Below are 57,671 nucleotides of genomic sequence, written 5' to 3'. Positions count from 1 at the left end.
CTGATTGAGGAATTGAATGCGATTAACACGGGCCTTAATAGGTTTGCCTTGACGACTTCACACGAACTAAAAAATCCACTGAGTGTGATTATCGGGTTCGCCCATATGCTACGGGACCGATACTTGGCCAGCCTTGACCAAAAGGCTCAGCATTTATTGGAGAGAATTAGTGCCAACGCCCTTTATCTCAGTAGATGCCTAGATGATCTTCGACAATTTGGTTCTCTAGGGCATGCTCCGCTAAAATTCGAGCCCGTGAATCTTGCAAGTCTCATTAGGGATGTGGTGAGTGTTCTTGGGATCGAAGCTGAATCCAGTTACGTCCATTTTTCCCAAAGCCTGCCAACAATTACGTGCAATTTTCCGCTCATGATGCAGGTTTTTAGAAATCTTATCGACAACGCTGTTAAGTATGGAATGGGCCAAGAGCAAGGAATTTTTATCGATGCGCGGCTGCGAGAGAACAATTGGTGTCAAATTGAAGTCAGCGATCGCGGTCCAGGAGTTCTGCCCAATATTTTAAGATCGATCTTTGATCCCTTTGTTTCATCTGGTGAGTCGACTGGTGGTACAGGCTTGGGCTTAGCAATTGTGAAGAAGATCATAGAAGTACACAAAGGCCACATTCGTTGCCAATCCGGTTCTCAAGGAACAACTTTCACAATTGAAATTCCAACCTCAGGTCTAGCACTGCAATCAGAGTCTCATCTTTGAAGAAATTGGTCGGACCGACAGGATTTGAACCTGCGACCCCAACCACCCCAAGGTTGTGCGCTACCAGGCTGCGCTACGGTCCGACGCCCTTAATGATTTTCATTCACCGAATTTACTCTTGTCGTTTCTCTTTGAATTTCAAGAATCTGTCAACATGATTGCAGTTGATTCAACATGATTAAACTTGATTAAGTGAAGAGAGAGTATCACTCAGCATTAAATAGGACTTTGACTCGGGATATCTCATCAACAAGATCCCGCAATTGATCTGTCACCTGCTCAAGATGTGAGCCCAATTGACGAATTTCTGTTGCTTTACGAGTGTCCTTTTTTAGTTTTCTCAGAGCCGTCTTTGCCCCTTCGATCGAGAAGCGATCTTCGTAGAGGAGCTTTTTAATCATCATGACCATCACCACGTCTTTTTTCTCATAGACGCGCTGATTGTTTCTGGATTTTTTGGGATTCAAAGCCTCAAACTCGGTCTCCCAATAACGCAACACATAGGTTTTAACCCCGATCAAACGGGCCACTTCACCAATTTTAAACGCCATCTTGTCAGGAATTTTCTCAAGCTGTTTCGCAAACCGCGTATCAACGAGTTCCAGGTCTGGTTCAGCAGATGGAGCGTATGCCTTCTGATCTTTTGTCTCGAAAATCCAATCTGTTGTCATTTGTGTCCTCATGAAAGGCAGTGCCACAGGCCTCAGCATCGCCCAGCTCGAAATTTTTTATAAGAAGGATTCTCAGCCTACATCAATGCCGTCATCATCTTCAACGGCCAGAGAGACATCCTCTCCGTTAAGAACGGCTTTTAATACCTGGCTGGGACGAAACGTCAACACCCTTCGCGCACTGATCTTGATCTGATTACCAGTCTGAGGGTTTCGACCGATTCGCTCCTTTTTTTCTCGAACAACAAAGTTTCCAAAACCAGAGATTTTAACTTTATCGCCCTTACAAAGGGTGTCCTTCAACGACCCAAATACCAACTCTACCAATTCTGAGGCTTCCTTCTTGGAAAAACCAATCTTCTGGTAAACTTTCTCGACTATATCGGCCTTCGTCATCGTAGATTTGCTAATATTTTGTTGGGGCATATCCTTGAACCTCTTTTTTATCGGATATTTCGTGTTACATCCCACCCACAGGCTACCAAGTCCTTGAAAACTTTCAATTAATTTGTGGAGCTGGAGCCACTATTCGCAGCTCCTCTCGCCCTTCGATCGAGAAAAAGTAGCGATCCAAGTGACTCTTCGCGTTGGCTTGGTTTACGGCCACGACTCTAACGAACCTCAACCTTGTACTTTTTCTTAACGGCGTCAGCCAATTTATTCTGCAACTCCACCAGTTGAGTCTCATTGAGAGTCCCATTTGAATCGCGAAATACCATTCGATAGGCGATAGACCTCATCCCCTCCCCAAGCTGATCTCCGGCGTACACATCAAAAATGGAGGCATCCTCTAAGAGAGGACCGCTTTGTTTGCGAATCTCCTTTAAAATCTCACCTGCCTCAACAGAGCACGGCACGAGAAAGGCCAAATCCCTCTCGACCGAAGGGAACCTGGAAAAAGCCTTAGCTTTGGGAACCCGTGGCTGTCCACGAACGAGGCCCTCAAAGGTAAATTCTGCCACCGCCACCGAGGCTCTTAACTTGTGCTCCTGTGCCAGCAAGGGATGAAGAGTCCCCAGCACCCCGATCATTTTTCCTTCTACAAATAAGCCCACCGCCTGGCCAGGATGAACAAAGCGTGGAGTACTTTCGCCACTCAACTTTCGCCACTGGTAAGATGCAATCAAAAGCTTACTCAAAATATTTTCAATGCTCGCCTTTAATGAGTAAACGGTCGGACAACTCTCAGCGCCGCCACCGGCCCAAATGTTCTTCGGTTGTCCCCAACCTACCAACGCAACACGCGACTCTTCTTTGTAAGCTTTCTCGGTTTGAGAGAACACAAATCCAGTTTCGAAAAGACGGCCAAAAGCCATCCCCTGTCGAAAATTATGTACAAGATTCTTAAACAAACCGGGCAACAAACTCACCCGCATTTCGTTGGTTTCGTCATTCAAGGGATTTCGAACCTTAATGCCATCTGGTGGAGTCACCAATCCGACAGAGTTGAGGCTGGTCGAATCTCCAATAAAATCAGAGCGTCCCTGGCTGCTGAAAAATCCATAGTTAACAACCTGTAAATACCCCTCCGCCGCAATCCAATCATTGAGGCGATTTTCCAGTCTAAACTGAGGAGCATGACTCGATGGCGATTCCACTAAGGGAGGAAATACTTCCGGGATTTTGTCATAGCCCTCAAAACGAGCGTATTCCTCGACCAAGTCGATAGCCAGATCCAAGTCCCACCGATATGGCGGAGGCTGAACCTGCCAGTCTCCCTCAGTACTCGGACGGATCTGACAGCCTATTCTCTTCATCCATTTTTCAAAATTCTCGATCTGTACAGGGTAACCCAAGCGGTCTTCCAGATACTCGTGGCGAATGGCAATGGGTCGTCGGCTAAAGGGTTGAGGGCAAGCATCATAAAAATCTTTGCTCAGAGATCCCCCGGCCACATCAAGAATCAGCAAGCAGGCTCTGTTGAGTGCACGAAGCACTCCCTCTGGATCTGTCCCGCGGCTAAATCGATAACTTGAATCCGTTTCAATGCCCCACTTGCGTGCCGTCTTACGAACAGACTCACGAAGAAAATAGGCTGATTCGATAAAAAGATCGCAGGTCGCCTCTTTAACTCCCGAATTTAAGCCCCCGACAATTCCCGCCAATGCGACAGGTCCAGACCCATCCCGAATCACAAGCTCTTCGCCCGAAAGTTCCAGCTCTGTGCCATCCAAAGAGATAAATTTTTCGCCCGCCAAGGATTTATCAACAACTATGGTCTTATCTTTTATCAGATCTAAATCAAATGCGTGGAGAGGTTGACCGAATTCAAGCATCACATAGTTGGTTACGTCCACCACGTTGTTGATCGAATTGATTCCAACTTTTTCCAACCGCGACTTGAGCCAATCCGGACTCGGCCCCACCTTGACTCCAAAAACAGCTCTCCCCGCATAGCGCGGACACAGATCGGTATTTTTAATTTCTAGTTTCACTCGCTCTCGTGTTGAAGCCCCTTTTTGCTCCTTCAATTCGAGAGCAGGCTGCTGAACCTCTCGTCCGAGAAGAGCTCCCACTTCCCTTGCCAAACCCAAATGGCTGAGGCAATCGGCACGATTTGGAGTCACACTGAGTTCAAAAATCACATCGTTTAAACCCATGTGATGAGCGAATGATTTTCCGAGAGGGGCCTCTCGAGGTAAAATCATGATACCGGGACTCTCCTTTGCCAAACCAAGCTCAACTTCAGAGCACAACATTCCTTGGCTTTCAATTTGGCGAATCTTCGAGAGCTTAATTTCAAAATTACCAGGTAAAATAGCACCAGGTAGGGCAACCACAACCTTGTCACCTTGTTGATGATTTGTCGCTCCGCAAACAATTTGTCGATTCTTTCCATCTCCGACGTCCACTTGACACAGAGACAAACGATCGGCGTGAGGATGCACATCTTTTACGAGGATTTCGCCAATCACCACCTTGTTAAATTTTTTGGCGAGATCATCAAATCCTTCGACTTCAATGCCCACCGCTGTCAAACGAGCAGCCAATTTCTCGGGCTCAGAAAAGAACTCATGAACATCCACATAATCGCTTAACCACTGCATTGATAGTTTCATGATTCAAACTGCCTCAAAAAACGAATGTCATTTTCTGCAAACAACCGAATATCGTCGATTCCGTATTTGATGATGGCCATTCTCTCTATTCCAAACCCAAAAGCGAAGCCCTGCCACTCTTCCGGATCAATTTTACAATGACTGAGGACCTTTGGATTCACCAAACCCGATCCTCCAATTTCTATCCAACCCGAGTTCTTGCACATTCGACACCCCTTACCCCTGCAAATGGGACAAGAGCAGTCAACTTCGGCCGATGGCTCCGTGAACGGAAAAAAGCTCGGTCGAAATCGAACTTGAATATCCTTGCCAAAAAATTCCTTCACAAAAAAAGAGATCGTCCCTTTTAGATGCGCCATGGATACTTTGCGATCAATTAAGAGGCCTTCAATTTGATGAAAATTGGGGGAATGGGAAATGTCACTGTCACACCTAAAAACAGAACCAGGAGCCAAAATTCTCAAGGGTGGCTTCTCATTCTCCATTGTATGGATCTGCACGGGACTTGTATGGGTCCTCAAAACATGGGTGTCATCGATATAAAAAGTGTCCTGCATATCGCGGGCAGGGTGATCTGGTGGGATATTTAAAGCCTCGAAGTTATACCAGTCCTCCTCAATCATTGGACCGGTTCGAACGCTGTAGCCAATTCTCTCCAAAATCCCAACTATTTCATTGATCACCTTTGAAACCGGGTGTCTGCCGCCCTTAGCCACTGGGGGGCCCGGCAAACTGAGGTCCAACTGCTCCTTTTCGATCTGGGCCATCAGCTCTGCTTGGCCAATGTCCAATTCCCTTTTTGCGTAGGCCTCCTCGAGGGATTGCTTGGCCTCATTGACCCATTTTCCAAAAACAGGCCTTTCCTGAGGAGAAAGCTGGCCCATTTCGCGCATCAAAAGCGAGAGTTGGCCCTGTTTGCCCAGGTATTTCACTTTGAGCTCATAAAGTTCTTTGGAATCTTTAGCAGCCAAAAATGCCGCATTCGCTTCTTTATGTACGGAATTAACTTTTTCTGAGAGCATCCGGCGATTATTGAATGATTTTACAATTCACTTCAATTATTAAGAGAGGATGACGCAAAGAAAACCAAGTCCCAGACGGAAAGGCTCGCCCAAAACGGGTACCCCGCCCAAAGCTGACATGAAAAAATCTCCCACTGCCACTGAAAAACGCGGCAAATTTGCAAAAACTCGGGGTCCACGTGGCCGCCATCGCCAGCCCGAAAAGATCTATGATTTTATCGAGGCCGACAACCGCATCTTTGATATTTTTAGCCACCACGGATTTCGGGATTTCCCGCACGATAAACGTCAAGACCTCACTCGATTCTATCGCCTTCTTATGGAGCACCAGCAAAAAAACAACGTCACCCGTCTCCTTTCCCTGCGCGATGTGGCCATCAAACATTTTATTGATTCTTTGATTGTCACTCAATTCGTCAACTTGACTTTTCCTCTTCTGGATATGGGAACTGGCCCCGGTTTTCCTGGCATTCCGTTGAAGATTCTATTTCCTGAAAAGCCCATCATCTTAGCCGAAGGTGTTGAAAAGCGTGTCCAATTCCTCAAGAAAGTGAGAGAAGATCTGGGCCTCAAAGATCTTCAGGTCATAGGGCGAAATATCACCCCTGAATTTGCCTATCCTGTGGCAGGCGTTATTACGCGGGCGGTTTCTGATATCAGCGAGACCCTGTTGAACGTCTCAAATTGCCTTCAGCCCGGCGGGGCCATCTACCTGATGAAGGGCCCAAGTGTCGACACCGAAATTGAGAAAGCCCATAAGCGATGGGGCGAGCTCTTTCGCCTGGAAAAAGACGTGGCCTACGAGCTTCCCTCGACTCCCCACCGCCGGCGGCTGCTTGTTTACCGCAAATTGAAATCCTCGCAGGACAAATCATTTTGAAAGTGATTTCGAGTAAAGCCAACAGTCGCTATCGCTATTGGAAAGATCTTCTCGCGGGTCCAGATCTGAAAAAATCATCTGACTTCCTCATCATGGGGCGAAAACTTGTTCCAGAATTTTTGAATCGCCACCCCGAGTGCATCAGTGAGATCCTTTTGACTTCTCCTGAACAGAGAGAAATGCTGCCGATTGCGTCACCGTCTACTCTCTGTCTCCTCGAGAAAGATCTGTTTCGGCAAATTGACATCTTTTCTACGCAATTTCCGATTTTAGTGGCCCGACAAACTGATATTCCCAAATGGGACCCCAGCCTGCCCCCGCAAGGCCTTGAGGTTTTCTCTGCCCTGGGAGACCCTTCTAATTTGGGAGCCCTCCTTCGTTGCTGCGAGGCCTTTAAAGTGGGGAAAGTGATTCTTCTTCAAGAATCCACTCACCCGTTTCACCCCAAGACTGTGCGCTCATCGGCGGGAAGTTGCTTCCGAATAAAACTAGAATGGGGCCCCTCGATCCAACAAGACCTCGGAGATTTTTTTGCCCTCGATCACTCGGGTCGACCCCTCACAGAATTTAGATGGCCCCAGTCGGGCCGATTGCTCTTCGGAGAAGAAGGAAATGGGCTTCCTCCCAATAAAAGAGGCTCATTGTGTCTCAAAATTCCAATATCTGAAGATCTTGAATCACTCAATGCTGTGAGTGCGGCAAGCATCGCGCTCTTCCATTATCGCTTGCAGCACCCGTTGGACTAGCAAACTAGCCTTCAAGAAGGCTTCGTAACATCCAAGCTGTTTTCTCGTGAATCTGAATGCGCTGAGTGAGCAGATCACAAGTGGCCTCGTCGTGAGCCTTTTCGGCCTGAGGAAAAATGGAGCGTGAAGTGCGAATGACGGCCTCATGCCCTTCAACGAGCTTCGCAATCATTTCGCGAGCCTCGGGGCTACCTGTTTCGTCTTTGATCGAAGACAATTTTTGAAATTCAGTGTAACTGCCTGGAGCCTTTTCGCCAAGAGAGCGAATCCTTTCGGCAATCATGTCTACCGCTAAAGCCAACTCATCGTACTGAGTTTCAAACATCAAATGCAAAGTTTGAAACATAGGACCCGTGACATTCCAGTGATAGTTGTGAGTCTTCAAGTACAAGGTATAGCTATCTGCCAGAAGTTTCGATAGGCCTTGAGCAATGGCTTTACGATCATTTTCGGGAATTCCGATATCAATTTTCATAGAAATACTCCTTTGTCGTTAAGCGTTCGCCCAACACTACGCCACTAAAAATTTGTAATCAATAAAGATATGGCGTGAGAGCCCACGCTCCCTTTGGAGTTGATGACATATCTCACCGCAGGAGATAGAAACGGGAGTCCGTTTTATGAAACACCCATATCCGTCCCAAATTTTCCACGGGTATATCCTCGTAAACTGTTAAAGACCAGGCGACATTTTCTCTCTGTTCGGAGTGTTGAGTGAGTTCAAAAATAGCCGCAAAATAGTCTTCCTGAGGACCCGGAAAACTAAAATTAGCCCTTCTAGAACCCATAAATGCGTGAAGTATCGCTATCTTTGGGTTATGATCAAAAAACAATTTATGAGCAATAGAATCACTGGGCTTCATTCCTTCAACCTGAATTCTTTCGATGTCTCTACGCGTAACTCTCATTCCTCTCACCAAGATACCATCTGATGGAAAATCTCTGGCAAAACCATCAATCTCTTTAAGCAATTTTGACCTTGCGCCTGGTTTCCAGAAATTCTCCAAATCTTCTCTCGTCAAAGGTGACGAAAATATATGTTCCCGAGATCCCTTTAGCGCAAGAAGGCAACTGCCCTCTTTGATAGGCTGGGATGACCAACTCGTGCTCCAAGGCAGGACGGACACAACAATATAAAATAGGCAGATGATCAATTTTATTGGATTCATACAAACCACTGCCCTTGCAATAAAAATACCAACCTCGATCAATGCATTTAGAACTTCTCGCTGAATTTGGGAGAAGGAATGTTGATCTCAATTGTCTTTGGTGGACCATTAGGAAACCTGGATTTAGGAAAAGCAATGGACATGTCAGCTTCAATCAGAATGGGAACTGGAAACCCACCCTCCTCAGCGGGCGGCAACCACATAAAATCAAAGGCTCCGTTGACTTCAACGTCTAAAGAAAATCCTCCATGTCGATACCGTTCCAATAGGTATTTCATCTCCCTAGTTACAATATCCTCAACGTAAATTTTAAATTTCCGTTGATCGTCCGGTGAAAAATTAAATCGTCGAAAGAGTGGGTCATACATCTCTGGTTCGTTCAATTCGAAAGCCTCAGCTCTTTCTCCGAAATTTGATAAAAATCTCGAAGATCCAATCCTGGCAAACCACCTCACGCGAGGATCCCTTGGATCTGATTTCACCAACTCTACTCTTCCCGAAACAAGATCTCCCGATACCATGTGTCTTGTCTCGTAGGCTTTACCTGAAAACTTTATGGGGTCAACCATCCTTTCAAACATTCCTCTATCGTATTTAATTGGGTGTGAGGTCGCCACCTTATGAAGTAGCTTTTCTAAAGTGGGTCGAGAAAGGCGCCGCAAGACTCTCAACGAATAAACATCTTGCCCACCAATTGACTCAAATCCTTCCTTCTTCAGGAAACGTATCCACTCAGATTCATCTTCTATGTCGACCAGTTTTGAAACTGTGATGTTTAGCTGATCAACGGCCGATGGTTCAAAAAAAATAACACCATTGCCAAGGCCTGAATGGTTAGGTTTATAAACCACGGGGTAGTCAATCACCCCATTTTCCATTTCTTCAATAAACTTGACCAGACTGTACCGACTTTCGGGACGACCGACGTCAGGAAGTGAACTTAGATCTTGAGCTGGGTCGTAGCTAAAAGCATCGACATATTTCAACGCGTCCTCCATACGATCTGCTCCATACACCCTAAGATATTGTCCAATTTCACTTTCTCTCGCTCCCCGAATTGCTTCAACCCTCCTCTGAAATACAAAATTAAATTCTGTTAGGTTAGTATCGATGGCAAAGTAGGGACGAGGAATAGGAATTGGCCCTCCATCCAAAAGGACTCTCATGACATATTTTTCCCCAAACAGTCTGTAAAATTGGTAAAGAGTAATCTGGTCCCCTGGCTTCCAGCTGTGCCATGACTTTTGCCTATCATTTGATAGGCCTATCTGATGTCTACACGACTGAACTCCATCCCTTTGAGAACCAAGAGATGGCGTCTGAAATAACGAAGTGACTCCAAAACAAAGTGACAATGAAAGAGCCACTTCTGCCAAAAATTGCCATGCTCTTGTCAGTGGGACATATATCACTTCTAAACCTCTGTGTTTCCTAATGTCTTTAGACAAATTTGCTTCAACATCCATGCCAGATTGCAATATGAGAGACTTAATTCCACCCCTTGCCAAATATGGCACTTTACAAATGATCAAAGTACATGGAATTATCGGCCCCATGAGTGACAGCACAAAAAGCCTCAACAATCCTTCTGGCAATAAATCTATTGTTTTGATCAATTCCCAGCAAGAGGGAAAGAGCTTTTCGGCCGAAGAGCTGATGGCTCGCGAGCTCAACTCGTGGCAAGGCTGGCTCTGCGCTGCAAGTGTTGAAAACCTTTGTGTCACTCACGATGGAAATATCTTTGGCGCGGTGTGCAGAGAGGGCGGTTTTCTTGGAAACGTCTTTGAGAGTTTTGTCGATTTATCTACCGAATTCATTCTTTGCAAGAAAAAATGGTGTATGTGCGGGACTGATATGGCTCTCAGAAAATTCCGTTCTCCAGAGCACCGTCAATTGGCCTACCTCGACCCTGTTAAAGAGCTGGATGAGGCCCCACTCGAAGCTTTGGCGGTTCAACCAATTTATCAGAGCCAATGCATTCCAAAACAAGTCACTTGGGAAATCAGCCGTCGCTGCAATTACAGTTGCAGCTACTGTCCGCCTTCGTCCAGCAACAACTATGAAGCTCACCGCAGCTGGGGTTCGCTCAAACAGGGAGTTCAAAATATCTTTCGTGCCTTTGTGAAAGATGATCAGTGTAAATTTCATTTTAGTGGTGGAGAACCCACAATCAACCCCTCATTTGTGGACCTCCTCAAATGGATTAAAGATCGTCCGCCAGAAAACAAACCGGGGTCTCACCATTATTGTCATGTTACAACCAACGGGAGCAGACAACCTGAGTACTACGAAGAGCTCATTTCATATACTCAGATTGGTATTAGCGTTCATTTTGAATTTGCCGACCAAGAAAAACTCCTCGAAACAATTCAAGCAATAGTTGAAAAGAAAAAGGCCTCGGCAGATTTACGTTGGCAGTGGTTCGGGGTTCGTCTGATGGTTCCTCCTGGATACGGACCTCAGGCTGAGAAACTCACAGAAAAAATCTATGAGATACCGGATTTCCGAAATTATGGCCAACTCAATATTTCTCCGATCATCCGCTTTGCCCCAAATTATGAGGGGCATCTAGCGGATTACGAAGATTCTGAAAAGACCCTTTTTGAAATTCATGGATGAAACAACGCAATGAATCCAAAACGCCGATTTTAGGAGGAGATTTTAGATGTTTTCTTTGATACTGCGGTCACTATTGTTTGTAACACCCTTAAGCTCGTTTTTCTTGACTGCCTTTGCCGCAGAGGCAGAGAGAACGATTGAATTCAAACAAGAATTTAAGCCGCTTGCGCATAACGAATCGATCGAACTGTGGATTCCGATTCCTATGGACCTGGTCGGCTATCAGACGGTTCTTTCGCAGCGATACTCTGGAAATGCGGACCAAGTCAAAATTGAAAGTGTTGATTCTGTTCCCCTCTTGCATGTCACGTGGATCAAGGCCAACAAGCCCGAATTTGAGATCACTCACACTGTTCGCATTCAAGACCAACGCAAAGCTACACCGGAGGCTAGCTCCCTCAAAGCCATTAACAAGTATATAAGTCCCACGGCCCATGTTCAAACAGATGGAATTGTCCGGGAAACGGCATCAAAGATCGTTGGCAATCTATCAGATACGGATAAAAAGGCTGAAGCCATTTATAACTGGATTGTTGACAAATCGATCCGGGATCCAAACGTTCGTGGCTGTGGACTAGGAGATGTCAAATCAACCTTAAAGGCTAACACCTTGGGAGGAAAATGCGCAGACCTCAATTCGCTATTTGTTGGACTTGCACGAGCTGCAAAAATTCCCGCGCGCGAAGTCTTTGGAATCAGAGTTGATTCTTCCATTGAGTCTCCCTCGCTTGGAAAAACGGGCGATGTTTCAAAGGGCCAACACTGTCGAGCAGAGTACTATTCAGAAAAAATGAAGGCATGGATTCCCGTCGATCCCGCAGATATTCGAAAGGTCATCCTAGAGGAAAAATTAAGCCTCGACGATCCAAAAATTGAAAGCCTGAGACGGAAATTCTTCGGTTACTGGGAAGGAAATTGGATAGCCTTCAATCACGGACGTGATTTTTTTGTGAGATCAATGGACAAAAAAATTCCGGTTAATTATCTCATGTATCCCCTGATGGTCAGCAAGAGTCACAATCCGGACGGTATCGATCCAAAAGAGGTCACTTACACTCTAACTGCTTCGCGCAAATCAGTAACCACCAAAGAATTCTAAGATCTCAGTAGGAACAAGTATTGTGGACTGAAATGGCTGCTCTTGAGCATAATCAGCAGCACTAAGATCACCACCCGCCGATTCAGCTTTAGGAGGAACACGACAAGTTAAAATCTGACCGTGCGGCTCCAATAATACAACTAGGTCCTCACCCTCTGAGACCCGTCCAGAAGCAATGATCTCACCAGACACCTCCCGAGCTTCGACTCCTAAAAACTCTGAGGTTCTGGCGAAGCTCCATAAGACTTCCTCGGCCTTCCAAACCTCTATCGACGCAGATTGCTTTTCCTGCAATTCTGCCAGAGTCAGGGGACCAAGCAATGTCTTGGCCAACACAGGAGAAACATCTGCCCCCTGTTCTTTGACCAAACAAGAATAGCCCTGAGCCAAGACTCCAAAAAGACAACTCAGACCGATTAATAGGCATCGCCAATTCACTACGTTCATCTCAACTCACTCCTTTTTGCCCGCAAATCCAGTTTGCAAAGAATATATCCGATACAATATATTTAGATCGAGGGCGACACTGCAAGGGCATAATTGCATAAATTTCATTAAAGTGACGCCTCTCTTTTACCATCCACAACAAAAATTTTGAAACATTTTGGGATCAATTCAAATCTCAAAAGTAATTAAAAATGAAACATCCTTTAACCTCACCCCCTCTCCTTGAAGTCTAGGAATGCCGATAAGCTATTGCAGTCTACTTATCTTAGTACGTTCCGCGAAGGAGACGGCCGAATGAAGCGTGCAGGGCACTATCAAATTGAATCCTTAGCTATAGCAGCTCATTTGAAGGAGCTGCGGGCAAATTTATCTCTGATACTTTTTGCTCTGCTTCTGCTGCCGTTTGGGGTCGGGTGCGATCTGATTGATAATGCAATCAAAGGTGAGATCGGTGGTAAGCCATCGGATAGCTTGCCACCGAATAATACACCGGCTCCAGGATCAGAATCAGAATCAGGTACATTGGATCCCACCTTTAATTCTTCGGGAATCGTCGTTTATTCTGGCGAATATGACTCAATTGGAATGGGGATTGGAGTGGATTCGTCATTGAGAATCCTGGTGGGAGGTGCTTACGGCGAATCTTTGGGCAACGCCAGCTCGGCCCAAGTCTGGGCCTATAATCAAAATGGAACGCTAGATTCGTCTTTTGCCAGCGGAGGGGTTTTTACCGAAACAGTGAACAATTGGGTTAAGGGTCGAGATTTTCTCGTTGATTCCTTAGGCAAATTGGTCATGGGAGGAAATAAAGAATGGGGAGGCACGGATGACCCAACCTATTGGGTTCTGAATGCCGACGGAAGTCTTTATACTTCAATTTCGAATTCTAATTATGCTGGCGAAGTTCAGGGAGCAGGAATAGCGGAGGACAAAGTCAATGGAGGATACTATCAAACAGGGTTTCTATATCCTCATAATTCTATGACAATATCCAAAAAGTCCTATTTATTGGTTAATCAAACTTCATTTGGAGGAACGGGGAGGATTTCATTTAACAGTATTCCCTATTCGGCGGGTTGGCGAGTGAAGGCTGACTCAAATGGCAAAGCCGTCATCATTGGCGAAAGCAGTCCTACCAGCAGTACGAGCAATTATGATCTGACAGTCTGGCGATACAATGTGAACGGGACACTTGATACGAGCTTTAATACTCTTGGGTATTTTACTCACGATGGGGCAGCAGGAAGCCTTGCAAGTCAGGAATATGCTGGGGGTCTCGCCTTTGATAGCCTAGGAGATATTTTCGTGACTGGAGCAAGTTACAATGGATCCGACTACGATATGGTTGTATGGAAAATCAAGGAAACAGATGGGAGCCTGGATACGAGTTTTAATGGAAGCGGATATAAGGTATTTAAAAATGTCGGAGCGGCTGTTGGAAATGATAAGGGTAAAGCAATCATCATTGATTCAGACGACAACATTTTTATTGCAGGAACTGGTCAAGACTCTGGAGGCTTCGAGGACGTTTGTCTTTGGAAGCTGGATCGCTACGGAAATCTTGATACCAGTTTTTCAACCGACGGGACCTATTGTGTTGGTAATATTGCCGGTGGCAATGGGGACGATACGCCGATCGCAGTAACCTTGGACTCTATGGGTAAAATTCTGGTAACTGGAAACTCATTTAATGGTACAACTAAGGACATGTTTATACTTAGAATCCAATAGTTGGCGAATTGAAACGACATTCACCTGAAGACCTTCAATTGCTGCTTCCTAAAGCTGAGGCGCAACTTTTCCCCGCGGCGAAGTCTTTTGGCAACGGTTTCCTTGAGTTTTCATACCCCATTTTTTGCATCGCTAGCTGAATCCGCTCACGATATTTATTTACGTAATCTTGCAAGTGAAATCCATTTCGAATCACACGCTGAGCCTGCCTGGCTTCGCCTTCAAGATTTCGATTCGCTTCTGCCACATTGAAAGAGCGAATCTCATTGAGGGTCAATGCGGTGACAATGGTCATCACGGCTTTCGCCCGCTCGGACTGCAATTCCGCGAGACGAGAAATATCTCGGTCTGTCATCCCTGCTCGCGCAAGAGCTTCGTTGGCCTGACCAATTTGAGCTTCCAACTCCGCTAGTGACGTGTCGGTTAAATCCAGATCCATCCATTTCCTCTCACTGAGGACTTGAAAGAGATCCAAATCAACCTGTAACTGAGCCAGTGAGCTCGATCTTTCATTGTTGGATATCTGACCATTCGCCAAAATGCGGTGACCGCCCCAATAGCCACTAGAACAACAAGCCCGGCCACCGCCGAAGCTCCCTGCAAGTGACGACCCACCAAGAGCCCCAGAGCGTTCTTAACAAAGTTAGGAAAGCGCCCAAGATATGCGACCTGTTCAGTCACGACCAAGATTTCAACGGTCCAATCGGAGATCGGCGTTGATACTCTCTGATGTCTATAGGCGGATCTCAACTCCTTCGCAGTCAATTTAGCGATAAAAGGAGCGAGTTTCTTCTTAACGAAAAGGGCATATGACCCTGACTTGTCCTGTCCCTCGTAGTATTCATGGAGTTTTGTCGCATCGACAATCAAGCGACGAATACCCTCTGCCCAGCCTTCCGACCGATCATTGAAGTCTGGTGGAAAATACTCAGACACCTTCTTCCTTCGCAATTCTTTGACCCAGGCGGGAGCAGCATTCGCTTCCCGAACGTGTCCCTCGACGACTCCCTCGAGGACCGGCGGAAGATTCAAAACCTCTCCATTCACAGCAACCGGAATACTTTGGACATCGACGCCCGCAACTGGGGGAACAATCACTTCTGCGGAGAGTTCCGAAGAGGCTTCCGACTTTTTGCCCAAAGCTGGATGGGATCCAACAATCAAATTACACACAAGAATAATATTTAAGATCGTGACAATGGAATTTCTCAGCATAACTGCTCCCGTTAGGGTCAGTCCAATTGCAATAGCCGGGCCCTCGCCTTATAGGCCTCCGACATCGTTCTGTGATGTGCGATATCTAATTTTACGCAAACAAGCTCATAATGCTCAGCGAATCATCGAGACAAGGGCCCCGAGGCCCAGTTTACAAATCAAGCTCCATCGCTTCCAATATTTCATTCATATTCATGAGGTTGCCTGACAAAATAACCCGACTTCCCGTCTTGAGCTGCCCCAGCGTACTCACATATTTTTGACCCAGCTCTAATTTCATGGCGTTTTTTCCGCCATGGCTTGTCAGGGATTGGGCCACCTTGGTGATAGATTCGGCAGTGGCAACTCCAATGGAAAGTATCTCCTGTGCGCGACCCTGAGCCTCGTTGATGCGCTTCTGCATCTCACCCTCGGATCTATTGATCATTTCAGTCATTTGTCCTTCGGATGTATTAATCAAAGACTGCTTTGCTCCCACGCTTTTTTCGACGATAGCGCGACGATTTCTTTCGGCTGTCACTTGCTTTTCCATGGATTGCCGAACGGACTCTGGCGGAATCAGATTTTTAATTTCAAATCGTAAAATATGAATTCCCCATTTCGAGGCCGCTTGATCGAGAACGCCAACGACCTTGCCGCTGATGGCTTCTCTTTCCTCAAAAGTTCGATCCAAATCTAAAGTTCCTATCACAGCCCGAGTGGTCGTCTGTGCCAACTGAACAGCTGCAAACCGAAAATCAGTGATGCCATAACTCGCTTTAGCCGAATCCATGACTCTCAAATAAATGACCCCGTCCACCTCAACCTGAATTTCATCTTTCGTAAAGCACCTCTGAGGAGGAACTTCCATCGTGTGTTCTTTCAAATCCTGATAATAGGCCACACGGTCTACAAAAGGAAAAAGCACGTGAAAGCCGCCTTTAATCGTCGCATGATAGCGTCCAAATCTTTCGACGATATACTCGGACTGGGCAGGCACAAGTTGAATGGAACGAATCAATGCGCTCAGGACAAAAAGAAATATGATTCCCAAAAGAACGACAAAAATCAGTGAATCAATTGACATCTTTAATTCTCCAATGCCTTGGCACTTTGGCGTGCCGGATTTTTAAGCTCTTCGACAATTCCCTTTAATGTGGCTAATTCGATCGGATACATGGACACTTTTCCGCCTGCTATCACTTCGCCAAGTTGATCGATGTACTGGTCGACCAACTTCATCTTCAGGGCTTCCTTTCCACCGGGCTGCTCGATGGCTTCGCCAATCATTTGCAAACTTCTGGCGGTTGCATCGGCAATGAGCCGAATGGACTCAGCCCGTCCCGTCGCCTCGTTGATACGCTTCTGTTTGGCCCCGTTGGAAAGATTGATGGCCATTTGTCTTTCGCCCATAGAGACATTGATCAATTTTTCCTTTTCGGCCGTGGCGCGAGTGATCTCGGCTCGTTTTTCTCGTTCGGCTTCCATTTGCTTTTCAAGGGTTTCAATCACGTGCTGAGTGGGAGAAATATCGCGAACTTCATAACGTAGAACCTTTATTCCCCATGGCTCAGAGGCTCTGTCTACTTCAGAGATAATTTTTGCATTCACTGCTTCTCGCTCGGAAAAAATTCCGCCCAAAGTGATCTTACCCACTTCAGACCTCATCGTGGTCTGTGCGAGGTTAATGCTGGCGGCCAAATAGTTTCCAATTCCGTAGCTCGCCTTTTTGGCATCCATCACCTGCAAATAAAGAAGCCCGTCGATTTCAACTTGAATGTTGTCACTGGTGATAACACTTTGCGGTGGTATATCGACGACTTGTTCCCGAACCTCCTGTCGGTAGGCCGCCTTATCAAAAAAGGGGATCAAAAAATGAAGCCCGGGCTTTAGCACTGTTAAAAATTTGCCCAACCTTTCAACGATCACATTTTCCCGTTCGGGCACAATGATGATCGTCTTAAAAACAATAAAGCCCACTATTATGATAGCTATGGACATCGCACTGAGCATCGCCTAGATCTCCTCGTTGTTACCAATCTTCTTAACAATCCATGAAATGTTGTCACGACCCACAACAACAGCCTTTTCACCCACTCTGATTTCGCCTTCACTCTTCAGAATGGCCGTCCAAGTCGATTCTCCGAAGCGAACACGACCAGGACGAGCCGAAGAAATAGACTCAATCACGTCGACCGTTCGGCCCATCATAGCTTGGTCCTCATCGATGTTTTGCTTTTCTGTGTCGCTAGGATAGAAGCGCACAACCAGAATACGGATCGTAAAGATGTAAATGGTGGAACTCACAAACCAAGTCGCCAGTTGCGCAGGAATGCTGTCAATCCAATTCAGATACAACAATACCGCAACACTCAAGGCCCCCAGACCCACAAAAACAGAAACGAGACCGGGCAAGATCAATTCGCCAAAAACTAAGATGGCCCCGAAAATGAGCCAAAACTGAAGCATAGAATCCAACATAGCAAGAGACCCTAGACCGCTTTGCATTCAATATTCAAGACATTTCAGGGACTTTACGCCCTTTACCGAAAGAAAATGGCGCCTCGGCATCAGTGTCAGCGTCATTATAACTGTCTAAAATTACCCTATTTTTTGGGATTCTGACCCAAACTGACGATGGCTCTGTCATGTCCGCAAGGCCATCTCCTTGTTTAACTGCGCAAACTTCTATGGAACCAAATGCGAAGCTCAAACGTCTTAATGAAATAATGAAAACCTTAAAGAGGAGCTCTAAATGGAACCAAGAAATTCAATTAACGGACTTAAGCAGAAACCAAAGATATCAAGATTTATGCGGCTCGGAAGCGAAATAATTTTCTCTTCAGTTGTGCTTTTTTTTGGCTGCGCCTCGCAAACCGACCAAAATTCAACGCCTCCTCCAGCCCAGACAAACGAGGACGAAGTTGTCGAAGAACAAGATCCGCAATCAGAAACAAGACTCATTACCTTGCCCCTCGAAGTTTACCTTTATGATTTCGCAGGGGAGCCCGACTACAGCAGCACCCTTGATGAGGAGGAAGTCGCAGATTTGGTTGCGAAGGCGAATGAAATATATTCCCAAGCTGAAATTGAATTTAATGTTGTTTCAATCGTAAAAAAGACGATCTCAGCGGCGATGTTCGACATTGTTCAACCAGAGGACACTACTTCTACCAAACAGAAATTTTTAAAAATAGTACCTCCTTACGATGCGAATAAAATCGTTTGGAGAACAGGAATTGTCAGGAAAATGCCCATCCCTGCCGGAGGTCTTTATATTGCAAAACTAGCTTTCTTTGCCGAACAAAATAAGGACGGCGAGTTTCACCATACGATTTTTGCACACGAATTGGGTCATTCCTTTGGACTTGATCACACAGAGATTCCGGGCAATCTTATGACCCCAGGAAACGCCGCTGTGGCCCTCAAGCTTAATTCTGAACAAATTGAAATAATGCGAGCACAGGCTCTGATCGGACCAAAATGAGCTCTGTCTGAGCACTTAATTCGAACTTCTCCTAGGGTTCTCATTAACTGAGAACTCTAGGGAGCAGGGGCTCTCGATGAATCGAATTCGGAAAACATTGCTTGGATGTGCGTGACGATGTCATTGTAAATTTTGTGCTGGCCCCAATACCTCTCTCTTATGGGTTCAAGCTGACTTGTTTCAACTACCATAATGATGGGGTCAAAGAAGGCTCTCTTTTGGAAAAAGCCAATTCGGGATGGCGGTCGCGCCCCCGAATTCAACAATTGAGACAGGAAAGACAAGTTTTGCTTAGCGGACAACTGATAATGTCCTGAGGCATTATCAAAATAATCGACAACTCCGTTCTCAATAGCAAGATAGCCAGCAGCTGCGACGTCACCTCCTGCAAGAAAACTCGAGTGCTTGAAAAAACGAAAAAATGGTGCACTCTCGATCAAGCGCGAAAAAAGGTGATGAGGTCGGAAATAAATCACTCCCTCATCCGTCATCACAAAAGCACCCTTGCACTTCACGAAAGAACAGAGAGGGCGACCATCTCGAGTCGTCAATCGCCCATTAACAATATGAATTCGATACCTCTCCCTTTCAGATTCCGTTTTCAAATAACGCACCAATTTAAAGTCAATGGCCTCGACGCCATAACCACGATTCTCACCTCTAAATTCAGAAAGCATCGGTGCCGTCGAATATCGAATTGGGGAGGGCGTACTATTTCTATCTTCCCCATGAGCAAGTCGTGATCGACACTCATGGCCCATCGAGGTCCCTGAAGAACCAATAAAGATGAAAAACAATCCAACGAGTATGAAAAAAGTCCAAAATTTATTGAAGGCCCGGCTCATTGCTGTCCACCTCGGACTTAGTGGGGCGAGTCCTTAAAAGGTGGACCCAGAATTGCTTGCAAGCTTGGATGTAATACATTTATTCGAGGGAGTCCACATGTCGAATGGAATAAGCCACTCAAACAATTGGAGCAAGGACTCAGGCAAATTTGTCATGGGTGGGCTTGGGCTGACTCTTCTGATATTTCTCAACCTCCGGATGGAGGCCTTGGCACATCCACAGACCGATTCCGTCTCTCCCTCCTGGCAGAAGGGCCGGGGAAACTGCCTCCCGTGGCTAAACAATCGCAGTCTTGTTCCCTCAGAAGGATACAACCATGGTCAAATACACGCAGCCACCGCTCACATCACAGACGTCTTGCTCACAAACCAAATCGATGAGAGCCATTTTCCCTACTCTTCTCAGCAAAGATCACCGGTCAGTCTGAACCCCCAAGCACTGTTCAATTTGCTGTCAAAACTACCTGAGGTAGATGATTTGTCCATCACTTCCATTCTGATTGGATCGCCTGAAAAGGATGCACAAATGGGGATTGTCAGGTTGGGTTTTCTTCAAAATGGACGGCCAGTCATTGTTAAGACCTTGATCAGATCAGTCGCAGAAACTGAACGAATGAATGAAGCCAGAGGGGCGATGCTTCTCAGCGCGATAGGAGTGGGACCTCTCTTTCATGGCATCGCTCGAGACGGAGGAAGTTTTCACCTCATCACAGATTTGATCATTGGCAAAAGCTTCAACACTTTCGCTGCGCCCACCATTCAAGGACTTCGTCAGCTCCACACAATCGTAGCTCGATTTAATAGAATCCATCTCGACCACCTACCGGACCATGAACTCCTGTTCCAGGTGATGCGAACAAATTCAGACCAAATTTTAGCTATTGATGCCGAAGGCTACTATGAAGTGTTTCTCGAAGGGAATCCAGAATTGAAAGACCAAGCACGCGAAGAATTTTCTGATGATGATTTCGAGCCTCCGTGGGAGAGACGCCTACAAAGTCCTCATGCTCCGAAATCATCCTGGGTCACACCATGGTATCGTCTGCTCGCCAGCGCGATCATAACAGCTGATCGCGAAACTGCACAGCAATTCATGGCGGAATTGCGCGAATACAACAGACCCTTGTACAAATTAGTTAGCCTTGAGATCAATGCAATCATAACCAAATGGAATCCAATCATGGACAAACACCTTAAAGATTATTTCCTCAATCTCGATGAGCCCAAATAGAAAAGCTGAGGTTCGGGCAGACTTAGATTTTTTCTAGAATCTGCCGGGCGGCTCTGAATCCAGATTCAAATCCACCATTGATAAATCCTTGAGATTTTACGGAAGTGTGCTCGCCAGCAAATATAAGACGACCATCGCACTCAGGTTCTGATCCAGCACCCCAGAAATCGCTAAACTGCCCCAGTCCCAAACAAGAAAATGAGCCCTCTGTTAAGCCAAAGCGAGGCCAATTAAAGTGGATTCTCTCTCCCGTGTAGAGGGCGCCAGCTTGAGAACTGAAATTATCCTTGATGATTTGCAAAGGCTCGTGAGGATCGAGTCCCACCCGCTTGGCCATCTCTCCAGTTGAATAGAGCGTGAGAATACCGGTCGAGCCTGATTGCAATCGACTCGTTTCCCAAATAATGCCACTCCCCTTTGATAGATACATCTCGCCCTGAGAACCGCGACCATCAAAAATGGGAGTTTGCCTCCAAAAGCGCTGCTTAAATCCAAGCATAGCTTTTGAATTCTGGCCCATTCTTAAATCACGAATAAAGCGCTGCTTGGGTTTAGAAATCTCCAATTTATCCCAGCCTTCTATCCGTCTCAGTTGTGTAATTGGCACTGCAACGATCAAATGAGTGTATTCCTCACTTCGGCCCCTCTCAAAATGGCAAATAAATTTTGATCGACTTCGGCTGATGGATCTCACCTGACGATCAAACTGTAGGTAATTATCCAGGTTGTTCTGATTGTAATCATTTAAGGAGTTCACTGTCGCCCGGGTCAAGGCTGAATTGCCACCGCCAATGCGCAAGGCTTCATCGCTTTCTCCATAGAGTGAAAATCCATCGATCAGGTCTGTGTCGAACATCAGCAGAAAATTCAAGGAAGATTGCTCCTCTGCAGACAAACCAAATTCCGCTTCATAGGCGGCCCGAAGTATTTCTAGACACCAGGGTTCTGCAAACGATTTGCAAGAATCCAGCAGTCCCGATAGAGGAGTCTCATCCATCTTTCTTGCTTCTGGAAATCTCTTTGCCGAGAGGTAAGTAAAGTCTCCATCAAAATCACCGAAAATATTTTTGTTCATCTTAGCTAAATGAGGGACCAATTGAGCGACGGCCTTAAAAAACTGCTGTTCGGTATACACTCGCCCATTAACATTAAATAGAGAGGCGTGAAGTTTCGAATCTAATTCTTCGTCCTTGAATTTGAGAATTCTCAGATCCTGTGGTTCGAAGTTTTTATTTGAGTTCAGCATCCGGTTCTGTTCTTCCTGCAATTCTCGCGCAAGCCAGAGAGTCTCTTGATCACCGGTGTTGATCAGCTCGCCTCCAAGTTCAACAAACTGCTTGTCCTCATTCCAGGAATCCACAGTAAAAATCCTCCCGCCGAAACGACCAGAGGCTTCAACAAGTTGAAAAGAAACCCGGTGCTTTTTAAGCCAAAAGGCTGCTGCCAAACCTGCTGCTCCGGATCCGATGATTCCCACTCGTAGGTCTTTCCCACAAGTGCGAGGAACTACAAACATGCTCGTAGCGGATAGAATAGACCATTGGAGGAGACGTCTTCGAGAAACCTTTTTTGCTGAAAGTGAACGGAGTCTTCTGAGTATTGGCGAATGTCCCATAAGAGCGTCTCCAAGGTGTGCTGAGATATCGACTGGCGACAGCCCAATGCTAAGCATATGCGCCTCAATATTCAATATTCAAGGATCTTCCACGGTCGATTTCTCAATTGTGTGTCATTACTGGAATTAAACAGCAAAAAATTGATTTTCAGCCTATGAATAAGTTATATCGCAAGTTACGGGGGGGGAACCAGCTTGTGGCCCTCTCGCATCAAATTAGGGAACGAACATGATAAAATCATTTTTTAGAATTTCGCTGATCTTTGCTTCTTTTGCAATGTTCCATTCTGCGACCCTTGCAGATGAGCATTTACTTGGTTATGTGCGCGGGTCCGAAACCGTTCCCGCCGGCAGCTGGGACCTTTACCAATTCATCACTTCACGAAAGGGCAAGGGAAAAGGTCAATACCAGTCCCTGGATTCTTACACAGAAGTTGAGTACGGGGTCACAGACAGATTCAATATTCAATTTGCAGTGGAAATGCAGTCACTCAATACAAGTGGCTTGGTCATTGACGGCTATCTGCCAAAAGACAATAGCTATGGACTTAAGCCTTCAGGGTATGAACTGGAGGCAAAGTACAATTTTTTGAGTCCCGCTAAAGACGACTTTGGTTTGAGCCTGCTCTGGGGTTTTCATCAAACCTGGCTAGATCCGCACTCCGGCCAAGACAAGACGACCTACTCATTTGAAACGACTCTTTTGATGCAAAAATATTTCCTAGAAGGCCAATTCGTTTGGATGGGAAATCTGGGACTAGAAACAACCTATGCAGATCGCAGGGAAATTGAAGATCTTCCGATCGGGTTCGATTGGCCAACCGAACCCGAGATGGAAATCGAAACCAAACTTGGAACTGGCCTGAGTTATCGGTTTGTTCCCAATTGGTATATCGGCGCAGAAGCCATTTATGAGGTGGAGTATGAAACTGAAATAGGGCGCGAGCGCTATTCGCTCTTTTCGGGCCCGAGCATTCACTATGGAAGCGAAATCTGGTGGACCACTCTCACCTGGTTCCCGCAAATTGACGGTGGCGGAGAAACATACCTCGATCAAGAAAATGAAAATCTGCATTTGGTTGAGAAAACAGAACAAGAGACTCGACTAAAAATTGGATTTAATTTTTGAACCCAATTCACTTATTAAAACCCAATTGCAATGCAACCCAAATGAGGCTTGATTAAGGGTATAAAATGGATGATCGCAGATTAAATGGGCTTTGGCTGCTCCCAGTTGCGGCCTTCACAAATTCGACCTTTGCGGCAGACTATCTTTCCGCCAGCGAAGCACAGAAAATCCTTCTGCCAACTGCAGACAGATTTGAGTTAAAATCAGTCGAGCTCACAGGCGAGCAAATAGACAAAATCAAAGAGCTAGCTGGAGTCCGTCAGCGAACTAAGAATCCGAAAATTTGGCAGGCATATACAAAAAACGAAGTGATCGGATGGTTTTTTGTCGATGAGGTCATTGGCAAACATGAGTTCATCACCTTTGCTGCGGCCATTTCATCAGAGGGAAAAGTATTAGGAATTGAAGTGATGTCCTATCGAGAAACTCATGGAGGTGAAGTCCGAAAGCCTGAGTGGCGCGAACAATTTAGGGGTAAAAAACTCGACAACCCATTTAAGCTTGACGTTGATGTTTCTAATATCAGCGGCGCAACTTTGTCCTGCCGAAATCTTCTTGATGGAGTGAAGCGTTTGCTTGTCCTACATAAAGTGTTAAATTTAAATGGTGGATAAGTATCGTCGCCGTATGCGACCGCTACTTGGCACCTACGTCGAAATCGGTCTCTCACGAGCTTTCCAAAATTGTGACAGAACCATTGAAAGGGCATTTGAACGTATAGAAACCGTCCAAAAGCATCTCTCCTTTCATGACCCCCGGAGTGATCTCTCGCGGCTCAATAGCGCACGAGGAGAAGAGATCGCCGTGCATCCAATGAGCATTTGCGCATTGCGCTTGGCCCGAGTAATAACCTGGAGAAGCAAAGGACTCTTCAATTTTACGGTTGGTGCTCAATTGCAGAAAATTGGTGCCTTGCCCATTCATGAAAGCGGAAAAAAGCTGATGGCTGGTCAAGCCGACGACCTCGAGATTCGTGGAAAGAAAGTTCGCCTTCGACGTCCTTTAGTCATTACCCTGGATGGCATTGCTAAGGGCTTCGCAGTGGACTTGGCAGTAAAGGAATTAAAAACTCATGGCGCAAGCTCATCAGGCTGGGTCAACGCTGGGGGTGACTTACGTGTTTTTGGCGACTTAACCTTGCCGGTGTTTCAACGAAATGCAAGTCGTCCAGATGGCGAACTTCCACTTTTGGGTGGCCTTCGAAATTCTGCGCTCGCCACCTCTGAAACCTCCGGCAGCAATTCATACCAATTTCCCGGAAAAATTATCGCCGCTTGCGGCCATTCAACTGAAGATGGTATATGGAGCGTGATCGCTCCTAGCGCCTGGCTAGCAGATGCCCTAACCAAAGTTGCTGGGGTCAGCTCTCAGAGGGATCGCGAGTTTGCAGTTTCGAGGCTCGGAGGACATTTGATTCAAGGGGCAGAGGGCGAGGTTAAATGAAGGGATATCCGAAATGGTTTTCGAAGAGACTGATACATGCCTGCATTTTTGTGCTAATCGCGAGCGGCATCTTCTTAGCGCCATCGACTCTCTTCACCCGCTTTGATTTGGATATCGCCTGGAAGCTAAATTCAGATACTCACCCCTGGATCATTGCCATCCATACACTTTTTGGCCTTATATCAATTGCCATTGTCGGAGCCCTATGGAGCATTCATATGCGCTATTGGTGGAGAAAACATAAGGCTCGCTTGAGCGGCGGATTTCTTCTGGGAGCTTTTTTAATGCTCGTCCTTTCGGGGTTTGGCCTCCTCTATGCTGGAAATCAAACTGCCATTCTTGGCCTGAGCTCTTGCCATTTGGGTGTGGGCCTTCTTTTTGCGGGCCCCTACATTTTCCACACGGTCCTTCAGAAAAAATAATTGTTTGGCATCTACCCAAGCGCATCATAGAATTCATTTGACCTCACATGTCACTACCTCGCGACATCATCAATTGAACAACCGTGCAGTTTTGAAATGCTGCTCAAAAATATCGAAAGACAAATCTCGTTCGTTGTCAAATCGCCGTTTTTGAGACTGACTCCAGGACTTTTGTATATCCAAGGCAAATGGGATAAAAAACCGCAACCACAACAACCCATATTAGATATACAATAGGAAAGGAGAAACCCCAATTTTCTGGCCACAACCAAGGCGGCTTATTCTCTAAAAGGAAATCAATATTCAATTTTTGAACATAAGCAACTGTCACAGCCAGGCCGTGAAGGAAAAAGAGGTGAGTACAATAAAAGAAAAGAGGAACCCTACCAAACCCAACAAAAACACTTCTCAAATAACCCGGAATTTTTTCATGGTACGGGAAAAGCACAAGTGGGATTCCCAAAGTCAGCATGAGAAATAGCAAAGAGGGAGGATACTTCTCGAGTTTAATAAAAGACATAAATGTTTGAAGGACTGTCTGTTGCGGACTCCATCGCATAGGATCGCCATAAAAATTAATGAACCTTAAGATGACAAATCCACACAGAAGAAAGAGGCCAAATAGACCCAAGATCTTCCGCATTTCCTGTTTGGGCTTTAGGAAAACATGCCCAATGCCGTAGCCTAGCGCCATCACTCCAACCCAAGGAATCAGTGGATAGATAACCAAAAAATAATATCCCTCAGAAATTTCAAATCCCTCAGATACGTGGAGAATTTTCCACAACCAAGTCAATGAGCCCCACGATGAAATCGGTAAAGTATCAAATAAGTTATGTGTCAAAATGATTACGGCACCAACAATACCCACTGTATTCGGCGAAAGATAAATCAGCGGCGAAAGAAATACAAAAGACCATCCAATCGCCCACAGAACTCTTCCAAACACAACTGAATTGTCAAAATTAAACATCCAGGCCAAGCGAACCAGAGTTAATTCGATTATTATCAGCCACAAACCTCGTAACAATAGATATTTGGATGTCTTCCTAATGTTATTGTCATTTTTTTTCTTCAGCAAAATAAAGGCGCTGATTCCAGCTAGTAAGATAAAAACAGGTGCACAAAAATGTGTGAGCCATCTAGTTAAAAAGAGAGCCACGGGCATTTGAGAAAGATCTGAACTAAATTGTTCCAACCTTGTGTTTGTGAAAAAATGTCTAGTATGATCTAGAACCATCAATACAATTGCCACTCCGCGAAGAGCGTCAATTGATTCCAAGCGATCTGACTTTCGACACCACTTTTCAAACTTCATGATTAAAACCAAATTTTAAAACAAACATCCTATCTAATAGACTCAAGATAGGCACTCAAATTATTTTGAAACGATTTCTGAGATTCTCTTGAGCCTATACTCAATCGAACAAAGTCAACACCATCCCAGTTTCCAAGCGCTTTCTTTTTTGAATTAAAATATTTCACAAGCCCTTTGTTCTCAGTTGAAAGATCAATGGCCAGAAAGTTCGCCACACTCTTCGTTATAAATGAGATATTATTCTGTCTCGCAAATTCCTCAAATTTTTGTTTACTCTCTAAATTATCACTTACGGTTTTTCTTACATGATTTTGATCGTTAAGAGCAGCAGTTGCCGCTACTAAACTCAGAGATGAGAGTGTGAAAGGGCTCGGGGCCCGAACTGAAAACTTTTTTCTAAAATCTGGATGAGACACAGAATAGGCCACACGCAGGCCAGCAAGTCCATGTACTTTGGAAAATGTTCTGAGTACCATTAGATTTTTATATTTCGATGTAAGATTAATCACTGTTTGCTGAGAGGCAGGCTCCTCACCCAGGTATCCAATATAGGCTTCATCTATAAGAATTGGTAGATTTTGACCGACTGAAGACAGAAATGGCTCCATTTGATCTTTTTGAATAAACCGACCCAATGGATTGTGAGGGTTTGAAATATAGATAAGACCGGCGTTTGCCTGATTTTTAAGAATTTTGGATAAATTAATTGAACCGTCCTCATCAATAGGAACTAGATTCAAATCTGCTCCCTGCGATCGAGCAAAACGAGCCATCCAATGAAATTCCGGATGACTCATTACCAATGATTTCACTTTGCTCACGGTATCTGCCAGGAGCTCCGCCAACATTGATGTGCCTCCAGCGTGAATCACTAGAAAGTCGCGAGTCACTTCATGATATTCCGATAAATGATGAATCAGATTTGCCTCATGAATGGAAGTCGGACTGTAGCGATGTGAGTACTTGAGGTTATCGAAAACAGCACGAAGACCAAGGGGCGATGGTCCATTGGCATTCTCATTGTAAGCATGCTCAAATTCGGCACAGGACTGGTCGAGCGTATTCCAAGAAGGCAAACCATACTTGGCACCCCGCAACGGTTGTCCTAGCTCTCTATCGAGGTCAACAAAGTTTTGAATGTTCGCCCTCTCGGAAGTATCGCTGCAGCCAGAAAAAGTGATCAAAATGGGAAGACCCAGAACCGACTGTAAAATCTTCCGCCGCGCCAAAAGACCATTCTTGTTTGCCATGCTCATATGTTTAGCCTAAATATAAGAATCAATGATTTGTTTTGAAAGCAGAACATATGTTTTTCGAAACGGAAAGACTTCATTGGGAAAGCTGTTCGGAATTGAGCCTTTCTGAGAGAAAACATTGCAGCGCACAATCGTTGTGAATTCCAAGTTAATTTCGGAAGCAACTTTCAATTTAATTGAAGCAAGAACAATATCACAGATATGATCTGTTCCATGAAATCATCGCACAGAATCGCACTCAAAGCCTTCTCAACGCAAGATCTCTTTTCCCCACTAAAGTCCAGAAAAAGCCATTGGATTCTGTGATCAATCCCCGTCTCTTTTGATGGTTGAGGCACATTGCACTCCGGCGCTTCAGAGTCGACCTCGTCTTTTCTTGATTCCTCGACGACTCCTAGCTAGCCTCAGTTCATGAGGGCTTCTTGATTTATTTATTCTTGATGTTGATGAGCCCAACTGCTGAGACTTGAAATCAGGTGCGACCCAACGCAAGTTTAGAAGTGACTCTCAAGATGGGAAAGGAGTTCAGAATATGAGATCTTGGATTCTAACACCATGGTATGACTTGCTTTTTTTTTTCTAGCTTTTGGCTTATTCCATTGAATTTTCTTTTGCTAAAATATGAACTTCCCACCCTTATAGCTGGAGCTTCGTTTGCCCTCGTTGTCTATGGTCCGCTTGTTAGATTCCCACATTTTTTCGCATCTTTTTTACTAATGAGGGGCGTGGTGGAAGAAGGGAAGGGAAACCCCTCTAAAATCTTGGTTTACCTCGTTGTTCCAATCCTACTATTTCTGCTATTTACACTTCCAATTTTTTTTCTCCAAGATCGTAATAGTTGGCAGTGGACATGGATATTTAATCTATCCATTTTGGCTGCCAATTATCATTTATCTATGCAAAATCACGAAATTCTCCAGATTTATGGCAGAAAAATGGAAAGACCTTCGGACTCAAACCTTCAAATTCTCAATACAAATGTCGAGAAGGTCATTTTTCTGGTGTTGATTTTTTCTCGTTCAATTGTTGATTTTTGGGGTAAAGAAAGGATGGTACAAACTTTTGCCGATGTTTTGAGTTTAGGGGTGATTATTATTGTCGGTCTTCGTATATTTTTTTTGTTACGCAAAAAGACCTGCTCTCTTCCCTTCCTTTTATTTTATATTATTTCGATAGTGGTGCTGATTCCCTGGCCCTTCTACCAATCACTTCCGAAATTTTCGAATTTCTACCTTCTTAATGCCCATCATAGTATTTGCTATCTTGGCCTTATTTTTATGACCAAAATGAGCAGAACAGAAGCTCCGTATGATTTTGGAAAGTGGATGTTGAGATTTCCACTCTTTTTTGCTCCTCTGGTGATCTTGAGTTGCTTGTTTGTTTATGTTTGCTTCCAGCTTGTACCAAGTGGGCGATTTAACCCCTATGATTTGATGATAGGTTTTGTGATTATTCACTATTACTTTGATTCTGTCGTAATGTGGAGAGACAATCCCCTCGGCCTTCGAAAGCTCATCGAGCGTCTTGAGGTAAAGCAGCTGCCAGAAGGGGTCTCAGATCAATTTCTGGTTCCGAATAAAGTAGAAATCTAAGGTAATTTTTATTGAGATGAATGAGGCGATTGATCTTAGCTCTGAGCATGTTGTAGGTGTGATTAAGAGTGAATATCTGATTTTCAAAAGCTTAGCCAACATCCTCATGGGCCAGTTTACATCCATCACGGTCACTTTTTTCGAGCCGGCGCCGGCAATTTTTCGGCGATAGCACTGGGCACTTTTGCAAGCATTTCGTCCCACAGCTTCAAAGACGCGTCCTCTGAAATACGTCTCGCGACACCCTCAACTGCCTTTGTCAGCACAATTGTGTACATTCCCCGACCGTCCTTTTCATCCATGTCATAAGTGAGTGTCCATCCCTGTTGAAGAAGAGTTAGAGTTGGTTCCCTGCTGACAGTCAGGAGGCGCAGAAGATTGCGCGGAAACATCTTCGCGTCCTGCAAGATCAATCGTCCTCCAGCCTGAATCAAGCCAGCTGCTTGAATCAAATACTTATCGGCACCTCGAACATAACCCCAAACATTTTTCATGCGCACCACGGACACCACTCGATCACCAGACTGTGGCAACGATCGAGCATCGGCCTGAATCGCTTCGGCATTAAAACCATATCTTGCAATCACTCCGTTCAGATATCCTACAATGAGAGGTGAAATATCAAAGAAGACATAATGATTCTCAGGGAGAAGATCGACAAATAATCTGTCGGCCATTCCAATACCGCTGCCTATGTCCCAATACTCACCATCGAGCTTTCCAAACTGTTTCAATCCCTCCTGCCTAGATTGGAAGAATATGGGTCGCTCCTGTCTGAATCCGTAGCTAAAACCGAGTTCATGAAGATAGATGCGAATCGCAAAATCACCCTCTCCCTCAAGACTCAATATTTTAAGGAGCGCGGCAAACTTTGGCGGACTTTTATTATAAATAGCTGCTACCACGAGTCCAAATTCATCTGGTTTTTCAGCCAGAAGTTGGTGCATGACGTGGATCAAGGAGTGCATATCGGCTGTACCAGGAGTGCTCTCCTTAAGGGCTGCAAACAATTTAGGATCCTTGAGCGCAATTTTCAACAATCCATCTAGATCCTGATCGGTAGCGGGTCGCGCCTCCTTTTCCCTTAATCTCAACCAGGCAACCGGCTCTACAGGTACCGTAAAAATATCCTCATATCGTAGGCTGGAATTTAGAATCGATTTGATTCCACGGATAATATCGGCTGCGTTCCGCTCTAAATGATCAGATCGACGTCTCTCCCCAGGGCCCCCTTGATCTTCACTTGACCCTCCCCGGCCTTTCGAGTCTTCAAGTAAAGCCCGGGCGCAGGTCGGTCCTGACTGACCAGGCTCCAAAAGAAGATTAAGTTCAGTGAGAACGGAAGCATATGCAAATGAACCAGAAATCAAGAAGGAGCCTAAGGCCAACGGAAGTCCAACATGAATCAATCGTAATACCCCAGTCATATCACGACCCCATATGCAATCTTAAGGCCAAGCACCTTTAATCTTCTTATCGTCCTCGCAGATTTGCTTTCGCTTCGCTTGACATTCTGCCTCCATACTTTGAGTCTTTAACAGGGGGATTTATGGATAAAATCGGTTTTGCAGTTGTGGCCCTTTTTTTATGTTCATTTGCTTTCGCTGGTGAAGGTTTGACGGTCGTTAAGAAATCTGGCCAAGTTCGCTACAATCAAAAGGAAGTCAAAGCAGGTGAATTCTTACCTCTTGGAGGATTGATCGAGGTCGGCAGCACTGATGAGTCATTTGTCGATCTCACATATCCCGAAGGGCATCGCCTTCGGTTAAAGAAAAATACAAAGGTGAACTTGATTGCCTTAGGTACAAAAAATGCGAGTCAAATTGATATCGCCATCGGGCAAGTATTTGCCTATTTTGTGAAGGACAAAAAGGCAGAAAATATTCAGATAAAAACCAAGTCTGCTGTAGTAGGCGTACGCGGGACAAAATTTTTGGTCGAGGCCAGTGAAGAAAAAGGCACCTACGTTTGTGTTTGCGAAGGCGTGGTCAATGTGCGAGGGGTCGGAGACCACTCTAAAGACGGAGAGCGGACAGTAAAAGCAAATCAAGATCTTTGGGCACGACCAGGTAAGTCCATGGGGATTCCTATCGATTCGCCCGATATGTCTAAAATGACCACTGCCGAATTCGCCGATATGGGCGTACAGTAAACTCTCCAATTAGTTGCATTCTTCAGAGGAATGTCTCAGAGGTTATTTTGATGATCTCACCCATGGCTTCGCAGTCAATTCATTTTGAATTTCCGCGATGCCTATTTATCTGAATCAAAGATTGCAAATTTGGAAGGCTCAGTGAACCTCTCACCACTTTTCCCTTGTCGGGAATAAGTGGGAGCATCAAGCGGATGGCGTCTCACGATGCCACCTCAAATCTTGATGATTCCTGCTTCGCCGAGGCCATGGTTGTTGTGCGCCCTTTCGGCCGTACAACAGAGCCTTTCCTCTCCACAGGCTTATGAACGGGGTAGGACCCACCCTCGTTTTGAATATTTATTGCAGCATTGACGTCCCTATCGTGATGAATATGACATGATTCACATGTCCATTCCCGATCGGAAAGTGTGAGTTCGCTGTTCACGAACCCGCACTGATGGCACATCTTAGAACTTGGAAACCAAGTCGATATAAAATGCAAATGTTTGTCGTATTGGACAGCATACACCTTCATTATCTCAACAAGTCTTCCCCATGACTGAAACGCAATTGACTTTGCCAGTCTTCGGTTTTTCATCATGCCCTTCACATTGAGTGTCTCCATCGCCACCACTTGGTTCTTGCGGTAGATATTGAGAGCCAATTTGTGAAGATAGTCCTCCCTTTGGAACTTTATTTTTTCGTGCAACTTTGCAAGCTGTAATCTTGTTTTTTCGTAGTTATTGGAGCGATCTTCGCGCTTTTCTGATTTCTGCATATCTCGTTGGCGCTGCATCTTCTTTTGAAGCCTGCGCTTTCTGCTCTCGAGCGTTTCCAATGTCTTTGGAACCTGGATCTTCTCGCCATCACTCAGAACAATCTGCTTGATGTTCAGATCCACACCAACGATCCCATCATGGGTTGAAAGAATTTTCTCCTTCGTATTGAATTTTGTGACGATGCTGACGAAGTATCGTCCACTTGCAGTTTTAGAGATGGTGGCGGCACCGAACTTTGCACCGTCTGGAAATTCTCTATGCATTTTCATCGGTATCCAAGTCTTGTATTTTGGAATAAATACGCAAGTTTGTCCCGACACTGATTTGATTTTTGGTTGTGGGAGTGAAAAACTTTGCGCAGCCAACTTCTTTTTGAGTCTTGGCTTTTTACCGCGTCCTGCAAACAGATTCTGATAGGCGACATCGAGATCGTGAGTTGCAACTTGCAAGGATTGACTTGGCACGTCACTCAGCCAGTCAATGGCTTCTTTCCAGATGAGGAGATGTTCTTGCATCTCTGTGCGAGAGAGTTTCTGTATCCCATCCGCGTACAGCTCCTCGTTTATCTTTAGAAATTGGTTGTACACAAAGCGAACCGAGCCAAATATCTTCCCTAGATGCCGTTTCTGCACCGGTGAGGGAAAAATTTCGAATTTGTAGCGTCTCGTGAGTGGATTCATTTCCTTGTCTGTTCTATTGTTAGTGTTATGAAAAGTCAAATCAAAGAAAAACGAAATTACGTGGACATTTTCACGCCGTTTACAGTCTCAACTATCACTTAGTGTTAGTAACCAAATATCGAAAAAGATGTCTCAATCCAGAGCAATTAGATTTTCTAAAGCAAGAGTTTGGCAGACTTCTTTGTGAATGGGACTGCAGACTCCTCGAGTTTAGCGGCAAAGAAGACCACGTTCATCTTCTCTTTGAAGCACACCCGGCGATGAATCTTTCAAAGCTCATCAACAACCTAAAAACCGTAACGAGCAGACTTATTAGGAAGAAGTTTCCAGCACACCTGAAGAAATATTATTGGAAACCTGTTTTCTGGACTCGAGCCTATTGTCTCATTTCGACGGGCGGAGCGACACTTGAGGTCATAAAAAAATATGTAGAAAATCAGGGAAATGAAAAATCATCCTGATTTCAAGACCTCCTCCATCCATGGAGGAAAGTCGAGTTTCATTCATCTCCACCTAAATCAAAGATTTTAGATGGAGAATTCTGAAACGGGTTTGTTAAATTGCTGGCGCGGCACTCACAGCAGAAAGCCCTTGAATACAGGTTTCTCGAATTCTCCAAACCTCATCAAAGGTCATGTTAATCCGATGATTTGATGATAGGCATGTAGCAATCCAGTCCTCATGCTTCTTGATCTTGTATTCAGCGATTTGATCAGAATCGATTTCCTCTAAATTTCCTGTCCCCTAAATTCCCTCAGAATCATTTAATTGAGGGCGGAGCCATTGAACCATGCCTGTAGACCGAAATAGATACCAAAAAGGGAGAAAGAGAACTAGGGTGCCTGATGACAAATAATTTTAGTTCTCTTGCCATTTCTCAAAAGCTCTTGCGTGCCGTTCAGGATATTGGATTTAATGAAATGACGCCCATCCAAGCGGCGAGCATTCCTGCTTTGCTCGCAGGCAAAGATTTGATCGCGCAATCTCAGACCGGCAGCGGTAAAACCGCGGCCTTTATCATTCCCATTCTTCAAAAAATTGAGGTTTCTAAATTAGCCGTTCAGGCTTTAATTCTCTGTCCAACTCGCGAATTGAGCGACCAAGTGCTACGCGAATTTCAGAGGTTTTCAAAGTCATTCCAGGGACTTCAAGCCCTGGCTTTGGTTGGCGGACAGCCCTACCCACCCCAAACGCAAGCCCTTCAGAGAGGGGTCCAACTCATTGTGGGAACACCGGGACGCACCCTGGAACATCTCAGAAGTGGCCAGCTGGACTTGAGAAACGTGCGGATTTTTGTTTTAGATGAGGCGGATCGTATGCTCGAAGAAGGATTTGCGGACGAAATGAATGCAATCCTGAGAGAATTGCCGAAACGCCGACAGACTCTCTTCTTTTCAGCGACATTTCCAGAAGGTTTGGAAAGTTTAAGTCAAAAATACCAACATGCTGCTGAAAGAATAACAATTTCCGACGAGCCGCAGACCGCTCCCATGATTGAGCAATATGTTTACGAATCTGAAAACCCACAAAAGATCGAAACATTAATTAAAATCTTAAAAAATCATCCCTCCATGTGCACCTTGATTTTTTGTCGCACTAAATCGACGGTAGATGAGATTGGAAAAATTCTCGAGAAGTCCAAGGTCAGAACAGAGGTTCTGCATGGAAATTTGGAGCAGAAGGAAAGAGATCGCGCGATGTCACTATTTCGAAATGGCAGTGTGCGGATCCTGGTCGCCACGGATGTCGCAGCCAGAGGACTCGACATCGATTCACTGGAACTGGTGATCAACCTGGATTTGCCATCCAGCCCTGAGACCTATGTTCACCGGATTGGTCGGACTGGGCGAGCGGGACGCAAAGGCGTTGCTGTCTCTATTTCGACAGCCTATGAAACTGAAAAGGTCCTAGAAATTGAAAAAGCTACCGGTGTGTCCATGATTCGAAGAGCACTTGAACCAACAAATAACTTGGCTCTTGGACCTGAATTTGAAAAAACTCTGATGAAGACGCTCCAGGTTTCTGGAGGCCGCTCTGACAAGCTCAGGCCTGGAGATATTCTAGGTGCGCTCACGGCAGAACCCCATCCCCTATCAGCTTCCAATATCGGAAAAATCCAGATTCAAGATCGCTTCAGTTATATTGCGATCACACCCGATATGACAGAGAAGGCTTTAAACAAATTGAGGACGACAAAAATCAAAGGTGCAAAATTTAAAGCCTATCTAGTCGAGTAAATTTGACCCCCAACGTGTCGAGGAGGTCATTGAACCATTTCGTCGGGGGCCATAACAATAGAATACAATACAACAAATCTGAATGAGTGATTACGGCTTCTTATCCAAAGGCACTTCTTTATTTTCTGCATTCACGTCATTTGATAGATCATAGACGATGCTTGGAGCTCCTCCGGCATTGGCAACTTCTGCAGTGGGGGCTTGAAAAAAGAACACCTTACCACCTGGCTGGCTTGCAGCAATCTTCTGAGCTTCTGCTTGAAGATAGGCGATATATTCAACAGTCAACTGGGATTTGATGCTTTTCATGGCATCTGCCTCTCCTTGAGCCCTTTGTCGAATTGCTTCAGCTTCGCCGGCTGCTTTTTCTTTCGCGGAGAGTGCTGTTTGTTTCGCAATCTCAACATCAGCCATGGCAGTTTCCAATATATGTGGACGCTTCATTTTTTCTTCAATTGTCCTTTTTACAGATTCTGGAAACTCAACATTTCCCGCGACGAGCGAAATCACCTGAATCGGTGTTTCGGCAAGCAAGCTCGTCGTGGCCTGTCGAATTTCGTTCTCTAATCTTAAGCGAGATTTAACAAGTTCCGCTGACGGAATACTTTCGATGGCTTTCCTGACGGCCGTTCGAAACGGCTCTTTCACATTATTCTGATACCAAGGAGGATTGGGGCCCAAATCAAGATTTTTTTTCAGGATCTTCACTGTCAAAGTGACCGGCTCCATACTTTTCAACGACTGTCTTAATGGATTGTTCATCATCCTTGATTTTCAAAGCCAGATGAATTCGAATATGCATGACGGATTCGTCATCAGTCACGACCTCAAAAGTCTCTGTAAAGTTCTTATTTTGAACGTTGACAACAACACAATCAATATTCTTAGGGGTAAATCCATATTTCTCTCCCTTCAGTACTTTTTGAAAGCCTCCCTTATAGCCAACGATTCCTCCTATGTTCGGTCTATGAACACAATACCCCGCAAATCCAGGTTCAATGTAGGGCCCACCGAACCAATTTGCAAAAGCGTGGGTGGACAAAACTGTTGTCAAAATTGACAGAATAATTAATTTTCTTCCCAGAGGTCCATTGTTTCCGACGCCAACCAAGTGCTGCAACCTGCTCATAGTGACTCCATTTTTTATTTAATATTCTGTTCTTTAATTCTCGCAAGAGACCTGATCGAATCAAATAACCTAGGCCAATTGAGTTTTCAATTCATGTTAGGAACAGTATTCATTTTATAGAGCAAATAGTAAATAATTTAGAGACCCAGCCAAAGACTGGCTCCGCTCTCCAGTTCTCTACTGGACAAATATCACCGGCATCATTGATCTCAATCAACATGCGACGTCGTGCCAATGCAAAATCAAACAAATTGACAATTTTTGTTTAGTTTTGGAAATGCGATCCCGAAACACCTCCTGAACACCTATTTTTACTCTTAGGGGGACTAAAAAAATGCAAATCAAGGAATCACTCAAGAAAATAATCGAAGAGCAGCTCATCCAGATAAAGCCAAGCATCGAGAATTTCCCATGGGAATCAGACACCCATTACGGAACCTGGTGCGTACAGACTTCGAAATTCGTTCACCATACGGTTCCCCTTTTGGATAAAACAGCGGCTTTTGCCAAAGGGCCTCTCAAAGAAATTCTCCTCCACCATCGCGAAGAGGAGTTTGGACACGAAAAATTTGCAGAGAGAGATGCGGCCTTTTTCGGGAGAAATCCTGAATCAGAAAAAATGATGCCCGAGGCCTTGGCTCTCTATAAATCCATAGACAGCGCCGGAAATCAAATTGTCGAATCCCTCTTTGGCTATGCGTTTGCCTTAGAGCACATTTCAGCAAGATACTGCGGGTACATGGCAAAACGCGTTCTCGATCACCACAAAAAGCCGTACACAAAAAAACATGTGGCGAATGTCCCAGCTAGCTTTCTCACCCTGCATGCAGCCGTTGACATTGCCCACACTGAGTCAGGATGGAAGTGCCTCAGTCACTTGGAGAGCCACACCTATGATCGTCTTGTCGATACGATGCTGAGATCATTTGAAAGGTACGGCAATTTTCTTCATGCCGTCATGAAGGAATCAGTTCGAGGAGCTGCTTGATATGTTCTCTTCCTCAAAATTTGATATCCGAAATTTAAACTTCAAAATCATTCAACCTCGACAGGTACCGCCCAAGGGGGAGCTTGAAGCGTATAAGAAGTCCTATTCACTCTGGAAACGCGTCTGGGCTGAAACTTTTCATGAACTAGAGGGCAAAAGCACCATTTATTCAGATGATTTTTTTCGCCAAGATGAGGCCTTTGTGGTGTTTCATCATGACGAATGTGTGGGAATCACCATGCACTCGTTTCTTGATCTAAAAAATCCGGTTCATCGGGATTTGAGGTACTTCAAGGCCTATCCTCCGGGGAGTGTCGAAAACATAGAACAATTAGGTGTACGTCAAGTATTGATATCAAATCAAACGGCGGTAGATTCAAGGTTCCGAAAGTCACTGACTCAAATCTCCTTCGGAGAAGTTCTTATTGGGCTCTCTGTAAAAAGACTGATTGAGTTGGGACTCGACGCTTTTATCGCATACACGAACAATTCGAAAAAAGTCCAGGAAATCTGTTATAGATTTGGGGCGCAACCTATCGTAAAGGGACATTCACAGCACAATGTTGAGGTCGATATCGTGTGTCTGAAAAAGGAAAACGCCTGTGAATCTCCGATCAGAGACATCAGACAGACCATAGATTTTTTATGGAATTCCAGATTCAGCAGCCAAGGCATGAAAACTGAGATTGAAACAGCGATTTAAAATTTAAGAGATCCTCTGGCATGGACCAACAACCTGGAAAACATTGATGAAACCAGTCAACACGTCGTTAGAATTATAAGCGGGCGCCATAAAACGATGTTTGATCTTAGTTAGACCATGACCTCCCTCCTTTTTTTCATAAACATCATGAACGGGAATATTTGGATAAAAAGGAGATCGCGTCTGTCCCGAAAGCACATATTTGACGGCCTTGTGATTGGCTTCATTCGTAAAAATATCACGCTCGTAAAGCTCAAACCATGGCCTACAAAAAACTTCCTCTAAAGTGTAAGTGACTAAATGAAAGAAATTAAAAGTTCGAAAAATCTGGATAGAATCAAGCGTGTAAATTTCGATGACATCCTCAGAATTCAAAGCAGAAAAAACCTTGTCTTCCAGCTGAATACCCAATTTTCTCGCGGCTAAACGAAACTGTCCAGTATTGTCTTTGAGCGATGCGTGAAGCTGAATGGACTCCATGCAAATCTGATAGTATCGTCTCAGATCCTCATAGATAACTTGCTGTTTGGCCAACGATAGTGCTGAAAAATAACAGAGATTCTCCGAACTATAGGGCTTCAGTCGGAGGCCCTCAATTTCGGCATAGTCACAAAAGAATTTTAACATTTTTGCGAAACTATTTTTAATCTCAGACCCTTCTGCCTTGCCCCCAGAGAGATCGTCAATCGCTGTATTTGAATAACTTTTTTTTAAAACCTCCCTGTTCATCCGTGGCTCCCAATAAAAGAAAGTTCCTCGGGATGATAATCGGCAAGCGACTCATCCCAACCCTCTGGTTCTTTGAACTTATAAATTGGTGAAAGATTCAGTTGTGATTGTTCTCTAAAATTTGGGATCGCGTATATTTTCTCCATGAGATGCTGAGCTTTTTCTGCCGTACCGGGAGGCACCATAATTCGAACGCCAAACCATTGCCAAATCAATGACGCATCACTTGATTTTCTCGCCACAACCGCCGCAATTGTCTCAAGCAATTTTTCTTCATTGTAAAATTCAAAATGCACGCTCACCGAAATCTGGCAGTATTCAATGAGTTCTTCGTAATATTGTGGCTGACGACTGCCATTCGTCGTCACATGACAATAATGGAAGCGGTCCGGCTGAGAAATGGGTCTTCGCTCCCTGATATACTTACACAAATCCATAAATGAAGGGTTAAATGTCGGCTCCCCTCCGCTAAAATGAAACTTCCCGGATCTTTCCTTCACAAAGGCCTTAAAGATGTTATCAACGGCATGCTTGAGGCTGCCCCAGCTGCGATGAGATTCATAATTGTTGCTCGCAGTGGGTGGACAGTATCGACAAGAAAAGTTACATCGACGACCGAGCTCCCAAGTGATTTGCTTTGGCAAAACACGACTTTGAAGAAGGGGCTGCGAAGCGACAAAGTCTTGAAAATTTTCAGCGGCCTCTGATTGAGGATCTGTGTAAGCCCAGTGAATATCGTCCTGGCTCTTAAATTTTCTAAGGGCCATGTCCGTTCCGCACATGCACCATTTTTTTGGACACTTGATGAAATTCTCGGGAACATAAAGAAAGTAATCGAAGACATTGCCAAAATATCCACCCTCACGACAGACAGCTGAAAAAACACAGCCGTCATGAGAAATATAAATATTTTCAATACCGGCCGCGCAATACCACCCCTGCCAACTGTTGAGTTTTTTAGCCAATAACTCTTCTGCTGAAAAGGCTCGGCCCTGTCCATCGCGACCCACCATAATCAGTGTTTTATTTCCATTTTCTTTGAAAACCGGAGGTTGGGACACTTCAACTTCAATAGAGGCGGCCGTATCCTTGGAGTTAGCTTGATCAATGGGTGTGTCCAAAATCCCCCTCTCCCCTTTTTAGGCGTGAAACAAATGATCTCGAACCGAAAGGGGTGGCTCTTCTCGCCAAAGGCTCAACACATACCCCCCTCCGCCGGACCCGGTTGGCTTAGCTGCCAATGCCCCCTGACCACGGATCCATTGCAAATGATGATTGAGCTCCCCTTCGCAAAGTCCCCACTTCATAAAACAGTCACAAGCAAGATTAATTGCTCTTCCAAGTTCAAGGATGCCAGAATCTTCTTCATATTGCAGAGCACTCTGCGCCATCTCAACTGCCTGCCCCATCTGACGATCCAATCTCATGCTAAGGGAGGGGTCCGATTGGCTCAACGCTTTGATCTTATTCACGCAGTCCGAGGTCACTCCACGTTGTCCGCAATAGGAAAGATACCATTGAGGCTTCCAATTCAGCACCAAAGGCGTTCTCTCCCCCCCACGAACGAATCTAATTCCCCGATGTTCGAGGGCCACCGCAATATCGACTCCGCTGCTCTCACCGTGAAAAAGATTTTCAAGTTCTCGGGAAAATTCATATATCTGCTCTAACCTGAGCCACTCCAAAGCCATGAACCAACGAGCCACTGTAACACACAAAGTGGCAGACGCACCAAGCCCAGCTCCCAAAGGCACCTGACAATCAATGACCAAATTTCCCTTTAACTGTTCTCGTTTTTTTCGAGCTTTTCCAAAGCTCTCTCGACCAGTCCCCAAAATAACAAAGAAATCTCCTCCGCGTGAGGTCCCTGAAACTGAACTTTCACTGGCTCATCTAAATGAGAAAGAGTGAGATCAATAAACCGACTTTCAATCGGAAAAACGAGAGCAGGAAATCCTCGCAACACTGCATGCTCTCCAGCCAGAATCCACTTTCCATAAGATCGATATTGACTTGAAGTATGTGCGGCTAAATTCATGAACCAAAAACCCTCCCCACACCCCCCAACCTTTCACTCAGTTGCGAAGCGAGCTCCTTCTGCTCCAGACGATAAAGCAGGTGCACGTTTGCACCGGCATCCATTGTCACCAAAGGTCCATCCTTGCTTTTTTCCCATTCGTTTTTGATTATCTCTAATACAGCCAAAGACTCTGGCTTCATGTACCCGAAACTGGGTTTGCTTGTTTCAAAAAGACAGTGCATGTCCCAAAATTCCGCCCAACAAATTTCAAAGCACTGAGTCCAATTCTGCAACTGCATCGCCTTTACAAGAAGATCTAGCCGCCTCTGTGCTCGTTCACTGCGACCCAAAAACAAATCACTCGTCACCACGCGCTGGTGTGCTTCGCTACTTGAGACTGATTTTTTTGCGCTCTCTACAACGACTGCCTGATGAATCAAGGATCGATAGGGCAATTCAATTGGGTGGGCTCCCTCTTGTGTCCAAACTGCCCAAGGAGAAAAAAATGATCGACAAGAGGATCCACTCCCCTTTCGACTCAACTCAGACAATGCTTGAAGGTCAATGGGTTTTGCTCTCTCGCTAACTAATAAGGCTCCTGCGCGCTCGGCAAGTTGAGCCGTTGCGAGAGTCAATGCTGCAAAGCTGGAAGCAGAGCTTGCAAGTCCACAATCGGAGGGGAAATTATTGGCGCTGCAAACCCGGTAAGATCCCGGGATTTCCCAATCATCTTTGAGGCGCTTAAAATGGACCAAGAACCGCTGCTTTCCGGCCTCAGACAGTTCCACCTGAAAAGGAAATTCAGGATCAACCAAGGAATCCCACTGATCGAATTCTTCCGTGATCTTCTCAATCACCACGGCTGTTCGCAAATATTCTAAGGTAAAAGACAACGAAGAATTCACTGGCTGATTTTGCTGTGAAGAAACTTTACCCATATATTTGATCAAAGCAATATTCGAGGGAGCCGTCGCTCGCACCTGTATTTTCATTAATTCCCGGCCTCAAGGTGAACAAAAGGTAGACTCACTGCCCTCTCTCCTAACATGGATCTCGGCGCCTCCGCCAGATCAATTTCAATTTTCAATCCCTGCCCTAGATCTTTGATTTCTGCCTCAAAAGAAAGACCTAGTCCGGAGGCCAATTCGAAGATTCTATTTTTTTCGGACGGCCTGTGAAAAAGAACAATAATATCAGCGCCCATTGCTCCGCAGCCTTTTGTTGCCAATACCACATCATGCTGCCGCAGATGAGCCAGAAGAGGTTGGACTTCGGAATGAATGAGGCCCTTCGCCTCTAACTTGAGTCCAAATTCTCTGACAGCAGCGATAAATCTCGCCTCGTTGCGCGCTTGAAAGGAGCTCAATCCCTCGTCAACAGAAGAACTCAAATCTGAATAAGGTGGATTTGAGATCTGAGCTAAATGATGATGGGTCGAAACCTTGAGTGAAGTTCTCCATAAAGAAAATGAGAGGTCAGCGAAAGGCCATGCCTCATTGTGCAACTGAAAAGGTTGAGAACGAAATTGACTGATGCCACCGACCCATTGAGCCATCACATCACTGCCACTCGGAGCCACTCCCTCTCCTGAAAAAGCGACTGAGCGATAGGCTTGCAGAGCATTTTGAGGCGATAATTTCTGAGCCCATTCCGAAGGTGGAATATCGCTCAATTGCGACCAAACATACACACCAAGAAATTGCGCGCTTGAGGCACCCAAGCCTCCCTTTCCTAGGTGGGGATCGAAGAACTTCAACTGGGCTCGCTGAAATAAAGAATTGTGAAAACGAACCCACTTTCCAGCTGGGCTATGGGGATGGATCCCTTCGCAAGATCCTGCTCCCATCGTATCTATTTCAAGGCAGAAGCGTGGGCCAGTTGCCACGAGCAATGCAGCCCCTCCAGACAGAACAGAATATTCACCGAGAAGAAATGTTTTGCCGGGAAGAGATATCTGAACCTTCATTGTTCTCCCTAAACTGGCTCTTGAGGCGAAAAAGTGACCGGTTGAATCTTACTGCGAAGCTCCTTCAGGGCCTCAACGGCATGACCTAAGCTAATCCGTTTTGTCATTTCCAAAATTTCTTCCAGACGCATTTGAAGCATCGGAATTTCCTTCTCCTGAGCTCCAGCCGCCAAAGTCAAATTTTTGATATGTAACTTCATGTGGCCCTCGACTATTCCAACTGTTGTCAAGGCTCTCAGAGCACCAAGATTCTGAACCAATCCTACAGCGGCGCAAATTCTTGAAAGATCTTCAGATGACTCAATATCAAGCATGCGTATAGCCATCTGAGCCGTCGGATGCAGATTCGTGACCCCTCCAACCACGCCCAAAATAATCGGCGCAGAAAGGACCCCAACCAAGGTGTCTTCCTCTCTTTTCCAAATGGTAATCGAGCTGTATTGACCGCCACGAGATGCGTAGGAGTGAACCCCTGCCTCAACAGCTCGCCAATCATTTCCGGTTGCGATCAATATGGGATCAATCCCATTGAGCACGCCTTTGTTATTCGTTGCTGCTCGATAGGGATCACGCTGTGCAAATAAAGAAGCTTCTTCGATGCGGTCCATTGCTTCCTGGTCATGACTCTTGACTCTTATTTCTGCTCGAGTCAGTCGAGTGTCCACCAAATTGGACAGAATACACATGGTCACAGTTTCGCCCGTTAAAATTTCTATGGGTCCTTTTAGATACTCACAAACTTGATTCATGATGTTGGCGCCCATAGCCTCACAAGGATCAGCCAGGACATGTAGGACAGCCATTTGGTCTCCGTCACCACGATCTAGAAACCGAACTTCAATATCACGAACGCCACCACCACGACGAACCAAGCCAAAAGCCACATCCGCATTGGCTGCCGCGATCAAGGACTCTTTTCGCTCCATAACCTGAGCTGCAAAGGATTCTGGAGATTTCACGCGAGCAATCTGAATTTGCCCAATGATGTTCTTCCCAATGATTTCGGTTTTTATTGTTCCCTTTTCACGAATCCACTTTGCCGTCTTTGAGGCAGCCGCGATAATGGAAGTTTCTTCTACGGCCATTGGAACCATTCGCGGTTTTCCATCAATCACCAAATTAGAAACGACTCCCAAGGGCAACTGAAAATAGCCGATGACATTCTCAATTAGCTTTTCAGCCAATTCGGTCCCCTGCAATCCCCCAGCCTTCAGAAATCTAACATCTTCCGCGCTGAGAGCTCCCATTTTTATCAGGCGCTGGTAGCGCTCCTCACGTGAGAGTTTGGAAAAACCACCAAATAAACCCTGTATATCTTGCTTTTCTAAGCCTGAACCCATTCCCATATTCCTTTGCTCTTTAGTTCACTGATGTCTGCGCAACCGGTGCAAAACATGGCTGTTTTCAATTCAAATTCAAAGCACTCCATTTTTTCTCTCAGCTGACCTTCTCCTTCGATCGCCGCTGCCAAAAGAGGCTGAGCCGAACCGATAATACTTGCTCCCATGGCCAGGAGTTTTGCTGCGTCCAATCCTGATCTCACTCCACCAGAAGCCCATACCTCATATCCAGGATTTAATTCTCCAACTGATCGCATTGATTCTACTGTACTGATGCCCCAATTCCAAAAGGCTTTTGCCGCGTAGTGTCTAATAGAACCTTTGATTGAGCGGCCCCCTTCAATTCGACCCCAATGAGTCCCACCCAAACCACTTAAATCGACAGCTGCAATACCAGTTTCCATCAAACGCAGCAAAGTCGATTTAGAAAAACCACAACCCGTTTCCTTCAGCACAACCGGAACTGAAAGGCGTCGACACAGCTCCTCTAAAGCTTTTAATCCTCCCTTGAACTCTGGAGTTCCCTCTGGCTGTAGGCATTCCTGCAAGGGGTTGGTGTGAATAATCATAGCACTGGCCTCAAGAGACTCAACCAGCCGCTCCACCAAAGAATGAGGACTTCGAATGAGCTGGGACAAACCCAAATTGCCCAAAAGCACAACCCCGGAGGCACCCTCCCTAACCAACTTCCATTCAGCATCCATTTCGCGGTCAACCAACTGGCGACGCTGAGATCCCACTCCCATCATCCAGCCCCTCTCAGCGCAAGCTCGAGCCAACCGACGATTGAGATCAATCCCTTCCGCATGACCCGCAGTCATCGAACTCACCAAAAAAGGAGTCTGCAAATCTTGTCCAAGAGAGAGGGTTCCAATTTGAATGTCTGAAAAATCTAACTCAGGCAAAGCCTCATGTTGAAGGGAAATTCGATCAAGGCCAGAAAGGCCGAACGCCTCACATCGCTTTTCAAGAGAAAGTCGTATGTGATCCCGCTTACGGTTCTCGAATGCGTGGGAAAAACTCTGAGAGGAGTCTATCTTGGACTCTTTATCCCCCGTGTCCACAATACTCCGCTTTCCCACGATTTCTCATTTTAAGGGAAAAAATCCGAACACTCCTTACGGAGTGCCCATTATTTGATGAACAAGCTTGCCAAATGCTGACGCATCGTGAACCGCCAGATCTGCCAAGGATTTCCTATCAAGCTCAATTTTTGATTTTACCAAGGCACCCATCAATCGAGAATAGGTTGTCCCATTCAGTCTTGCAGCTGCATTGATACGAATCGTCCAAAGCTTTCGCATTTCTCGCTTGCGAACCTTACGATCACGATAGGAATAGGCCATCGCCCTGTCATTTTTTTCCACTGCGTGAGTGAAACAGGTCCCATTTGCGTTGCGATACCCTTTGGCTCGTTTAAGAACCTTTTTATGCCGACGACGGGATGTAAATCCACCTTTAACGCGCATGATCTACCTCCCTCAGAGAACCAGCTGGCGCTGGAGTTGATATTCATTGGACGAACAAACATATACCATCTGTCCCAAATGACGTTTTCGCTTAGAACTCTTCTTTGTCAAAATGTGACGTAGATTTGGCTGTTTGTGCTTTATTTTTCCGCTTGGCTTGGCGCGGAAACGCTTTTTCGCTCTGCTATGAGTCTTTAGCTTCACACTATCTCCCGTCTGAAAAGGCGGAAAAACCAGGATTGATCTTTCACTTTTTATGGCCGATTTCAGCTTATCGAATTTAATCGAGCGGCTACTTGTACTATGGGCAGGACCCAGGGGGCAAGTAGATTTACACCCCCTCACGTCTTTACCTAAAAACGGGACTTGGTCAAAGCCCCTGTTCCTCCGCCCCCTCTTCGTCGGCTTCCCTATTCGAGCTGTCATCCTCCTTCTTGTTCTCCGGATGAAGTTTTCTATATTCCTTTATTTTAAGGATATCCGGAGAAAGGAGCACAAACATTTGCCTTCCCTCCCTTTTTGGGGGGGACTCTTGAATAGCGATATCAATTAATCCCAAAGAAATTTTTTCCAATAGCTTGAATCCCTGCTCCTGGTGAGCCATTTCTCGACCCTGAAATCGCAGGTTCACTTTCACCTTGTCCCCGTCCAACAAAAAACGGCGGGCATGACGCAATTTAACCTCAAGATCGTGCTGATCCGTCCTCGGACGAACCTGAATCTCCTTGATCGTAATGACAGTCTGGTTCTTCTTTGCGTTTTTCTCTTTCTTCTTAGACTCGTACTTCCATTTACCGTAATCAATAATTTTACATGTGGGAGGTTTAGCCGTTGGAGCTATTTCGATCAAATCCAGCTGGCGGTCTTCGGCCATTCTGAGGGCTTCCGAGACGGACATCACTCCAACCATCGTCCCATCCTCGTCGATTACCCTCACCTGTGGGGCAGATATTTCACGATTAACTCGATAGCCATCGCCCTTTTTCTCTGATTTTCCGGTTCGATTTCCTGTGCGGGTTCCTGTCTTAAGCGGCTGAATAGGATTCCTCCTGGTTAAATTGTACTCTTTGCCCTATCAACTAGATGGGAGGGACTCTCCGCTAGCCAGGGACTGGTCACAAGACGTTCTCTTATTTCATTTAAAACCAAGGCTTCAAATTCTTTAGCAGGAACATCGCTCTTATTCTCACCTGTTTTCAGCCGCACACTCACGCTTGCAGCCTCAACTTCTTTATCCCCAATGATCAGCATGTAGGGAACCTTCTGCATTTGGGCCTCACGGATCTTAAACCCCAGCTTCTCGCCACGAGCATCCAAATGAACTCGAATACCAGCTGCACGAAGACTCGCAAACAACTGCTGGCAATAATCAGTTTGACGCTCGGTAACATTGAGAATTGACACCTGAACCGGAGCTAGCCACAACGGAAGATGTCCCGCTGTGTGCTCGAGATAAACGCCAATAAACCGCTCCAGGGATCCTAAAATGGCTCGATGAAGCATCACGGGCCGATGCTCGCTGTTGTCATCTCCTGTGAACTTTAGGTTGAAGGCCTCAGGCATGTTAAAATCGCATTGCAAGGTACCTAGCTGCCAGGGACGTTTGATCGCGTCCACAAACATGATGTCCAATTTAGGCCCGTAAAATGCCCCATCACCCGCATTGACAGTGAAAGGCAATTCCAGCTCATTGAGCCCATCGCGAAGAGCCTTCTCCGCTTGATCCCAGACCTGCTCCGATCCCATTCTCTTCTCAGGACGAGTGGACAAAAATATCTTATATTCATGAAGACCAAGCTCGCTATAGACTTCGCTAAGAAATCTCATGAATTGAGAAATTTCCTTTTGAAGATCCTTAACATCACAAAAAATATGGGCGTCATCCTGACAAAAGGTGCGAACTCGAGTCAAACCATGCATCACTCCACTGCGTTCATAACGGTGGAGTCGCCCAAAATCTGCGATTCGATAAGGAAGATCTCGATAAGATTTTCTATCTGATCCATAAAGCAAACAGTGTCCAGGACAGTTCATTGGCTTAACTGAAAAATCTCTTTCGTCAATTTTAGTGAAATACATATTTTCACGATAATTCTCGAAATGGCCGGACTGATGGTAGAGATCAACGTCATAAATCTGTGGAGTAATGACCTCTTGGAACTCAAATTTGCGGTACTTATCTCTTATGTACTGTACCAGCTCATTGTAAACAATGGTCCCTTTGGGCGTAAAAAAAGGCCCCCCTGGAGCGAGCTGATGAAACACAAACAGCCCTAAATCCTTACCCAACTTACGATGATCTCTCTTTTTTGCTTCTTCAATGTTGTGAAGATACTGGGCTAAATCCTTTTTATCATTGAATGCCGTCGCATAGATCCTCTGTAAACGATCCCGAGACTCATCCCCGCGCCAATACGACCCTGCTACCGACAAAATCTTAAATGCCTTGATCTGACTTAAGTTTTGAACATGGGGACCCCGACAAAGATCAAACCAATCGCCCTGGTAATAAAGGCTAACTTCTTTAGCTCCCAAGTCTTGAATCAACTCAACCTTATATTTTTCACCCATCTCTTTAAAAATGGCGATGGCCTTATCTGCGGCTATATCTTCACGGCGAATATCAAGGCCACGCTTCAAAATTTCTTGAACTTTATCTTCGATTTGTTCCAACATCTCGGGAGTGAAATTTACAGGAGAATCAAAATCATAATAGAAGCCATTTTCGATGACCGGCCCAATTGTCACCTTTACGTCTGGCCACAACTCCTGAACGGCCTGAGCCATCACATGGGCACAAGAGTGTCTCACGACTTCCAGAGCTTCCGGACTTTGTAGAGTCACAATTCGCAGTCTATCTTGGTCTTTCAAACGACGGCGTAAGTCAGTCACTTCAGGTTCATCGTTAACCAATCCGCCTACCGTATCCTTGGCCAGCCGCGTGCCAATGCTCTGGGCCACCTCAAGAACTGTGGGTTCGTGATCAAACTCCTTTACCGAATTATCAGGTAGAACAACGCGTGTGACAGACATTATTTTATGAAGCAGGTGAGCTTAAGATCTTGAATTGATCGATTGGCCATTAAGTTATTTCCATCCTCAATTTACCTAAGTTAACCGAAGCCTACCCGACCCCTCATTTTCGCTCAGGCGTATTGAGGGTTCTATTCTGCTCCTAACCCCGCACAATAGATGAGTTACGTAGAAAAGGGAAGTGGATTTTCAACCAGCCAAGAGCATTCAAGGTTGAAAGCAGTCCAGGCCCGAAATCCAAACCAGATGAATATATATTGCCTTGTGTTAAGACTCCAAGTAAACACTCAACTCAAGCTGACGAAATGAAGTGAGAGAACAAAGAAAATGATTAAAATCATGAAATTGTTCAAGCGGCCCGTTATCATTCTTCTTGTAACCCTTTTGATCGTCACTGTGCCCTTCATAGTAGCCAATTGGAACGACTCTGACCCAAACCCAGAAGTAACCCAGATTTCTTTTAATTTTTCCCGCAAAGCTGACGTGACCCCGGCCTATCTCGAGGCCTACAAACGACTCCTTGGGCTGGCATCCCCCAAAGAAGTCGACCCTTTAGACCGAGGCGAAAAGCTGTATCAACAGTTGAGTCGTGTGAGTAGTGGAAGTGACCAAACACCTTTTGGAGAGCGTATCACTTTTGAAAATGCCCTCTATTTTTCTCGGATACATGGCTTTTGGCCACGAGATCTCTTGGGAGACTTAAAAGCAGAGATCAAAAATGCTGAGGAGAAAAATAGGGAGATTTTAAGTCGCGCTGACGTCATTTTAAAATTAGGAGGCATTGCGACAGATATTCCACCCAAATTTACAACGCATTCGGCGGATATATTGCTGCTTTTAGATGTCATTCGATTTCAGCTTGCAAAAATAAGTCTGCAAGTTCATGAGGGTCAACTTCGAGAACCATTGGATTCCTTACTTCTAGTACAAAATTTTTCTTCAAGCCTTGTCTCGTTCAGAGACTCTACCTTGGCTATAAAGATCGGCCTTCTCGCCATGGATAATATTCGTAGCCTCTTGCAAGAATCAGTGAAGCAATATCCGGCCCTTGCAAGCCTTTACAGCCGCCAATACCAAAGGAAATTCACCTTAAATTTGGATTTTGAAAAAATAAGAATGAACATCATTCAAATAGAAACTTTTTATGTTAAGGGTGTGGTCGATGAAATGCTGGCGTCAAAAAAATCGAACTTCCTAGAGTGGTTGGAGTCTAGCTATCTCCATGCGGATCAGTCCAATACCTTTCTGACCTATGTTGTCTGGTATTCTCCGCTCTGGCTTCGGTCGTTGCTATTTCAAAAAAATGAAACAATCAATGAGCATTACGAAAATATGAAGTTGAGTACTTCACAGGAAAACTTTCAGTCCACCAAGGAATGTCCCAGGGACCAAGAATCGAAGCCTAAACGTATTTTCACCTACATAAGAAACCCCATTGGAAAGTATCTGACAGACAGTCTCTGGAATTCTCAACACTGCTATATGATGGCCAGAAATTTTCGAACCATTCGAGATATCAATCAATTTTACTCCCACTATTGACATTCTCTATCCCCAAACTTCTTTGGAGTCCTTTCAAAAAAATTTTCTACTTTGAAATGGGCTGAGGTTTTAAGCCATTTTCAGGATAAAAATCAGTTGGAGAATCCTTTTTTTCGTTTTCCTTTGGCTTTTTGGGATTTAAAGGTTCTCCTTTAAAAGCGCGATAATAAAATAAGAAAACTGGTTCTTTTGTATCTGGATCCATATAAAAAATTTGGTCAGTGAACACTTTGCGATAAGGCCCTTCAGGATATCTGTTCGCCAGGTTAACTGCCCAATTGACCAAATTTCCATGGTTTCTCAAAAATCTTCCAAAGTCTCCAATCATGACATCCAAACCACTAGCAAAAAACGGTCTGAGCTCCTCCAAAACGATTTCCGAATCAGGCTCCAGTTCTTCCCCTGTCGTTCTTGCTATTTCCAAATGAAAATCAGTTCCAAGAGACAATCCATCTCCATACATTGAAATTGGAAAATTCGATTCACTCTCTTGCCGCGCGTCCAATGCCTTGCGGATCAGACGGATATGTTTCGCAAGCCTATAATCGGGAAATTGAGCCCATTGGGCGATTCTCAATCCAAGATAAAACGTGAAAGTAATCCCAACTGCCACCTTATAAGTTGGACTCGAAAGTTCAAACGCCCCCGAGCTCAATATGGACCCGTTAAGCAAAAAAATGAAGGCATCTTCAAGACCGTGACTCCAAAAAAAGGGCAATCGCTGTCTGATTTTCTTGTGAATGTCGGGTGCCACACTCGTTTTGTACGCTTCAATTCGTTCCATCAAAGCCTGCAAGGCCTCCCAGCCACGCACCTCATTGGCAATAAAAAACAGATCAGGATCATATTTCGTTGTGTTTAACTCTAGTTCGGACAACCGGTTCAAAGCCTTCAAAACTCTTGCCCGTGGCACAACTGAGCGGGTCACAGAGTCAGACTGTAAAGAATATCCCTTGCGGTCGGGTAGAACCTCATCTGCCCCGACCTTTCCATATCCTCTCAAATGCTCTTGTAGGCTCCTCAAAGAGTCTAATGGATTTCTTCTCATCGCTTCGTCGGAGGGATGCATCCTGAGCATCATCAGGCAGGTCTCAGCTTTCATCCAAGGACCGAGGGACCCACCCTGAGCCACAGGGCTAGCAAAATTCAACAGAAGTAAAAAGGCAAAGAGTCGAGAAGATTTCAAATGAGCAAACTGAGTCATTTCGGCACCCCAGCGTAAAAGTTCTCGCCGGTACTACTCGACAGAATGCATCATGTCAACGCCTGAAAATGAATCCCAGGGTGAGTCTCTATCAATAGGTCACGTGATGATGGATGGATTCCTGAATACGCGGATCTGAATAAGCCACCACCGAATTTTTGCTCAGAAAGCGGGTGACGGCAAACAGAAACATCCCCAAGAAACCTAAAAATACCAAAACTTCAGAGATCGAAAACTTCACTTCCTCTCTGGAAAAAACCGGATAAACCAACCAATAGATATCCACATATTGCATGACCAGAATGAGTACGCTGACCGCCATCAGTTGTGCGGGGTTGCGTTTTGCCCAACGTGGCAATAAAGCCAAAAATGGAACAATGAATTTAAAAATCAGAAGCGACAAAGAGACCAGAAGCCAGCCATTTTCTGTGCGAGGAATATAAAAAATAGTCTCCTCAGGTAAGTTGGCATACCAAATCAGCATATACTGAGAAAATGCGATATAGGCCCAAAAAACTGTAAAGGCAAAAAGGAACTTTCCTAGGTCATGAAGGTGATCCTCGGTCACAAAGCCGCGCAACAATCCCTTCTTCGAAAGATACAATATCAGCAAGATCGTGGCTGCCATAGTTGACTGAAAAAGTCCTGCAAAAGTGTACACTCCATAGATCGTGCTAAACCAGTGAGGTTCGAGACTCATGAGAGTATCAAAACCAAAAAAAGTGTAACTCAGGGCAAAGACAGGCAAAAAAGCCACTGACCAAGCGGCTGCCCGATGGGTCAGGCTCTCGTCTCCGTTTGAATCCTGTTTCACCGAACATCCCACCAACATTTTGGCAAATAATCCCCACAAGAGAAAAAAACCAATAAATCGAACAACAAAGAAAGGCATGTTTAAATAGGCCGACTTATGCTGAAGCAATGCATCTTTGGCCACCACATCAGCATGTAACCATTCGTACAAATGGGTTGAACCCGCGACCAACAAAACCAATCCAGAACCAAAGGCGTAGGGAACATAAGAAGCAAATGATTCAACAAGGCGACGGATATTCACCGACCATCCCGCCTTCGTCACATGCTGGAGAGCCGCAAAAAAAAGACCCCCCAAAGCTATCGAAAGAAAATAAAAGAAACTCACAAGATAGGAATGCCAAGCCCGTTCTTTGTCGTTAATTAAGGTTACAACAAAGGCCACAACACCCAAAAACATAAAAATGGAGTACACAGTTTTCATCCGCACGGAAGAAGTGTATCTGACTGCGGATAGAGACCTTTTACTTTCACCTGACATGGAATTGCTCCTCTAATTTCAAAACACTCAATTACTCAATTAGCAGCCGAACGTTTCTGCAAAGTCCTGACGTAGTTGACCAAAGACCAACGAGCCTTCTCGTCCTGAATCTGGGTCAGATAACTCCCCATCACGCCTTGTCCATCCGTCACAATATGAAAGATGCGCCCATCTGAAAATACTTTTACCTTGTCAGACAAAAGGCTTGGTGGGCGCAAAAGCATCTTCTCTGCAACCGGACCATCGCCAGCGCCCAAAGATCCGTGACAAACCGAGCAGTAAATATCAAATTTCTTTTTACCTAGTTCCAATGTTCCTTTTGAAAAATCTGCTGTCAGGGGATTCTTTAGATTTTTCTCTGCCCCTTCAGGGTCTCCCTTATAAGCATAAGGCTTATAGCCTCGCGGAATTGTGTTTTTGGGAGGAACACGCATCGCAAGATTTCCCTTTACCGCCGGATCCCAATCTTGAAACTTAACTGAGCTTTGGTCCATCATCTGCTGTACCAATTCGATGTTTGTCTGATTTTTTCCAGCATTGCAGGAAACCAATCCCAGAAATGCAATGAATGAAGCGAGACTCAATACCTTCTGCTTCATATTAGAACTCCGTTCTTTTTACTTCGGACGCGCCGAGATCATTAAAAAGCTTTTCAATCTGTGTCACATCAAAACCCAGGTCATCTTCCGGAATAAATATGGCGAACTTTGAACAGCTGAGGTCAGGATCAATAACGGGAGGATTCACTTTAGGCAGTCCATTTATTAAAATCATGGCTCCAACCGAGCTCAGAGCCGCAAACAAAATGGTCGTCTCAAAAATCACAGGGATAAATGCAGCAAGGGACCACATTGGTTTGCCACCAATATTAATTGCCCAATCAACGACTGAGGTCCACCATGTGAACCAAACGCCAAAGGCGCAGCCCAAGATACCAAATACCAAAGTGATCCAAGGAATGTAGGACCGTGAAATACCAGCAGCTTCATCAATACCATGCAAGGGAAATGGACTGATTGCATCAAATTTTCTAAAGCCAGCTTCTCTCACCTTTGCAACCGCACGAACCAGTTGGTGCTCATCCAACCAAATTCCCGCAACACCCTTTTTGCCCTTATACTGCCAAGCGTACACTAAAGACTCTATTGTTTTAAGCATGGTGTCCTCCCTCTCGACCCACCCCAAGCACCGGTTTGACCTCAGCTATCGCTATGGGAGGCAATGTCCGTAAATAGAGTAAGAACAGAGTAAAAAACATCCCAAAACTACCAAACAAGGCACCGAAGTCGTAGATGGTCATCACGTGCATACCCCAGCTGGCAGGCAAGAAATCCCGATGAAGTGATGTGATCACGATAACATATCGTTCAAACCACATTCCAATATTCACGAAAATTGAAACAACAAACATAATCGCGATCGTTCGCCTTGCTTTTCTCCACCAAAAAATCTGGGGGATCAGCACATTGCATGTCACCATGATCCAGTAGGCCCAACCATAAGGACCAAATGCGCGATTCAAGAACACAAAACCTTCATACGGAGAGCCGCCATACCAAGCAATGAAAAATTCCATCCCATAGGCATAACCAACCATCAGCCCGGTCGCCATAATGATTTTATTCATCGACTCCATGTGATCGATTGTAACGTAGTCTTTGAAGGTAGGTACCAGATAGCGAATAATGCTCATCAGAGTGACAACCATTCCAAATCCAGAAAAAATAGCTCCGGCCACAAAGTAGGGCGGAAAGATCGTCGCGTGCCAACCAGGAAGTCCTGAAACCGCAAAATCAAAAGAAACGATCGAGTGGACAGAAAGAACAAGAGGCGTGCTCAGTCCTGCGAGCAGCATGTACACTATTTCGTAATGATTCCAAGCGCGCGCCGTCCCTCGCCAGCCAAGAGATAAAATCCCATATATGAGTTTTCTGACGGGGTGCTTTGCCCGGTCTCGAATTGTGGCCAAATCAGGAACCATCCCAATGTACCAAAAAACCATGGAGACCGTTGCGTAAGTTGATACGGCAAAAACGTCCCAAAGAAGTGGCGAGCGAAAATTAACCCAAAGAGGACCTCTCTGATTTGGGTAGGGAAGAAGCCAATAACCAAGCCAAGGACGACCGGTATGTAAAATAGGAAATGTTCCAGCAACCATCACAGCAAAAACCGTCATCGCTTCGGCTGTTCTGGCAATTGAAGTTCTCCATTTTTGTCGAAACAAAAATAGTACCGCAGATATCAATGTTCCCGCATGTCCAATACCGATCCAAAACACGAAGGTGATAATATCAACACCCCAACCAACGGGGCTGTTAACACCTTGTAAGCCCATGCCGTACAAAGTTGTAGCTCCCATCGCCACAATATAAACGAGAAACAAAACTTTGGCGCTTGCGAGAGCAGCAAAATATCTCCGAGGAGGAAATCGCTCCAAAAGAGAAACAATATCCTCGGTGATTGTTTTATATGTCTTTTCGCCCAATATAAGCTGATTGCGTTTTATCATGAGTGATGACCTTCCCCGTGAGCTGAATCCGACTTTAATCGATCCGCATGACGAACCTTTGTCTGATAGCGAACCGCTGGTGCCGCATTGAATTCCTCGAGAAGACTGTAGCTACGGGCCTCTTTGAAGCGCTTGCTCACCAAACTTTCAGGATCATTCATATCACCAAAAATAATTGCTCCCGTCGGACAGGACTGCTGGCAGGCGACTTGGAAATCAGTTGCTTTGAACTCACGATCTTCAACTCTCGCCTGATGTTTGGCGCCCTTAATACGATGAATACAGAAGGTACATTTCTCCATGACCCCTCGAGATCGAACTGTCACTTCGGGATTCAAAGCCAAATGCATGGGAGCTTCGATCTGAGTGTAGTCAAACCAATTGAAGCGACGGACCTTGTAGTAGCAATTGTTAGCGCAATATCTTGTTCCAACGCAACGATTATAAATCATGTCATTGGTCCCCTCGCTTGAGTGAGTCGTGGCTGCGACCGGACAAACTGTTTCGCAAGGAGCATTGTCACAGTGTTGACATGGTAATGGTTGGTAAACAACTCCTGGATCGTCTGGCTGCCCTGTAAAGTATCGATCAATCCGCAACCAGTGCATTTCACGACCCTTCAGGACATATTTCTTTCCAACCACCGGAATATTGTTCTCGGATTGGCAGGCAATCACACAAGCCGAACAGCCCGTGCAAACATTTTGATCAATTGCCATGGCCCACTTATGGCCTTTGTATTCAAAACCACTCCACATGCTCATCATTTTGTGTCTATGAATATTGGCCGCAGGATTCACCAAGTATTGATCGAGTGTGGCCTCAACCACAATTTGACGACCTTCCATCGAATGATGTCCCTGAACATTAGCTAGCTCAATGCACTTTTCAGTCTTCTCAAGCTTAACATCAAGTCCCGAATAGACCGTCTGTCCGTTGTCAAAGCCTGCAAGTTCATAGGCATTAACGCCGACTCCATCGGCCACACGTCCAGCTCCCTTTCGACCATACCCGACGGCCAAACCAACAACTCCGCTCGCTTGTCCTGGCTGAATGTGTGCTGGAGCTTCAAGGACTTGCTCTCCAACAATCAACCTAAGCACATCGCCCTCTCGAACTTTAAGTTCACGAGCGTCCTTTGGAGACAAACAGGCATAGTTATCCCAGCAAATTTTTGTGACAGGGTCTGGAAACTCTTGCAGCCAAGACACATTGGCAAGACGTCCATCAAGGAGACCAACTGTTGGATAGAGAACCAATTCGAAATTAGGAACTTCACGTCCCTTAAAGGCGGCAGTGCGAAGAGCTCCGATATCAAAGTTACGTGGGCCATGTCTCTGACTGCCCTCAGTGGTATCAAAAACTCCCACTTGTAAGACTTCGTACCAAAACTCCTCAAAGCCAAGTTTACCTATGTCTTTGCTGCGATGTTGAGCATGAATCGAGTTTTTCCAGTATTCACGAAGGTAATCATACCAAGTCTCTGCCTTTAAGGAAGCCGAGCTGATACCAAGACCCTTCGCCCAAGAAAGAAGGCTATCCTGGAAGGACCTTGTGCTATTCAAGGGCTCAATAGTGGGCTGTTGAATGCTATAGACGCCAGCAACCACTTCCATATCGCTCCAGTTTTCCATCTCATGATGACCGGGAGCCAAGTAGCTGCAACTCTGACCCGTTTCATCGGCTCGATCTCCCACATAAACGCTTGTCTCGAGCTTTTTAAACGCTTCAGCGAAGCCCGAGGCCTTCGGCGCTGCATAAACGGGATTCGCCCCGTGAATGATCAACCGCTTGACCTTGCCGCTTCCAATGTCACCAATCAGCTGCTCCAAATCAGAAGATGATCCTTGGTATCCCGTATAGGTCCAGCCCTTTGCATCTATCGTGCTGCCATCGTTTTCTAAAAGAGTGTTGAGAAAGTTGGCTGCCACTTGCAGTCCCTGCTGCTGAGCCGTTTGGCCCGTCATGCCTCCAACCAAAACCAATGACTGACCTCGATGAGCCCAAAGATCTGCCGCCACATGAGAAAATGTTTTTCCATCAATAGACAAGCGTTCTGAGACTTTTGCGTAGGGTTCTAGCAGTGCCTTAAGGGATCCATCTCCAGCAAAGCGAGAGACCTTCGAGCCAACCACCAACTCATAGATGAGGCCCATAACCACATCTAATTGCTGGCTTGGACGAATCTGATATCGCTCATCGGCATTTGAGCCAGTTAACGACATC

General features: G+C 45.4%; 56 protein-coding genes, 1 tRNA gene and 1 pseudogene (2 of these 58 cut by a window edge). 19 read left to right on the top strand and 39 right to left on the bottom strand.

The window, feature by feature from the left end; all coding sequences use genetic code 11:
- Window positions 1–714, top strand: the 3' portion of a protein-coding gene (locus tag IPL83_03755) for a PAS domain-containing protein (protein MBK9038271.1). The gene continues 321 nt to the left of window position 1, outside the view; 714 of the gene's 1,035 nt are visible here — the last part of the coding sequence; the start codon falls outside the window, past its left edge; its stop codon occupies window positions 712–714.
- 6 nt (window positions 715–720) lie between these two features.
- Here the strand turns inward: IPL83_03755 and IPL83_03750 are convergent.
- From IPL83_03750 to pheS, 5 genes are all read right to left on the bottom strand, one after another.
- Window positions 721–797: transfer RNA gene (locus IPL83_03750), tRNA-Pro, on the bottom strand.
- 123 nt (window positions 798–920) lie between these two features.
- Window positions 921–1,385: a MerR family transcriptional regulator gene (locus tag IPL83_03745; GenBank protein ID MBK9038270.1), complete on the bottom strand. Its 465-nt coding sequence runs from the start codon at window positions 1,383–1,385 to the stop codon at window positions 921–923.
- 72 nt (window positions 1,386–1,457) lie between these two features.
- Window positions 1,458–1,781, bottom strand: a complete 324-nt coding sequence (locus IPL83_03740; protein MBK9038269.1) for an integration host factor subunit alpha — start codon at window positions 1,779–1,781, stop codon at window positions 1,458–1,460.
- A 215-nt stretch (window positions 1,782–1,996) separates the two neighbouring features.
- A complete protein-coding gene (locus tag IPL83_03735; GenBank protein ID MBK9038268.1) occupies window positions 1,997–4,444 on the bottom strand; it encodes a phenylalanine--tRNA ligase subunit beta in 2,448 nt (815 codons plus the stop codon).
- Window positions 4,441–5,466 (bottom strand): phenylalanine--tRNA ligase subunit alpha, encoded by a 1,026-nt coding sequence (gene pheS / locus IPL83_03730; GenBank protein ID MBK9038267.1) that lies wholly within the window; start codon window positions 5,464–5,466, stop codon window positions 4,441–4,443. The genes IPL83_03735 and pheS overlap by 4 nt, the downstream gene beginning before the upstream one ends.
- 118 nt (window positions 5,467–5,584) lie before the next feature.
- Here pheS and rsmG point away from each other — a divergent pair, with 118 nt between their 5' ends.
- Together rsmG and IPL83_03720 are read left to right on the top strand one after the other, a co-directional pair.
- A complete protein-coding gene (gene rsmG, locus IPL83_03725) occupies window positions 5,585–6,346 on the top strand; it encodes a 16S rRNA (guanine(527)-N(7))-methyltransferase RsmG (GenBank protein MBK9038266.1) in 762 nt (253 codons plus the stop codon).
- Entirely contained in the window at window positions 6,343–7,092 is a 750-nt protein-coding gene (locus IPL83_03720; protein MBK9038265.1) for an RNA methyltransferase, read from the top strand. The genes rsmG and IPL83_03720 overlap by 4 nt, the downstream gene beginning before the upstream one ends.
- A 4-nt stretch (window positions 7,093–7,096) precedes the next feature.
- On the opposite strand, the gene IPL83_03715 is transcribed toward IPL83_03720, so the two are convergent.
- From IPL83_03715 to IPL83_03705, 3 genes are all read right to left on the bottom strand, one after another.
- Window positions 7,097–7,567: a DNA starvation/stationary phase protection protein gene (locus tag IPL83_03715; protein MBK9038264.1), complete on the bottom strand. Its 471-nt coding sequence runs from the start codon at window positions 7,565–7,567 to the stop codon at window positions 7,097–7,099.
- A 112-nt stretch (window positions 7,568–7,679) separates the two neighbouring features.
- On the bottom strand, window positions 7,680–8,261 hold the full coding sequence (locus IPL83_03710; protein MBK9038263.1) for a hypothetical protein: 582 nt from the start codon (window positions 8,259–8,261) through the stop codon (window positions 7,680–7,682).
- 47 nt (window positions 8,262–8,308) lie between these two features.
- Complete coding sequence (locus tag IPL83_03705) at window positions 8,309–9,427, bottom strand: hypothetical protein (protein ID MBK9038262.1); 1,119 nt, start codon at window positions 9,425–9,427, stop codon at window positions 8,309–8,311.
- 313 nt (window positions 9,428–9,740) lie between these two features.
- Between IPL83_03705 and IPL83_03700 the strand changes: the two genes are divergently transcribed.
- Window positions 9,741–10,880 carry a radical SAM protein gene (locus tag IPL83_03700; GenBank protein MBK9038261.1) on the top strand — a complete coding sequence of 380 codons (1,140 nt, stop codon included), beginning with the start codon at window positions 9,741–9,743 and terminating at the stop codon, window positions 10,878–10,880.
- A gap of 46 nt (window positions 10,881–10,926) precedes the next feature.
- The gene (locus IPL83_03695; protein MBK9038260.1) at window positions 10,927–11,979 is read left to right on the top strand and encodes a transglutaminase domain-containing protein; all 1,053 of its coding nucleotides are present in this window, start codon (window positions 10,927–10,929) and stop codon (window positions 11,977–11,979) included.
- Here the strand turns inward: IPL83_03695 and IPL83_03690 are convergent.
- The gene (locus IPL83_03690; GenBank protein ID MBK9038259.1) at window positions 11,956–12,426 is read right to left on the bottom strand and encodes a hypothetical protein; all 471 of its coding nucleotides are present in this window, start codon (window positions 12,424–12,426) and stop codon (window positions 11,956–11,958) included. The two genes, IPL83_03695 and IPL83_03690, sit on opposite strands and share 24 nt — an antisense overlap.
- Window positions 12,427–12,720: 294 nt before the next feature.
- On the opposite strand from IPL83_03690, the gene IPL83_03685 reads away from it, so the two are divergent.
- Window positions 12,721–14,157, top strand: coding sequence for a hypothetical protein (locus IPL83_03685; GenBank protein ID MBK9038258.1), 1,437 nt, complete (start codon window positions 12,721–12,723; stop codon window positions 14,155–14,157).
- A 34-nt stretch (window positions 14,158–14,191) separates the two neighbouring features.
- On the opposite strand, the gene IPL83_03680 is transcribed toward IPL83_03685, so the two are convergent.
- From IPL83_03680 to IPL83_03660, 5 genes are all read right to left on the bottom strand, one after another.
- The gene (locus IPL83_03680) at window positions 14,192–14,596 is read right to left on the bottom strand and encodes a hypothetical protein (protein ID MBK9038257.1); all 405 of its coding nucleotides are present in this window, start codon (window positions 14,594–14,596) and stop codon (window positions 14,192–14,194) included.
- On the bottom strand, window positions 14,581–15,372 hold the full coding sequence (locus tag IPL83_03675) for a hypothetical protein (protein MBK9038256.1): 792 nt from the start codon (window positions 15,370–15,372) through the stop codon (window positions 14,581–14,583). The genes IPL83_03680 and IPL83_03675 overlap by 16 nt, the downstream gene beginning before the upstream one ends.
- A 151-nt stretch (window positions 15,373–15,523) precedes the next feature.
- Window positions 15,524–16,438 (bottom strand): paraslipin, encoded by a 915-nt coding sequence (locus IPL83_03670; protein MBK9038255.1) that lies wholly within the window; start codon window positions 16,436–16,438, stop codon window positions 15,524–15,526.
- 2 nt (window positions 16,439–16,440) lie between these two features.
- Entirely contained in the window at window positions 16,441–17,364 is a 924-nt protein-coding gene (locus tag IPL83_03665; GenBank protein ID MBK9038254.1) for a paraslipin, read from the bottom strand.
- Between the two features lie 3 nt (window positions 17,365–17,367).
- Window positions 17,368–17,859 (bottom strand): NfeD family protein, encoded by a 492-nt coding sequence (locus tag IPL83_03660; GenBank protein MBK9038253.1) that lies wholly within the window; start codon window positions 17,857–17,859, stop codon window positions 17,368–17,370.
- Window positions 17,860–18,106: 247 nt separating this feature from the next.
- Here IPL83_03660 and IPL83_03655 point away from each other — a divergent pair, with 247 nt between their 5' ends.
- A complete protein-coding gene (locus IPL83_03655; protein ID MBK9038252.1) occupies window positions 18,107–18,838 on the top strand; it encodes a matrixin family metalloprotease in 732 nt (243 codons plus the stop codon).
- 56 nt (window positions 18,839–18,894) lie between these two features.
- On the opposite strand, the gene IPL83_03650 is transcribed toward IPL83_03655, so the two are convergent.
- Window positions 18,895–19,683, bottom strand: a complete 789-nt coding sequence (locus IPL83_03650; protein MBK9038251.1) for a hypothetical protein — start codon at window positions 19,681–19,683, stop codon at window positions 18,895–18,897.
- A gap of 97 nt (window positions 19,684–19,780) precedes the next feature.
- Here IPL83_03650 and IPL83_03645 point away from each other — a divergent pair, with 97 nt between their 5' ends.
- On the top strand, window positions 19,781–20,914 hold the full coding sequence (locus tag IPL83_03645; GenBank protein MBK9038250.1) for a hypothetical protein: 1,134 nt from the start codon (window positions 19,781–19,783) through the stop codon (window positions 20,912–20,914).
- A 22-nt stretch (window positions 20,915–20,936) separates the two neighbouring features.
- Here IPL83_03645 and IPL83_03640 read toward each other — a convergent pair whose 3' ends face one another.
- Complete coding sequence (locus IPL83_03640; protein ID MBK9038249.1) at window positions 20,937–22,586, bottom strand: FAD-dependent oxidoreductase; 1,650 nt, start codon at window positions 22,584–22,586, stop codon at window positions 20,937–20,939.
- Between the two features lie 172 nt (window positions 22,587–22,758).
- Between IPL83_03640 and IPL83_03635 the strand changes: the two genes are divergently transcribed.
- From IPL83_03635 to IPL83_03620, 4 genes are all read left to right on the top strand, one after another.
- The gene (locus IPL83_03635; protein ID MBK9038248.1) at window positions 22,759–23,658 is read left to right on the top strand and encodes a hypothetical protein; all 900 of its coding nucleotides are present in this window, start codon (window positions 22,759–22,761) and stop codon (window positions 23,656–23,658) included.
- A 65-nt stretch (window positions 23,659–23,723) separates the two neighbouring features.
- Window positions 23,724–24,272, top strand: coding sequence for an FMN-binding protein (locus tag IPL83_03630; GenBank protein MBK9038247.1), 549 nt, complete (start codon window positions 23,724–23,726; stop codon window positions 24,270–24,272).
- Window positions 24,262–25,101 (top strand): FAD:protein FMN transferase, encoded by an 840-nt coding sequence (locus tag IPL83_03625; protein ID MBK9038246.1) that lies wholly within the window; start codon window positions 24,262–24,264, stop codon window positions 25,099–25,101. The genes IPL83_03630 and IPL83_03625 overlap by 11 nt, the downstream gene beginning before the upstream one ends.
- Window positions 25,098–25,523, top strand: coding sequence for a hypothetical protein (locus IPL83_03620; GenBank protein ID MBK9038245.1), 426 nt, complete (start codon window positions 25,098–25,100; stop codon window positions 25,521–25,523). The genes IPL83_03625 and IPL83_03620 overlap by 4 nt, the downstream gene beginning before the upstream one ends.
- Window positions 25,524–25,659: 136 nt before the next feature.
- Here the strand turns inward: IPL83_03620 and IPL83_03615 are convergent, their stop codons facing one another.
- Both IPL83_03615 and IPL83_03610 read right to left on the bottom strand, forming a co-directional pair.
- Window positions 25,660–26,841: a DUF1624 domain-containing protein gene (locus IPL83_03615; GenBank protein ID MBK9038244.1), complete on the bottom strand. Its 1,182-nt coding sequence runs from the start codon at window positions 26,839–26,841 to the stop codon at window positions 25,660–25,662.
- A gap of 29 nt (window positions 26,842–26,870) precedes the next feature.
- Window positions 26,871–28,097 (bottom strand): histidinol-phosphate aminotransferase family protein, encoded by a 1,227-nt coding sequence (locus IPL83_03610; protein ID MBK9038243.1) that lies wholly within the window; start codon window positions 28,095–28,097, stop codon window positions 26,871–26,873.
- A 728-nt stretch (window positions 28,098–28,825) separates the two neighbouring features.
- Between IPL83_03610 and IPL83_03605 the strand changes: the two genes are divergently transcribed.
- The gene (locus IPL83_03605) at window positions 28,826–29,689 is read left to right on the top strand and encodes a hypothetical protein (protein MBK9038242.1); all 864 of its coding nucleotides are present in this window, start codon (window positions 28,826–28,828) and stop codon (window positions 29,687–29,689) included.
- Between the two features lie 131 nt (window positions 29,690–29,820).
- Here the strand turns inward: IPL83_03605 and IPL83_03600 are convergent, their stop codons facing one another.
- Window positions 29,821–31,116 (bottom strand): class I SAM-dependent methyltransferase, encoded by a 1,296-nt coding sequence (locus IPL83_03600; protein MBK9038241.1) that lies wholly within the window; start codon window positions 31,114–31,116, stop codon window positions 29,821–29,823.
- Window positions 31,117–31,238: 122 nt separating this feature from the next.
- Here IPL83_03600 and IPL83_03595 point away from each other — a divergent pair, with 122 nt between their 5' ends.
- Complete coding sequence (locus tag IPL83_03595; GenBank protein MBK9038240.1) at window positions 31,239–31,841, top strand: FecR domain-containing protein; 603 nt, start codon at window positions 31,239–31,241, stop codon at window positions 31,839–31,841.
- 202 nt (window positions 31,842–32,043) lie between these two features.
- Here the strand turns inward: IPL83_03595 and IPL83_03590 are convergent, their stop codons facing one another.
- A complete protein-coding gene (locus IPL83_03590; protein MBK9038239.1) occupies window positions 32,044–33,282 on the bottom strand; it encodes a transposase in 1,239 nt (412 codons plus the stop codon).
- 101 nt (window positions 33,283–33,383) lie between these two features.
- On the opposite strand from IPL83_03590, the gene tnpA reads away from it, so the two are divergent.
- Window positions 33,384–33,743: an IS200/IS605 family transposase gene (tnpA, locus tag IPL83_03585; protein ID MBK9038238.1), complete on the top strand. Its 360-nt coding sequence runs from the start codon at window positions 33,384–33,386 to the stop codon at window positions 33,741–33,743.
- Between the two features lie 384 nt (window positions 33,744–34,127).
- Window positions 34,128–35,519 carry an ATP-dependent RNA helicase DbpA gene (gene dbpA / locus IPL83_03580; protein MBK9038237.1) on the top strand — a complete coding sequence of 464 codons (1,392 nt, stop codon included), beginning with the start codon at window positions 34,128–34,130 and terminating at the stop codon, window positions 35,517–35,519.
- A 90-nt stretch (window positions 35,520–35,609) separates the two neighbouring features.
- On the opposite strand, the gene IPL83_03575 is transcribed toward dbpA, so the two are convergent.
- Both IPL83_03575 and IPL83_03570 read right to left on the bottom strand, forming a co-directional pair.
- Window positions 35,610–36,227 (bottom strand): hypothetical protein, encoded by a 618-nt coding sequence (locus IPL83_03575; protein MBK9038236.1) that lies wholly within the window; start codon window positions 36,225–36,227, stop codon window positions 35,610–35,612.
- On the bottom strand, window positions 36,202–36,648 hold the full coding sequence (locus tag IPL83_03570; GenBank protein ID MBK9038235.1) for a hypothetical protein: 447 nt from the start codon (window positions 36,646–36,648) through the stop codon (window positions 36,202–36,204). The genes IPL83_03575 and IPL83_03570 overlap by 26 nt, the downstream gene beginning before the upstream one ends.
- Before the next feature lie 334 nt (window positions 36,649–36,982).
- Between IPL83_03570 and IPL83_03565 the strand changes: the two genes are divergently transcribed.
- Window positions 36,983–37,636, top strand: coding sequence for an iron-containing redox enzyme family protein (locus IPL83_03565; protein MBK9038234.1), 654 nt, complete (start codon window positions 36,983–36,985; stop codon window positions 37,634–37,636).
- Window position 37,637: 1 nt separating this feature from the next.
- Window positions 37,638–38,339 carry a hypothetical protein gene (locus IPL83_03560; protein MBK9038233.1) on the top strand — a complete coding sequence of 234 codons (702 nt, stop codon included), beginning with the start codon at window positions 37,638–37,640 and terminating at the stop codon, window positions 38,337–38,339.
- Window positions 38,340–38,342: 3 nt separating this feature from the next.
- Here IPL83_03560 and IPL83_03555 read toward each other — a convergent pair whose 3' ends face one another.
- The 11 genes and pseudogenes from IPL83_03555 to thrS form a co-directional block, all read right to left on the bottom strand.
- A complete protein-coding gene (locus tag IPL83_03555; protein ID MBK9038232.1) occupies window positions 38,343–39,068 on the bottom strand; it encodes a hypothetical protein in 726 nt (241 codons plus the stop codon).
- Window positions 39,065–40,189, bottom strand: a complete 1,125-nt coding sequence (locus IPL83_03550; protein MBK9038231.1) for a radical SAM protein — start codon at window positions 40,187–40,189, stop codon at window positions 39,065–39,067. Before IPL83_03550 ends, IPL83_03555 begins: the two co-directional genes overlap by 4 nt.
- Before the next feature lie 18 nt (window positions 40,190–40,207).
- Window positions 40,208–41,106: pseudogene (locus IPL83_03545) on the bottom strand (hypothetical protein).
- Window positions 41,103–42,074: a diphosphomevalonate decarboxylase gene (locus IPL83_03540; GenBank protein MBK9038230.1), complete on the bottom strand. Its 972-nt coding sequence runs from the start codon at window positions 42,072–42,074 to the stop codon at window positions 41,103–41,105. The pseudogene IPL83_03545 and the gene IPL83_03540 overlap by 4 nt, the downstream one beginning before the upstream one ends.
- A 5-nt stretch (window positions 42,075–42,079) precedes the next feature.
- Window positions 42,080–43,054, bottom strand: coding sequence for a hypothetical protein (locus IPL83_03535; GenBank protein MBK9038229.1), 975 nt, complete (start codon window positions 43,052–43,054; stop codon window positions 42,080–42,082).
- 8 nt (window positions 43,055–43,062) lie between these two features.
- Window positions 43,063–44,394, bottom strand: a complete 1,332-nt coding sequence (locus IPL83_03530; GenBank protein ID MBK9038228.1) for a hydroxymethylglutaryl-CoA reductase, degradative — start codon at window positions 44,392–44,394, stop codon at window positions 43,063–43,065.
- On the bottom strand, window positions 44,379–45,431 hold the full coding sequence (locus tag IPL83_03525) for a type 2 isopentenyl-diphosphate Delta-isomerase (GenBank protein ID MBK9038227.1): 1,053 nt from the start codon (window positions 45,429–45,431) through the stop codon (window positions 44,379–44,381). Before IPL83_03525 ends, IPL83_03530 begins: the two co-directional genes overlap by 16 nt.
- 81 nt (window positions 45,432–45,512) lie before the next feature.
- Window positions 45,513–45,866: a 50S ribosomal protein L20 gene (rplT, locus tag IPL83_03520; GenBank protein MBK9038226.1), complete on the bottom strand. Its 354-nt coding sequence runs from the start codon at window positions 45,864–45,866 to the stop codon at window positions 45,513–45,515.
- A gap of 9 nt (window positions 45,867–45,875) precedes the next feature.
- A complete protein-coding gene (rpmI, locus tag IPL83_03515) occupies window positions 45,876–46,289 on the bottom strand; it encodes a 50S ribosomal protein L35 (protein MBK9038225.1) in 414 nt (137 codons plus the stop codon).
- Window positions 46,234–46,902, bottom strand: coding sequence for a translation initiation factor IF-3 (locus tag IPL83_03510; protein MBK9038224.1), 669 nt, complete (start codon window positions 46,900–46,902; stop codon window positions 46,234–46,236). The genes rpmI and IPL83_03510 overlap by 56 nt, the downstream gene beginning before the upstream one ends.
- A 14-nt stretch (window positions 46,903–46,916) precedes the next feature.
- The gene (gene thrS, locus IPL83_03505; GenBank protein MBK9038223.1) at window positions 46,917–48,896 is read right to left on the bottom strand and encodes a threonine--tRNA ligase; all 1,980 of its coding nucleotides are present in this window, start codon (window positions 48,894–48,896) and stop codon (window positions 46,917–46,919) included.
- A 327-nt stretch (window positions 48,897–49,223) separates the two neighbouring features.
- Between thrS and IPL83_03500 the strand changes: the two genes are divergently transcribed.
- A complete protein-coding gene (locus IPL83_03500; GenBank protein ID MBK9038222.1) occupies window positions 49,224–50,438 on the top strand; it encodes a hypothetical protein in 1,215 nt (404 codons plus the stop codon).
- 46 nt (window positions 50,439–50,484) lie between these two features.
- Here the strand turns inward: IPL83_03500 and IPL83_03495 are convergent, their stop codons facing one another.
- From IPL83_03495 to IPL83_03470, 6 genes are all read right to left on the bottom strand, one after another.
- Window positions 50,485–51,642 (bottom strand): hypothetical protein, encoded by a 1,158-nt coding sequence (locus IPL83_03495; protein ID MBK9038221.1) that lies wholly within the window; start codon window positions 51,640–51,642, stop codon window positions 50,485–50,487.
- A gap of 91 nt (window positions 51,643–51,733) precedes the next feature.
- Window positions 51,734–52,936, bottom strand: coding sequence for a molybdopterin oxidoreductase (locus IPL83_03490; GenBank protein ID MBK9038220.1), 1,203 nt, complete (start codon window positions 52,934–52,936; stop codon window positions 51,734–51,736).
- Window positions 52,937–52,971: 35 nt separating this feature from the next.
- Entirely contained in the window at window positions 52,972–53,535 is a 564-nt protein-coding gene (locus tag IPL83_03485; protein MBK9038219.1) for a cytochrome c, read from the bottom strand.
- A gap of 1 nt (window position 53,536) precedes the next feature.
- Window positions 53,537–54,094 (bottom strand): DUF3341 domain-containing protein, encoded by a 558-nt coding sequence (locus IPL83_03480; protein ID MBK9038218.1) that lies wholly within the window; start codon window positions 54,092–54,094, stop codon window positions 53,537–53,539.
- Window positions 54,087–55,445: a polysulfide reductase NrfD gene (nrfD, locus tag IPL83_03475; GenBank protein ID MBK9038217.1), complete on the bottom strand. Its 1,359-nt coding sequence runs from the start codon at window positions 55,443–55,445 to the stop codon at window positions 54,087–54,089. Before nrfD ends, IPL83_03480 begins: the two co-directional genes overlap by 8 nt.
- Window positions 55,442–57,671: the 3' portion of a TAT-variant-translocated molybdopterin oxidoreductase gene (locus tag IPL83_03470; protein MBK9038216.1), read on the bottom strand. The gene runs 845 nt beyond the window's last position; 2,230 of the gene's 3,075 nt are visible here — the last part of the coding sequence; its start codon lies off the right edge, out of view — the gene reads right to left on this strand; it ends in the stop codon at window positions 55,442–55,444. Before IPL83_03470 ends, nrfD begins: the two co-directional genes overlap by 4 nt.

This window comes from Bdellovibrionales bacterium, from assembly GCA_016716765.1.
GTDB lineage: Bacteria > Bdellovibrionota > Bdellovibrionia > Bdellovibrionales > UBA1609 > JADJVA01.
Note: the sequence above shows the minus strand (reverse complement) of the source record. Positions and strands in the feature narration are given on the sequence as shown.

What these genes read in the sequence shown, in the direction of transcription:
- IPL83_03715 (MBK9038264.1), bottom strand. Translation starts at nt 7,567, where the DNA reads ATGAAAATTGATATCGGAATTCCCGAAAATGATCGTAAAGCCATTGCT.
- IPL83_03570 (MBK9038235.1), bottom strand. Translation starts at nt 36,648, where the DNA reads ATGAGCAGGTTGCAGCACTTGGTTGGCGTCGGAAACAATGGACCTCTG.
- thrS (MBK9038223.1), bottom strand. Translation starts at nt 48,896, where the DNA reads ATGTCTGTCACACGCGTTGTTCTACCTGATAATTCGGTAAAGGAGTTT.
- IPL83_03745 (MBK9038270.1), bottom strand. Translation starts at nt 1,385, where the DNA reads ATGACAACAGATTGGATTTTCGAGACAAAAGATCAGAAGGCATACGCT.
- IPL83_03530 (MBK9038228.1), bottom strand. Translation starts at nt 44,394, where the DNA reads ATGGGTTCAGGCTTAGAAAAGCAAGATATACAGGGTTTATTTGGTGGT.
- IPL83_03620 (MBK9038245.1), top strand. Translation starts at nt 25,098, where the DNA reads ATGAAGGGATATCCGAAATGGTTTTCGAAGAGACTGATACATGCCTGC.
- dbpA (MBK9038237.1), top strand. Translation starts at nt 34,128, where the DNA reads ATGACAAATAATTTTAGTTCTCTTGCCATTTCTCAAAAGCTCTTGCGT.
- IPL83_03680 (MBK9038257.1), bottom strand. Translation starts at nt 14,596, where the DNA reads ATGGATCTGGATTTAACCGACACGTCACTAGCGGAGTTGGAAGCTCAA.
- IPL83_03590 (MBK9038239.1), bottom strand. Translation starts at nt 33,282, where the DNA reads ATGAATCCACTCACGAGACGCTACAAATTCGAAATTTTTCCCTCACCG.
- IPL83_03615 (MBK9038244.1), bottom strand. Translation starts at nt 26,841, where the DNA reads ATGAAGTTTGAAAAGTGGTGTCGAAAGTCAGATCGCTTGGAATCAATT.
- IPL83_03650 (MBK9038251.1), bottom strand. Translation starts at nt 19,683, where the DNA reads ATGAGCCGGGCCTTCAATAAATTTTGGACTTTTTTCATACTCGTTGGA.
- IPL83_03630 (MBK9038247.1), top strand. Translation starts at nt 23,724, where the DNA reads ATGGATGATCGCAGATTAAATGGGCTTTGGCTGCTCCCAGTTGCGGCC.
- IPL83_03645 (MBK9038250.1), top strand. Translation starts at nt 19,781, where the DNA reads ATGTCGAATGGAATAAGCCACTCAAACAATTGGAGCAAGGACTCAGGC.
- IPL83_03490 (MBK9038220.1), bottom strand. Translation starts at nt 52,936, where the DNA reads ATGTCAGGTGAAAGTAAAAGGTCTCTATCCGCAGTCAGATACACTTCT.
- IPL83_03535 (MBK9038229.1), bottom strand. Translation starts at nt 43,054, where the DNA reads ATGAAGGTTCAGATATCTCTTCCCGGCAAAACATTTCTTCTCGGTGAA.
- IPL83_03705 (MBK9038262.1), bottom strand. Translation starts at nt 9,427, where the DNA reads ATGAGAGTCCTTTTGGATGGAGGGCCAATTCCTATTCCTCGTCCCTAC.
- IPL83_03695 (MBK9038260.1), top strand. Translation starts at nt 10,927, where the DNA reads ATGTTTTCTTTGATACTGCGGTCACTATTGTTTGTAACACCCTTAAGC.
- IPL83_03555 (MBK9038232.1), bottom strand. Translation starts at nt 39,068, where the DNA reads ATGAACAGGGAGGTTTTAAAAAAAAGTTATTCAAATACAGCGATTGAC.
- IPL83_03660 (MBK9038253.1), bottom strand. Translation starts at nt 17,859, where the DNA reads ATGCAAAGCGGTCTAGGGTCTCTTGCTATGTTGGATTCTATGCTTCAG.
- IPL83_03600 (MBK9038241.1), bottom strand. Translation starts at nt 31,116, where the DNA reads ATGACTGGGGTATTACGATTGATTCATGTTGGACTTCCGTTGGCCTTA.
- rsmG (MBK9038266.1), top strand. Translation starts at nt 5,585, where the DNA reads ATGAAAAAATCTCCCACTGCCACTGAAAAACGCGGCAAATTTGCAAAA.
- pheS (MBK9038267.1), bottom strand. Translation starts at nt 5,466, where the DNA reads ATGCTCTCAGAAAAAGTTAATTCCGTACATAAAGAAGCGAATGCGGCA.
- IPL83_03675 (MBK9038256.1), bottom strand. Translation starts at nt 15,372, where the DNA reads ATGCTGAGAAATTCCATTGTCACGATCTTAAATATTATTCTTGTGTGT.
- IPL83_03560 (MBK9038233.1), top strand. Translation starts at nt 37,638, where the DNA reads ATGTTCTCTTCCTCAAAATTTGATATCCGAAATTTAAACTTCAAAATC.
- IPL83_03625 (MBK9038246.1), top strand. Translation starts at nt 24,262, where the DNA reads ATGGTGGATAAGTATCGTCGCCGTATGCGACCGCTACTTGGCACCTAC.
- IPL83_03500 (MBK9038222.1), top strand. Translation starts at nt 49,224, where the DNA reads ATGATTAAAATCATGAAATTGTTCAAGCGGCCCGTTATCATTCTTCTT.
- IPL83_03665 (MBK9038254.1), bottom strand. Translation starts at nt 17,364, where the DNA reads ATGCTCAGTGCGATGTCCATAGCTATCATAATAGTGGGCTTTATTGTT.
- IPL83_03670 (MBK9038255.1), bottom strand. Translation starts at nt 16,438, where the DNA reads ATGTCAATTGATTCACTGATTTTTGTCGTTCTTTTGGGAATCATATTT.
- IPL83_03710 (MBK9038263.1), bottom strand. Translation starts at nt 8,261, where the DNA reads ATGAATCCAATAAAATTGATCATCTGCCTATTTTATATTGTTGTGTCC.
- IPL83_03495 (MBK9038221.1), bottom strand. Translation starts at nt 51,642, where the DNA reads ATGACTCAGTTTGCTCATTTGAAATCTTCTCGACTCTTTGCCTTTTTA.
- IPL83_03655 (MBK9038252.1), top strand. Translation starts at nt 18,107, where the DNA reads ATGGAACCAAGAAATTCAATTAACGGACTTAAGCAGAAACCAAAGATA.
- nrfD (MBK9038217.1), bottom strand. Translation starts at nt 55,445, where the DNA reads ATGATAAAACGCAATCAGCTTATATTGGGCGAAAAGACATATAAAACA.
- IPL83_03565 (MBK9038234.1), top strand. Translation starts at nt 36,983, where the DNA reads ATGCAAATCAAGGAATCACTCAAGAAAATAATCGAAGAGCAGCTCATC.
- IPL83_03700 (MBK9038261.1), top strand. Translation starts at nt 9,741, where the DNA reads ATGAGAGACTTAATTCCACCCCTTGCCAAATATGGCACTTTACAAATG.
- IPL83_03690 (MBK9038259.1), bottom strand. Translation starts at nt 12,426, where the DNA reads ATGAACGTAGTGAATTGGCGATGCCTATTAATCGGTCTGAGTTGTCTT.
- IPL83_03640 (MBK9038249.1), bottom strand. Translation starts at nt 22,586, where the DNA reads ATGCTTAGCATTGGGCTGTCGCCAGTCGATATCTCAGCACACCTTGGA.
- IPL83_03610 (MBK9038243.1), bottom strand. Translation starts at nt 28,097, where the DNA reads ATGAGCATGGCAAACAAGAATGGTCTTTTGGCGCGGCGGAAGATTTTA.
- IPL83_03740 (MBK9038269.1), bottom strand. Translation starts at nt 1,781, where the DNA reads ATGACGAAGGCCGATATAGTCGAGAAAGTTTACCAGAAGATTGGTTTT.
- IPL83_03485 (MBK9038219.1), bottom strand. Translation starts at nt 53,535, where the DNA reads ATGAAGCAGAAGGTATTGAGTCTCGCTTCATTCATTGCATTTCTGGGA.
- IPL83_03595 (MBK9038240.1), top strand. Translation starts at nt 31,239, where the DNA reads ATGGATAAAATCGGTTTTGCAGTTGTGGCCCTTTTTTTATGTTCATTT.
- IPL83_03480 (MBK9038218.1), bottom strand. Translation starts at nt 54,094, where the DNA reads ATGCTTAAAACAATAGAGTCTTTAGTGTACGCTTGGCAGTATAAGGGC.
- rpmI (MBK9038225.1), bottom strand. Translation starts at nt 46,289, where the DNA reads ATGACAGCTCGAATAGGGAAGCCGACGAAGAGGGGGCGGAGGAACAGG.
- IPL83_03685 (MBK9038258.1), top strand. Translation starts at nt 12,721, where the DNA reads ATGAAGCGTGCAGGGCACTATCAAATTGAATCCTTAGCTATAGCAGCT.
- IPL83_03735 (MBK9038268.1), bottom strand. Translation starts at nt 4,444, where the DNA reads ATGAAACTATCAATGCAGTGGTTAAGCGATTATGTGGATGTTCATGAG.
- IPL83_03635 (MBK9038248.1), top strand. Translation starts at nt 22,759, where the DNA reads ATGATAAAATCATTTTTTAGAATTTCGCTGATCTTTGCTTCTTTTGCA.